The 57,671-nt window shown below is 68.3% G+C and carries 45 protein-coding genes (2 of these 45 cut by a window edge); 18 read left to right on the forward strand and 27 right to left on the reverse strand.

All coding sequences use genetic code 11. The features are described 5' to 3' along the window. From M2352_RS18965 to M2352_RS18985, 5 genes are all read right to left on the reverse strand, one after another. Window positions 1-1,113 carry the 5' portion of a ShlB/FhaC/HecB family hemolysin secretion/activation protein gene (locus M2352_RS18965; protein ID WP_264666363.1) on the reverse strand. It extends 669 nt beyond the left edge of the window, so 1,113 of the gene's 1,782 nt are visible here — the first part of the coding sequence; the start codon lies at window positions 1,111-1,113; the stop codon falls past the left edge of the window. A gap of 2 nt (window positions 1,114-1,115) precedes the next feature. Continuing rightward, window positions 1,116-7,070: a beta strand repeat-containing protein gene (locus M2352_RS18970; protein WP_264666064.1), complete on the reverse strand. Its 5,955-nt coding sequence runs from the start codon at window positions 7,068-7,070 to the stop codon at window positions 1,116-1,118. A 462-nt stretch (window positions 7,071-7,532) separates the two neighbouring features. Then, a complete protein-coding gene (locus M2352_RS18975; RefSeq protein WP_264666065.1) occupies window positions 7,533-8,735 on the reverse strand; it encodes an aspartate transaminase in 1,203 nt (400 codons plus the stop codon). A gap of 171 nt (window positions 8,736-8,906) precedes the next feature. Continuing rightward, window positions 8,907-10,205: a pentapeptide repeat-containing protein gene (locus M2352_RS18980; RefSeq protein ID WP_264666066.1), complete on the reverse strand. Its 1,299-nt coding sequence runs from the start codon at window positions 10,203-10,205 to the stop codon at window positions 8,907-8,909. Between the two features lie 109 nt (window positions 10,206-10,314). Beyond that, a complete protein-coding gene (locus tag M2352_RS18985) occupies window positions 10,315-12,474 on the reverse strand; it encodes a hybrid sensor histidine kinase/response regulator (RefSeq protein WP_264666067.1) in 2,160 nt (719 codons plus the stop codon). Between the two features lie 327 nt (window positions 12,475-12,801). Between M2352_RS18985 and M2352_RS18990 the strand changes: the two genes are divergently transcribed. Further along, a complete protein-coding gene (locus M2352_RS18990) occupies window positions 12,802-13,581 on the forward strand; it encodes a 4'-phosphopantetheinyl transferase family protein (RefSeq protein WP_264666068.1) in 780 nt (259 codons plus the stop codon). 20 nt (window positions 13,582-13,601) lie between these two features. Here the strand turns inward: M2352_RS18990 and M2352_RS18995 are convergent, their stop codons facing one another. Further along, complete coding sequence (locus M2352_RS18995; protein WP_264666069.1) at window positions 13,602-14,168, reverse strand: GNAT family N-acetyltransferase; 567 nt, start codon at window positions 14,166-14,168, stop codon at window positions 13,602-13,604. Here M2352_RS18995 and M2352_RS19000 point away from each other — a divergent pair. The 8 genes from M2352_RS19000 (at window position 14,156) to M2352_RS19035 (ending at window position 25,117) form a co-directional block, all read left to right on the forward strand. Then, on the forward strand, window positions 14,156-14,788 hold the full coding sequence (locus M2352_RS19000) for a nicotinate-nicotinamide nucleotide adenylyltransferase (protein WP_264666070.1): 633 nt from the start codon (window positions 14,156-14,158) through the stop codon (window positions 14,786-14,788). The genes M2352_RS18995 and M2352_RS19000 overlap by 13 nt on opposite strands. A gap of 517 nt (window positions 14,789-15,305) precedes the next feature. After that, a complete protein-coding gene (locus M2352_RS19005; RefSeq protein ID WP_264666071.1) occupies window positions 15,306-16,844 on the forward strand; it encodes a S8 family serine peptidase in 1,539 nt (512 codons plus the stop codon). A 118-nt stretch (window positions 16,845-16,962) separates the two neighbouring features. After that, window positions 16,963-18,270 carry a hypothetical protein gene (locus M2352_RS19010; RefSeq protein ID WP_264666072.1) on the forward strand — a complete coding sequence of 436 codons (1,308 nt, stop codon included), beginning with the start codon at window positions 16,963-16,965 and terminating at the stop codon, window positions 18,268-18,270. A 189-nt stretch (window positions 18,271-18,459) separates the two neighbouring features. Continuing rightward, complete coding sequence (locus tag M2352_RS19015) at window positions 18,460-19,557, forward strand: aminoglycoside phosphotransferase family protein (RefSeq protein WP_264666073.1); 1,098 nt, start codon at window positions 18,460-18,462, stop codon at window positions 19,555-19,557. A 29-nt stretch (window positions 19,558-19,586) separates the two neighbouring features. Next, a complete protein-coding gene (locus M2352_RS19020; RefSeq protein ID WP_264666074.1) occupies window positions 19,587-20,591 on the forward strand; it encodes a T3SS effector HopA1 family protein in 1,005 nt (334 codons plus the stop codon). Further along, window positions 20,588-22,117, forward strand: a complete 1,530-nt coding sequence (locus tag M2352_RS19025) for a lanthionine synthetase LanC family protein (protein ID WP_264666075.1) — start codon at window positions 20,588-20,590, stop codon at window positions 22,115-22,117. Before M2352_RS19020 ends, M2352_RS19025 begins: the two co-directional genes overlap by 4 nt. Then, window positions 22,114-23,046 (forward strand): aldo-keto reductase family protein, encoded by a 933-nt coding sequence (locus M2352_RS19030; protein ID WP_264666076.1) that lies wholly within the window; start codon window positions 22,114-22,116, stop codon window positions 23,044-23,046. Before M2352_RS19025 ends, M2352_RS19030 begins: the two co-directional genes overlap by 4 nt. A gap of 52 nt (window positions 23,047-23,098) precedes the next feature. Next, window positions 23,099-25,117 carry a RiPP maturation radical SAM C-methyltransferase gene (locus M2352_RS19035; protein WP_264666077.1) on the forward strand — a complete coding sequence of 673 codons (2,019 nt, stop codon included), beginning with the start codon at window positions 23,099-23,101 and terminating at the stop codon, window positions 25,115-25,117. 18 nt (window positions 25,118-25,135) lie between these two features. On the opposite strand, the gene M2352_RS19040 is transcribed toward M2352_RS19035, so the two are convergent. From M2352_RS19040 to M2352_RS19055, 4 genes are read right to left on the reverse strand one after another with little or no spacing between them, the layout of a single operon-like run. Then, window positions 25,136-25,828 carry a hypothetical protein gene (locus M2352_RS19040; protein WP_264666078.1) on the reverse strand — a complete coding sequence of 231 codons (693 nt, stop codon included), beginning with the start codon at window positions 25,826-25,828 and terminating at the stop codon, window positions 25,136-25,138. An 18-nt stretch (window positions 25,829-25,846) separates the two neighbouring features. Beyond that, the gene (gene larB, locus M2352_RS19045) at window positions 25,847-26,524 is read right to left on the reverse strand and encodes a nickel pincer cofactor biosynthesis protein LarB (protein WP_264666079.1); all 678 of its coding nucleotides are present in this window, start codon (window positions 26,522-26,524) and stop codon (window positions 25,847-25,849) included. Further along, window positions 26,521-27,321 (reverse strand): adenine nucleotide alpha-hydrolase family protein, encoded by an 801-nt coding sequence (locus M2352_RS19050; RefSeq protein WP_264666080.1) that lies wholly within the window; start codon window positions 27,319-27,321, stop codon window positions 26,521-26,523. Before M2352_RS19050 ends, larB begins: the two co-directional genes overlap by 4 nt. Further along, on the reverse strand, window positions 27,308-28,624 hold the full coding sequence (locus tag M2352_RS19055; protein WP_264666081.1) for a LarC family nickel insertion protein: 1,317 nt from the start codon (window positions 28,622-28,624) through the stop codon (window positions 27,308-27,310). Before M2352_RS19055 ends, M2352_RS19050 begins: the two co-directional genes overlap by 14 nt. Before the next feature lie 194 nt (window positions 28,625-28,818). Here M2352_RS19055 and M2352_RS19060 point away from each other — a divergent pair, with 194 nt between their 5' ends. The 4 genes from M2352_RS19060 to M2352_RS19075 all read left to right on the forward strand — a co-directional run bounded on the left by M2352_RS19060 (window position 28,819) and on the right by M2352_RS19075 (window position 36,442). Beyond that, window positions 28,819-30,288 carry a CHAT domain-containing protein gene (locus M2352_RS19060; protein ID WP_264666082.1) on the forward strand — a complete coding sequence of 490 codons (1,470 nt, stop codon included), beginning with the start codon at window positions 28,819-28,821 and terminating at the stop codon, window positions 30,286-30,288. Between the two features lie 222 nt (window positions 30,289-30,510). Then, a complete protein-coding gene (locus tag M2352_RS19065) occupies window positions 30,511-32,895 on the forward strand; it encodes a flagellar hook-basal body complex protein (protein ID WP_264666083.1) in 2,385 nt (794 codons plus the stop codon). A 92-nt stretch (window positions 32,896-32,987) separates the two neighbouring features. Next, entirely contained in the window at window positions 32,988-34,397 is a 1,410-nt protein-coding gene (gene flgK / locus M2352_RS19070; RefSeq protein ID WP_264666084.1) for a flagellar hook-associated protein FlgK, read from the forward strand. Continuing rightward, on the forward strand, window positions 34,394-36,442 hold the full coding sequence (locus M2352_RS19075) for a hypothetical protein (RefSeq protein WP_264666085.1): 2,049 nt from the start codon (window positions 34,394-34,396) through the stop codon (window positions 36,440-36,442). Before flgK ends, M2352_RS19075 begins: the two co-directional genes overlap by 4 nt. Window positions 36,443-36,468: 26 nt before the next feature. Here the strand turns inward: M2352_RS19075 and M2352_RS19080 are convergent, their stop codons facing one another. The 7 genes from M2352_RS19080 to lptF form a co-directional block, all read right to left on the reverse strand. After that, window positions 36,469-37,458, reverse strand: coding sequence for a response regulator (locus M2352_RS19080; protein ID WP_264666086.1), 990 nt, complete (start codon window positions 37,456-37,458; stop codon window positions 36,469-36,471). Window positions 37,459-37,552: 94 nt separating this feature from the next. Next, a complete protein-coding gene (locus M2352_RS19085; RefSeq protein ID WP_264666087.1) occupies window positions 37,553-39,766 on the reverse strand; it encodes an ATP-binding protein in 2,214 nt (737 codons plus the stop codon). After that, entirely contained in the window at window positions 39,766-40,287 is a 522-nt protein-coding gene (locus tag M2352_RS19090; RefSeq protein ID WP_264666088.1) for a molybdopterin-dependent oxidoreductase, read from the reverse strand. Before M2352_RS19090 ends, M2352_RS19085 begins: the two co-directional genes overlap by 1 nt. A 46-nt stretch (window positions 40,288-40,333) precedes the next feature. Beyond that, window positions 40,334-40,822 (reverse strand): hypothetical protein, encoded by a 489-nt coding sequence (locus tag M2352_RS19095; protein WP_264666089.1) that lies wholly within the window; start codon window positions 40,820-40,822, stop codon window positions 40,334-40,336. 513 nt (window positions 40,823-41,335) lie between these two features. Next, window positions 41,336-41,863 carry a flagellar biosynthesis regulator FlaF gene (locus tag M2352_RS19100; RefSeq protein WP_264666090.1) on the reverse strand — a complete coding sequence of 176 codons (528 nt, stop codon included), beginning with the start codon at window positions 41,861-41,863 and terminating at the stop codon, window positions 41,336-41,338. A 106-nt stretch (window positions 41,864-41,969) separates the two neighbouring features. After that, window positions 41,970-42,974 carry a glycosyltransferase family 9 protein gene (locus M2352_RS19105; protein ID WP_264666091.1) on the reverse strand — a complete coding sequence of 335 codons (1,005 nt, stop codon included), beginning with the start codon at window positions 42,972-42,974 and terminating at the stop codon, window positions 41,970-41,972. A 19-nt stretch (window positions 42,975-42,993) separates the two neighbouring features. Then, the gene (gene lptF / locus M2352_RS19110; protein WP_264666092.1) at window positions 42,994-44,106 is read right to left on the reverse strand and encodes an LPS export ABC transporter permease LptF; all 1,113 of its coding nucleotides are present in this window, start codon (window positions 44,104-44,106) and stop codon (window positions 42,994-42,996) included. A gap of 130 nt (window positions 44,107-44,236) precedes the next feature. Here lptF and M2352_RS19115 point away from each other — a divergent pair, with 130 nt between their 5' ends. Further along, window positions 44,237-44,986, forward strand: coding sequence for a glycosyltransferase family 2 protein (locus M2352_RS19115; RefSeq protein WP_264666093.1), 750 nt, complete (start codon window positions 44,237-44,239; stop codon window positions 44,984-44,986). A gap of 9 nt (window positions 44,987-44,995) precedes the next feature. Here the strand turns inward: M2352_RS19115 and rlmH are convergent, their stop codons facing one another. Genes rlmH through M2352_RS19135 form a run of 4 tightly spaced genes read right to left on the reverse strand, consistent with a single transcriptional unit; the run spans window position 44,996 to window position 47,871 of the window. Next, window positions 44,996-45,454 (reverse strand): 23S rRNA (pseudouridine(1915)-N(3))-methyltransferase RlmH, encoded by a 459-nt coding sequence (rlmH, locus tag M2352_RS19120; protein WP_264666094.1) that lies wholly within the window; start codon window positions 45,452-45,454, stop codon window positions 44,996-44,998. Further along, window positions 45,451-45,909: a ribosome silencing factor gene (rsfS, locus tag M2352_RS19125; protein ID WP_319802052.1), complete on the reverse strand. Its 459-nt coding sequence runs from the start codon at window positions 45,907-45,909 to the stop codon at window positions 45,451-45,453. Before rsfS ends, rlmH begins: the two co-directional genes overlap by 4 nt. A 25-nt stretch (window positions 45,910-45,934) precedes the next feature. Then, window positions 45,935-46,576, reverse strand: a complete 642-nt coding sequence (locus tag M2352_RS19130) for a nicotinate-nucleotide adenylyltransferase (protein WP_264666095.1) — start codon at window positions 46,574-46,576, stop codon at window positions 45,935-45,937. A gap of 14 nt (window positions 46,577-46,590) precedes the next feature. Next, window positions 46,591-47,871 carry a glutamate-5-semialdehyde dehydrogenase gene (locus M2352_RS19135; RefSeq protein ID WP_264666096.1) on the reverse strand — a complete coding sequence of 427 codons (1,281 nt, stop codon included), beginning with the start codon at window positions 47,869-47,871 and terminating at the stop codon, window positions 46,591-46,593. A 277-nt stretch (window positions 47,872-48,148) separates the two neighbouring features. On the opposite strand from M2352_RS19135, the gene M2352_RS19140 reads away from it, so the two are divergent. Beyond that, window positions 48,149-49,180 carry a hypothetical protein gene (locus M2352_RS19140; RefSeq protein ID WP_264666097.1) on the forward strand — a complete coding sequence of 344 codons (1,032 nt, stop codon included), beginning with the start codon at window positions 48,149-48,151 and terminating at the stop codon, window positions 49,178-49,180. Between the two features lie 294 nt (window positions 49,181-49,474). On the opposite strand, the gene M2352_RS19145 is transcribed toward M2352_RS19140, so the two are convergent. Together M2352_RS19145 and M2352_RS19150 are read right to left on the reverse strand one after the other, a co-directional pair. Beyond that, window positions 49,475-50,362, reverse strand: a complete 888-nt coding sequence (locus M2352_RS19145) for a DUF4231 domain-containing protein (protein ID WP_264666098.1) — start codon at window positions 50,360-50,362, stop codon at window positions 49,475-49,477. 571 nt (window positions 50,363-50,933) lie between these two features. Continuing rightward, on the reverse strand, window positions 50,934-51,830 hold the full coding sequence (locus M2352_RS19150; protein WP_264666099.1) for a LysR family transcriptional regulator: 897 nt from the start codon (window positions 51,828-51,830) through the stop codon (window positions 50,934-50,936). Between the two features lie 108 nt (window positions 51,831-51,938). Here M2352_RS19150 and M2352_RS19155 point away from each other — a divergent pair, with 108 nt between their 5' ends. The 3 genes from M2352_RS19155 to M2352_RS19165 all read left to right on the forward strand — a co-directional run bounded on the left by M2352_RS19155 (window position 51,939) and on the right by M2352_RS19165 (window position 53,954). Beyond that, window positions 51,939-52,475, forward strand: a complete 537-nt coding sequence (locus M2352_RS19155; protein ID WP_264666100.1) for a pyridoxamine 5'-phosphate oxidase family protein — start codon at window positions 51,939-51,941, stop codon at window positions 52,473-52,475. Then, a complete protein-coding gene (locus M2352_RS19160) occupies window positions 52,472-53,065 on the forward strand; it encodes a glutathione S-transferase family protein (protein ID WP_264666101.1) in 594 nt (197 codons plus the stop codon). Before M2352_RS19155 ends, M2352_RS19160 begins: the two co-directional genes overlap by 4 nt. Window positions 53,066-53,183: 118 nt before the next feature. Then, a complete protein-coding gene (locus M2352_RS19165; RefSeq protein WP_264666102.1) occupies window positions 53,184-53,954 on the forward strand; it encodes a nucleotidyl transferase family protein in 771 nt (256 codons plus the stop codon). Window positions 53,955-53,966: 12 nt separating this feature from the next. Here the strand turns inward: M2352_RS19165 and M2352_RS19170 are convergent, their stop codons facing one another. The 4 genes from M2352_RS19170 to M2352_RS19185 form a co-directional block, all read right to left on the reverse strand. Continuing rightward, window positions 53,967-55,265: an AAA family ATPase gene (locus tag M2352_RS19170; RefSeq protein ID WP_264666103.1), complete on the reverse strand. Its 1,299-nt coding sequence runs from the start codon at window positions 55,263-55,265 to the stop codon at window positions 53,967-53,969. Window positions 55,266-55,389: 124 nt separating this feature from the next. Next, a complete protein-coding gene (locus tag M2352_RS19175) occupies window positions 55,390-56,397 on the reverse strand; it encodes a ThiF family adenylyltransferase (protein ID WP_264666104.1) in 1,008 nt (335 codons plus the stop codon). Window positions 56,398-56,416: 19 nt separating this feature from the next. Then, a complete protein-coding gene (locus tag M2352_RS26515; RefSeq protein WP_319802053.1) occupies window positions 56,417-57,379 on the reverse strand; it encodes a Mov34/MPN/PAD-1 family protein in 963 nt (320 codons plus the stop codon). 83 nt (window positions 57,380-57,462) lie between these two features. Further along, on the reverse strand, window positions 57,463-57,671 hold the 3' portion of the coding sequence (locus M2352_RS19185; RefSeq protein WP_264666105.1) for a hypothetical protein. 85 nt of this gene lie beyond the right edge of the window; 209 of the gene's 294 nt are visible here — the last part of the coding sequence; the start codon falls outside the window, past its right edge; it ends in the stop codon at window positions 57,463-57,465.

Below are 57,671 nucleotides of genomic sequence, written 5' to 3' on the forward strand. Positions count from 1 at the left end.
CTCCAGGTCGTTGTTCGAGCGCTTCCAATCGAAACCGGCGGTCACCTCGTGGGTGATCTTTTCCACCGCCGGCAGCGGCACGCCGTACCGCGCCGACGCCTGGGCCGACCGTCCGATCTGGTGGAAATTGCTGTCGATTTCCGGCACCGATTCCGAATAGCTGCCGAACAGCGTCAGCGTGTGCCGCCACGGCAACGGAATGAAATAGCTGCCGGAATGGCTGGCCGAGCGCGGCTTCTCCGAGGGATTGTTCCAAAACCCCGGGCTGGCGGTGAACTGGTAGGAAAGCTGGTGGTCCAGCCCCAGGGCGTTGCCCCAGTTGAACCCCAGAAAGCTGCGGCCCCGCTCGGTGCTCTCGGTCCCGGTGTTTTCGTAACCGGCGAAGGCACGGAACGGCAGCCGGTCCTGGACCCGCAGCGCGATGTCGCTGCGCCCCGGCTCCTGCGCGCGCTCATAGACCAGATCCACCCGCCGGAACGGGTTCTGGTTCAGCCAGTTGACATCCTCCAGCAGGCGGCTGCCGATGATGCGGCTGCCGGGGGTCGTGCGGACCTGCGGCAGCAGCAGGCTTTCGGAAAACCACTCCGCCCCTTCGGTGCGCACGGTGCCGGCACGGAATTCCAGCGCCAGGATCTGCACCGACCCGTTGGAAATGTCCTGTTCGGGAATCACCACATCGACCAGCGGATGGTCGCTGTCACGGAACTGGATCACCGTCAGCCGGCTGATCTCGTTCAGCATGTCCAGCGTCACGGGCCGCCCGAGAAACGCGGCCAGACGGCTGCGGAAATCCGGTGTGTCCAGCACGTCCACACGGGCGCTGTCGATGCCCTGGCCCGATATTCCGCCGGGGCGGAGCTGGCCGGCGGACGACAGGAACACCAGCCCCTTCAGCGCCGGCATCAGCACCTGCCCGCCCCCCGGCGTCGGCGCCGGGACCGCCGGCGCCGTCAGTCCCTGGACCGGCGGGTTGGCCGGCGGGGTCTTTGGCGCGATCCGCTCGAAATCCTGGGCTGCGGCGGGGACGGCAACGGCCAGCACGGCCCCGAACAGAACGGAACCGCCCAAGGTCCGCCGGCAACGGGTCTTGGGCGAGCGGCACGGCCGCAGCATCGTCACGACCCGCCCCCCTGCGGTTCCCGGCGCCCGGCCGGACCGGCGGCGCTTGTGCTCTGCTGCCTGTCTTCCACCAGGGACACGTTCGGCGTTTCTTCGGCCTTGAACGTGTTGAAGCTGGACGCCGAGGCCAGGGCCGCGGTGCTCCCCTCCCCTTTGGCGGAGACCGAACCACCCCCGGCTGGCGCCGGGGCCCCCGCGGCGGACGGTCCCGGCACAGACGCGGACGCGGCGGCCTGGCTGGCCGATTGGCTGTAGACCACGTTGAATCCTCCGGCACTGACCGATGCCTCGACCCGTGTGCCGGCCGGAAGCGCCGCGGCGGCCTGTCCAGGCGCCGCCGAAGCGGAGACCTGCACGGTGACGATACCGTTTCCAGAAGCCGCCGCCGACACGGCGGGCATCACCTGGCCTGTCAGTCCGGCGGTCACGGGTGTGGCCGCCGTGCTCGCCGGTATGGCCGCCGATGACGTGGAGGACGCCGATGTGGACGCGCTCACCGCGGTCTGCGGAACCGATGCGATGGGCAAGGACACGGCGTTGGTGCTGGATGCAACGGAAACCGTGCCCCCGATCACCGGCGGCGACAGCACGGTCACCGGTGGCGGCGGTGAGACCGGCGGGGATGGCGGTGGGGATGGCGGTGGGGACACGGGTGGTGAGACCGGCGGCGACGGTGGTGGGGACACGGGTGGTGAGACCGGCGGCGACAGTGGTGGGGACACGGGCGGTGAGACCGGCGGCGACGGTGGTGGGGACACGGGTGGTGAGACCGGCGGCGACGGTGGTGGGGACACGGGTGGTGAGACCGGCGGCGACGGTGGTGGGGACACGGGTGGTGAGACCGGCGGCGACGGTGGTGGGGACACGGGTGGTGAGACCGGCGGCGACGGTGGTGGGGACACGGGTGGTGAGACCGGCGGCGGCGGTGGTGGGGACACGGGTGGTGAGACCGGCGGCGGCGGTGGAGGCGGTAGCGGCGAAGCATTCGCATACAGGATGCGGTTGCCGGTTTCCGTCACCGACGAGGGGTCATAGGTGGTGTAGGTCTTGCTGTAGAGCGCCGTGCCCGTGCTCAGGCTGCCCAGCGTGGTGGTGGTGCTGTCGGACGAATAGATCAGGAAACGGCCGGTGCCGGGCGAAATCGCACCGGCGCCGGTGTTGTTGGTGAAAACGCCGTTGTCGGCTGCCAGAACCACCGCATCCCCCGCCCCCGATGCGGTCAGCGTGCCGTTCAGAATCACATCGCTGCCGGCGGTGGGGCCACGGTTCAACACCGACAGGGTGCCGGCAGTGATGTCGCGCAGGGTGATGGCCCCCGACGTGGCGTAGGTCTTGCCCAGACCGGTGGACAGCAGCATCGACAGGGTGCCGGAACCCAGGTTGATCGACGCGCCTGATGCCATGGTGATGGCCGCGGCCCCGGCATCGCGCTGGGCGTCCACCACCCCGTTCGCCAGGGTTTCGTTCGCGGTCAGCGTCAGATCCCCATCGGTGATGGTGATGCCGGCGTTGAGCAGGATGGAGCGGCCCGCCTGCAAGGTCAGAGCCCCGATGTTGGCCCCCGTCTTGCTGGCGGAAATGGCGTTGTTGACCGTGATGTCGTTGCTGGCCTGCAACGTGATGGATGTGCCGGCGCTGAGCGTGTTGTTCAGATACGCCGTCGAGAGGGTCATGTCCCCGTTGCCAAGCCCGAACGGAATCAGCGCGTTGTCGAACGCGCTGCTGTAGACCGTGCCCTTGGTGGTGGAATAGGCGATGAAGCCGTTTCCGTTTGCGCCGGCCTCGGTGACAGTGAAGCTGGTGGACGCCTCTGTGCCGATGATGCTGTTGGCCGCGGACACCACCCCTGTGATGCCGCCGGTGGCGCTGCCCCACGTCACGGCACCCGCGTCGGTGATGGTGGTCCCGCCCGAAACATAATCCCATCCCCGGCTGGTGATGACATAGTTGCCATCCCTCAGAATCACCAGGCCCTGCTGTCTCACCTGATCGTTGGCCCTGGAGCCGATCAGGCTGTTGGCCGCCGATAGGGTTCCGATGGTGGGGGCAACGCTGCCGTCGAACCACGTCACCGCGCCCAGCTTGGTGCTGGTGCCATTGCCCCAATCCCGGCTCAGCACCACATAGTTGCCGTTGGGCAGCGCCGTGATGCCGCCGGAACCGAGCTTATCGTTGTTATGGGCGCCGATGACGCTGTTGGCGGTGGTGATCGCGGTGGGAAAGGTGCCGGCGGTGCTGAACCACGTCACGGCCCCGGCATCGGTGATGGTGATCGCGCCCGACACATAATCCCATCCCGTGGTGGTGAAGACATAGTTGCCGTTGCCCAGATCCACCGGCGTGGAGTTACCCACCTGGTCGCTGCCACGGGTGCCGACCAGGCTGTTGCCGCTGTTCAGCTCGCCACTGAAGCCGGTGGTGCCGTTGCCCCAGGTGATCGCTCCGGCGTTCGCAATGGTGCCGTTGTCCCAGCTGGGACTGAGGATGAGATAATTGCCGTCGGACAGCGCGGTGATGCCCTTGCTGCCGACGGCATCGTTTGTGGTTGAACCGATCACGCTGTTGCTGGACGTGATCGCCCCGACGGCCGATCGCGCCGTTCCGCTCATCCACGTCACGGCTCCGGCGCCGCTCTTGCTCACGTTCTTCCAAAGGCTGGAGCGGACCACGAAGTTGCCGTTGGTGAGTTCGGTGATCCCGAGGTTGCCGACCTGATCGTTGCTCGAGGAGCCGACCAAGCTGTTGCTGCCGTCAAGCGTCCCGATGGTGGTTCCACCGGCACCATCACCCCAGGTCACGGCCCCCGCGTTCGCGACGGTTCCATTGTCCCACCCGCTGCTGATGACGACGAAGTTGCCGCTTGCGAGCGGGGTGATTCTTGCGGAGGTGGTGGTGTTGCCGCCGACGGCATCGCCGGTGCGCGTGCCCACCAGACTGTTGGCCGCGCTCACCAGCCCGGTGGTGCCGGTGGTGCCGTTGCCCCAGGTCACCGCGCCGACATCGGTGGTGCTGGCATTGATCCGCCAATATCCCGTGCGGGTGACGTAATTGCCGTTGGTCAAGGCAATCAGAGAGCCGCCCACCTTGTCGCCGGTGGAGGTTCCCATCAGGCTGTTGGTGGAATCGACGACCCCGGTGCGTCCGGCGGTGCCGCTGCCCCAGGTGACGACGCCGACGTCGCTCACCGTCACCGCCGTGTCCAGCCGGTCGGCAACCGTGCTGGACACCACCCAGTTGTCGTTGGTCAGGCGAAGGAAACCACCGCTCCCAAGCTGGTCGCCCGGCAGGGCGCCGATCACGCTGTTGGCGCTGCCGACCACCGCCCCGGTGGCGCCGTTTGCCGTCGATCCGTCGCGCCATGTGACGGCACCGGCGTTTGCCACCGTGCCGTTCTTCCAATATGGGCTGATGACCACGTAATTGCCGTTGCCCAGCGCGTTGACCCCGCTGACATTGGGCGTGGTATTGGGGTTGCCCAGGCCGACGGTATCGTCGTTGGACGCACCGATCAGGCTGTTGGCGGCCGACACCGTGCCGGTGATGCCGGTGGTGCCGTTGCCCCACGTCACCGCGCCCAGCATGGTCAGCGTCCCATTGCCCCAATTGGGGGATGCGATCACGAAATGGCCGTTGCTCAGCTTGGTGATGCCGCCGCTGCCGACCCGGCTGTTGGCGGCGGTGCCGATCAGGCTGTTGCTGGCGGAAATCGTGCCCGTCAGGCCGGTGGCCCCGTCCATCCACGTCACCGCCCCGGCGGCACCCTCCGTCCCATTGGTCCATGAGGGGGAGGCGAAGACGACATTCCCGCTGTCCAGTTCCACCGGGTTGGTGGAGCCGACCTGATCCCCGGCGTGGCTTCCCACCACGCTGTTGGCTGCGGAAATGGCCCCGCTGACGCCGGTGGTGCCGTTGCCCCAGGTCACCGCTCCGGCGTTGATCTGGGTGCCGTTCGCCCAGTTCGACGTGGTGACGACATAATTGCCGTTGCTCAGCACCAGCGGGTTGAAGCTTCCGACCGCATCGGATACCGCCGTCCCGACCAGGCTGTTGGCCACCGAAACCACGCCGGCAACGCCGCTGGTGGCACTGCCCCAGGTCACCGCCCCGGCATCCACCACCGTGCCGTTGTCCCACGTCGAACTGCGCAGCACGTAATTGCCGTTGGACAGGATCGTGGGGTAGGCAAGACCCACCTGATCCGCCGCCCTGGAGCCGGTCAGGGTGGAGATCAGCGCCCCGGTGGCGCCGTTGAACAGATACACCGCCCCCGCTTGCGCGCCCCCCGCCGTGTCGTTGCTGTTCGATACCACCACGTTGCCGTTGGGCAGCACGACGACCGAGGTGATGCCGGTGCCGGGGTTGGGATTGGCCAGGGCAAAGCTGGGGTACGACCCCGTATCGCTGATCGTGATGTTCTTGGGATCGAGCAGCAGCGTGTCCGCCGTCACCGCCCCGGCAAAGGCCAGCGCGTCCTTGGACGACACCTCCACGAAGCCGTCGCCGCCGCGGGCGAAGATCAGGCCGGCGAACTCCGTCCGCTCCTGCGACCATACGATCACCCGGCCGGCCGCCACCAGCCCGTCCGCCGTCAGGGTGGTGGCCGGGGTCAGGATCGACTGCCGCGCCTTGGGCACATCGCCCTGCCCCTGGTAATCGCCACCCACCCGGATGGTGCCGCCCACCGTCCGGCCCGAGGCGTCCACCGACGCCCCCACCAGCCGCACCGTGTCGGTGCCGAACACATCCGCCGTGCCGCCGGCACCGCCGGTCCCGGTCACATCCACCTGTCCCGACAGGAACACCGACCCGCCCGCCGCCACGGTGACCGCGCCGCCGCCATGGGAGCCCTTGGCCGAGGTGCGCGCCGCGGTGGTGTCCATGGCGTTGCCGGAAGCGGTCAGCGCCACCCGCCCGCCGCGCCCGGCGGTGCCGTCGGCGCTGACGCGCCCCTGGTTGATGACGGTCTTGGCCTGCACCGCCACCGTGCCGCCGGTGGTGCCGCTGGCCGACAGGGTGCCGGTGTGCATGGCCATGCCGTCGGGGGCCGACACCGACACCGCCCCGCCGCCGCCGTCGGCGTTGGTGGCGGTGACCGTGCCCGACGTGACCACGTGCCCGCCGGCCCCGTTGCCGCCGGTGGCCGACAGCCACACCCGGCCCCCGCGGTTCTCCGCGCCCGTGGCCCGCACCACCCCGCCGTTGTTGCCGGCCAAGGCATAGACGTTGCCGCCCGCGGCCTTCAATTCCGCCTGCGCCGATTCAATCAGGCCGGAGGTTTCCACCGACCCGGCGCTGGAGCCGGCACGGACATAGACCCGTTCGCCGCCGCCTTTTTCCCCGTCGCCTTTTTCCTTGAGCAGCACCTCGGACCCGGACGCCAGGACCGCGGACCCCTTGGGCGCGCGGATCTCGCCCCTGTTCACCACCTCGCGCGCGATCAGGGCAACGTCGCCACCGGTGGACGAGATCTTGCCCAGATTGACCACCGACGCCTTGGAATCGCCGGCGAAGCCTGTGTCGCCGCCGGCCATGAACCGGTCGTCGGGAACATTGAGCGTCGTGGCGACGAAGCTGCCGCCGGTGGCGACCACCCCCGACTCGCCGATCACCACACCGTGGGGATTGACCACATAGACCGACCCCGTGGCCTTCAGCGTGCCCATGATCTGCGACGGGTCACCGCCGGTCACCCGGTTCAACGTCGCCCCGGAACCGTTGTTGAACTGGACGGTGTTGCCGGAACCGATGCTGAAGCCCTGCCAATTGACCACGCCGCGGGCCGACGATTGGGTGACGGTCATCTCCGTCCCGGACTGGGCGATCCCCCCCTGCCCGGCCACAAAGTTCCCTCCGTGCGGCAAAGTCTGGGCCGGCAGCGGACCGCAGATGAACAGCAAGCTCGTCAGGCTGCTCGTGCTCAACACCGCTTTCGACAGACTCTTCCACACCATGGGCACCCTCGGGGGATAATTCTATTACCCTATTTGAGATAGATAATAATCACTTCGATAGTGGAACGGAGCCGGTTCCGCCCCCCAGAATGGTGATGGCTGAGCTTACGCTCATGCAACGCCTCCCCCCTAGGCTGGACGCAATGGGCGGCGCGGACGGCACGCCCCCCCCAAACAGACCCCCGGCAACCGCGCGCCGAAAGACAATCGTATGATAACTCCTGTTTCTTAAGAAACAGAATATCCGACAAATTCAGTGCGGTTCGGGGGGATGGAGACGAAGCTCCCGGCACGGCCGGCAGACGCAAAAAGGGCGGGTGCCGAAGACCGGCACCCGCCCCCTTTCTTTTCTACCGACCCGTCAAGGCATTGACGTGCCGTCTTGCGGTCAAACGCCCTGCCGGCTCTTCCGCGCCCCTAGGGGTGCGGAGCCGGCAAACGCTTGCACCGCGTCTGCCGGTGTCACTTCAGATTGGCGCACGCACGCTGAATGCGGCGGCAGGCTTCTTCCAGCGCTTCGGTGCTGGTGGCGTAGGAGATGCGGAAGTGCGGGGCGAGGCCGAAGGCCGACCCCTGCACCACGGCCACACCTTCGGATTCCAGCAGGTAGGTCACGAAATCCTCGTCGGTTTCGATGACCTTGCCGTCCGGCGTGGTCTTGCCGATGGTGCCGGCGCACGACGGATAGACGTAGAAGGCGCCTTCGGGCTTGGGGCAGTTCAGGCCGGTGGCCTGATTGAGCATCGACACCACCAGATCGCGGCGGGCGCGGAAAGCCTCGGCGCGTTCGGTGATGAAGTCCTGCGGGCCGTTCAGGGCCTCGACCGCTGCCGCCTGGCTGATGGAGGTGGGGTTCGAGGTGGACTGGCTCTGGATGATGCCGATGGCCTTGATCAGCTCCTTCGGGCCGCCGGCATAGCCGATGCGCCAGCCGGTCATCGCATAGGCCTTGGACACGCCGTTCACGGTCAAGGTGCGGTTGAACAGCGCGGGTTCCACCTGGGCCGGGGTGCAGAAGTCGATGCCGTCGTAGAGCAGGTGCTCGTACATGTCATCGCTCATCACCCAGACGTGCGGGTACTTCAGCAGCACGTCGGTCAGCGCCTTCATCTCGGCGCGCGTGTAGGCGGCGCCCGAGGGGTTGGACGGCGAGTTCAGGATCAGCCACTTGGTCTTGGGCGTGATGGCCTTTTCCAGCGCATCGGCGGTCAGCTTGAAGCCGGTTTCCGCCGGGCACTTGACGAAGACGGGGGTGCCTTCGGCCAGTTCCACCATGTCGGGGTACGACACCCAGTACGGGGCGGGGATGATCACCTCGTCGCCCGCGTTCAGGGTCGCCATCAGGGCGTTGTACAGCACCTGCTTGCCGCCCACGCCGACGGTGATCTGGTCGGGGGTGTACGTCAGGCCGTTTTCCCGCGCGAACTTGGCGCAGATGGCCTTCTTCAACGCAGGGGTGCCGTCCACGGCGGTGTACTTGGTGTCACCGGCCTCGATGGCCTTGACCGCGGCGGCTTTGATGTTCTCGGGGGTGTCGAAGTCCGGCTCGCCGGCGCCGAGGCCGATCACGTCGCGGCCAGCCGCCTGCAATTCGCGGGCTTTCTGGGTCACGGCGATGGTCGGCGACGGTTTGATGCGCGACAGGCGGGAGGCGAGGATCGACATGGCGTGGGCTGCCTCTGAAAACGATGGAGGTGGTTGGAAAAAGCCGGTCGTCATGTGATGAAACGGCACTGGACCTTACGGCAGCCCCACGGGCGGTGCAAGCCGCCGTCCTGCCCGAAAATCAAATAACTGCCCGCGGTGCGGCGCAGAGGTCACGGGCGGCGGCGCACGTTACAGTTTCAGCCCCGCCACCCCTTCCAGGTTCACCCCGTCCATCAGGGCGCGGCGTTCGACCCGCGCACCGAACAGGCGGGCGTGGGACAGATCGGCCTTGCCCAGATCGCAGCCGGTCAGGTTGGCGAACGACAGGTCGGCACCGGTCAGGTTGGCGCTGCGCAGGCAGGCGCCGCGGAAATCGGCGTAGCGCAGCCGGGCACCGGACAGGTTGGCGGGCATCCGCCGGTCCTCGTCGAACACCAGCGAGCGCAGGTTGGCGTTGCGCAGATCGGCGTTGTTGAGCTTGGCCCCCTTGAGGTTGACGCCGCGCAGGTCGGCGCTGGTCAGCTTGACGGAGCGCAGGTCGGCCTGTTCCATCACCGCGGCCTGAAGCTGCACCCCCGACAGATCCAGGCCATAGAGCGTCACGCCCTCGGCCCGCAGCATGGTCAGGCAGGCGTGGGCCAGCGACGGGCCGCCGCGCAGGTCGAAACCGCCGAGATCCAGGGCAGCCCCCTGGGCACCGCCGGTGCCGACCCACAGGATGTGATCGCGCAGCAGCTCCTCCAGCGGGCGGCCCAGCTCGTCCACGGTGCGCCCGACCGGCTTGTCGGTCATGGCGTCTTCCATGTCGGCGTTGTCAAAGTTGGTCATGGTCAGGGCGGCCCCGGTCAGCACCGCGCCGCGCAGGCACGCCCCGGACAGATCGGCGCCCGACAGGTCCGCCCCCTCCAGGATCGAGCCGGAGAAGTTGGCGCCGCGCATGGTGGCCCGCACCAGCTTGCACCCCCGCATCACGGCGTCGGTGAAATCGGTGTGCACGGCCATGGCGCCCGACAGCCGGGCGTTGGTCAGGTCGGCCCCCGACAGATCGGCACCCGACGCCTCCGCCGGCATCGGCCCGTCGATCTGGATCAGGTGCAGGTTGCCGGCACGGTCCTTTTCCGCCAGCGAGCCGTCGCGCAGGTCGGCTTCGAACAGGTTGGCGCCGATCAGGATCGCCCCGCGCAGGCACGCCCCGCGCAGGTCGGTCTTGATCAGGCTGGCGTTTTCCAGATTGGTCTGGCGCAGGTCGGCCGCGAAGAGGGAGGCGCAGTCCAGCCGCGCGCCTGCCAGATTGGCGCCGCGCAGGCTGGCCCCGGTCAGGTCGGCGTGAGCCAGATCGCGGCCCGCCAGCGACAGCCCCGACAGGTCGGAAAAGGCCAGGATCGCCCGCGCGCCTCCCACCCGTGCGTTGCGGAACATCTCGTGCCGCCGGACCATCACGTCCAGTTGCGGCTGGTCCAGGCGGGTCAGGGGACGCTGGTGCGGCATGGGCACGGACGCTCCGCAAAAGACGCGCTGAGGCAGACGGATACGCAGTCGATCATTGCCATATGGCGACGCCTACCCTGTTTGGGAAGTCATGAGCGCCGCCCATGCGTCATATGGTGGCGGTGACGGCGTGCTGCCGCGGGGATGCGGGGTCGGGGGCGCCGATGGCCGCCAGCGCGTCCTTCAGCAGCGATGGGGTGAAGGGCTTGTGCAGCAGCCGGCATCCGGTGGCCACCGCTTCGCGGATGCGTTCGGGGGCGGTGTCGCCGGTCAGGATCACCCCCGGCACCGGGTGGCCGGCGATGTCCCCCACCGCCCGCACGATGTCCACCCCCGTCAAGGCACCGGGCAGGCGGAAGTCGGTGACGATGACCTCGGGCATACCGCCGGACAGGCGCACAGCGGCCAGGGCCGCTTCGCCGTCCGCGGCGGCGGTGACGGTGTGGCCCCAGGTTTCCAGCAAAAGCTGGATGGCCGCGCGCTGCATGGGATCGTCCTCGACGACCAGGATGCGGCGGTTGTCCGGGGCGGCGGCGCCGCCGCCCTTCACCGTGGCGGCGGTGGCGGCGGAATCCGCGGCGGCGATGGGCACGACGATGGAAAAGACGGAGCCATGGCCGGGGCGCGAGCGCACCTCCACCGTATGGCCCAGCAGCGCCGCCTTGCGCCGCACCTTCGACAGGCCCAGGCCCAGGCCGCGGCGGCGGTCGCGTTCGGGGTTGTTCAACTGCACGAAATCTTCGAAGATGGCGTCGAGCTGGTCGGCGGGGATGCCGGCACCGGTGTCCCACACCTCGATCCGCAGCCATTGGCCGCGGTGACGGCAGCCGATCAGGATGCCGCCGCCGGAGGTAAAGGCGATGGCGTTGCCCAGCAGATGGTGCAGTATCCGCCCCAGCATGGCGGGATCGGTGCGCACCACCGCCCGCGACGGCACCAGCCGCACCTCCAGCCCCTTGGCGGCGGCGGCCTCACGGAACTCGCCCACCGCATCGTTCAGCACCGGGGCGATGGGCACGGCGGCGATGACCGGGCGCACCACGCCGGCATCCAGCGTCGCCACCTCCAGCAGGGAATGCAGCAGCTTTTCGCCGCTCTCCAGCGCCTCCCCCATCTTCTGGGCGATGGATTGGGAGCCGGCGTCCTTCAGCCGTCCGCCCAGCAGGTGGTGGAACAGGCGCAACGCCTGGAACGGCTGGCGCAGATCGTGGTTGGCCGCGGCGAGGAAACGTCCCTTGGCGGCGTTGGCCCGTTCGGCATCGGACAGCGCCTCGGCCAGTTTCTGGTTGGCGGCGCTGAGGTCGGCGGTGCGCTCGTCCACCCGCTGCTCCAGCCGGGCCTTGGCCTCGGCCAGCGCCTTCACCGCGGTCTCCTCCCGCCGCAGGCTCCCCCAGGCCAGGACGCCCAGGGCCAGCAGGGCCGCAAGGCTGGCCCCGGCCACCACGGCCGCCCGCTCCACCCGCGACCACCAGGGCGCCAGAACGTGGGTGCGCGGCTCGGCCACCACCGCCACCACCGGCAGGGCGCCGCCGGGCGGCGCGCTCATGCGCCGCCACGCCATCACATACGACTGCCCGCCCAGCCAGCCGGTGCCGCTGCCCACGGCCCCGCCGCCGTCGAACAGGCCGGGAATGGGATCGCCCGCCCCGAAGACCGGCGACCCATCGATGCGGAACAGGCCCGCGATGCGGCGCCCGCCGTCGTCCAGCACCCGCAGGACCGCGCTGAGGGAGGCCGAGGGCTGGGTGACGAACACCGCCCCTTCCTTTTCACCGCTGCGTCCGGCGATACGGCGGCCGATGGCGACCACGGGCCCCCCGTGCACATCGCCCGGCGCCATCAGGATACCGGTGCCGCCGTCCGCCGCCGCCATGGCCCGCAGGGCCGACGCGGAGGGAATGTGGAAGTCGATGGCCGGCCCGAACAGATCCCGCCCGCTCCCATCCATCACCGACACGGTGCCGACGGGGGCGGACAGCAGTTCGGGCAGCCCGTCGCCGGCCACCGCCGCCATGCCGCCGCCGTCCAGCGCCGCCGACACCCGGTCCAGCCGTTCCAGGCTGCGGATCAGGGCGCTGCGGCTGTGGGTTTCCAGCAGTTCGGCCGATTGGCGAAGGTTGCTCTCCGCCCGCTCCAGCGTATCGGTGTAGTCCAGGGCGGTGACCACACCCCAGGCCACCCCGCCCACGGCACCCATCGCCAGAACCAGACCGGCCAGAGCGGCACGGGTATCGACCTTGGAAAGAAAACGCGAAAGAGGAAGACGCATCACGAAAGTGAACCCGCCACGATACAGGGGTAATGGAAAAGACAGCGCATGGCGTCACCGGGATAGTGTCTTCACCGACAACCGACAAGGCCAAAGCGCCGTTCCCGCCGGCCTCTACCCCCATTGCGCGGGATCGGGCCAATCATGCGATTCGCTTAACCTTGCTATCGAAGCGGATACTAGCATGGGGAACGAAGCCGGTGCGATTGTACTTCGCGACTATGACCTTTCGCCAGGCGCTCCCCCCATTCAGGGAGTTTCCCTCTCCCCCGCCGCCGCGAAACGCCCCATACTTCCCCCGCCCGCAACAGTCCCCGTGCCCAGCCGATGCTTCGATCTCCCCTTCCCGATGACCATGTTGCGGTGTGGTGGCTGCCGGTGGAAGACGCCGGGGCCGATTGGGCCCGGCTGGAGCGCGGGCTGAGCGGTGCGGAACGGGAACGGGCCGCCCGGTTCCGGTTCGAGGCGGACCGCCGCGCCTTCATCGCCGCCCACGCGCTGGTGCGGGTGATGCTGTCGGCGTGTGACGGGACCGTGCCGCCGGGAGCATGGCGCTTCACGGCCACCGCGCACGGGCGCCCGGAAATCGCGGCGGACATGGCGGCGGATCGGGCCGGGCGTGCGCCGCTGCGGTTCAACCTGTCCCACACGCGGCGGCTGGTGGCGGCGGCGGTGTGCCGGGGCCATGACGTGGGGATCGATACCGAGGACACCGCCCGCGGCACCCTGACCATGGATCTGGCCGCCCATTTCTTCGCGCCGGCAGAGGTGGCACAGGCCCAAGCCCTTCCCGGCGGCATCCGGCGCGACGCGCTGTATGGATTCTGGACCTGCAAGGAAGCCTATATCAAGGCGGTGGGGCTGGGGCTGTCGCTGCCCCTGGACTCCTTTGCCTTCACCCTGGACCCGCGGACCCTGGCGCCGCTGTCCATCGGCTTTGCACCGGGGGGCGGGGACGACCCCGGCGGCTGGCTGTTCCGCCGCCTGCTTCCCATGCCCGATCACCCGCTGGCGCTGGCCCTGCGCCATCCCCGGCCGGAACGGGTGACGGTCGCCGCCGCCGCGCTGACGGCGGCGGCGGTGGCGGATCGGCTGGACGGCGGATGACGGCCCCGGCCGAGGCGGAGCTACAGGGGCAACCGCTCGACGGTGGGTTCGTTCAGCTCGCGCGGCAGGACCGACAGAAGCACCGCATCCTTGCGCACCCCGCCCAGCAGCAGGCGGCGGCGCAGCACGCCCTCGCGCACGGCGCCCAGCTTTTCCGCGACCCGCAGGCTGGCGGGATTGTCCACGGCCACCAGGACCTCCACCCGCTGAAGACCCAGGTTGGCAAAGGCGAAGCGGGCGGCCAGAACCGCGCCCGCGGTGGCGGCACCGCGCCCGGCCCAGCGCGAATCGACCCAATAGGTCAGGTTCCCCACCCGGTGCGGCCAGTCCAGCCGGTTGATGCCGCAGCACCCGGCAAAGCCGCGCGACGGGGTGTGTTCGATCACGAAGCTGTATTCGCCGCCCTGCGCCCACGCCGGCCCGCGGGACATGACCCAGGCGGCGCTTTCGTTGAGACCATAGGCCGGCGTGGCCCACGACAGGCCGGCGGCAAGCTGGGGACGGGACGCGGCGACGGCGGCGGCGTGGGCGGCGATGTCTTCCGCCGCGAAAGGCCGTATGGTGAAATCCGGTGATGGCTGCTGCATGGCACGCTCCCCGCTTTCCGGTTGAGGCCGATACCCACAAGGCTCCGATGATGACGGCAGAGGCAAGGGTTGCGCTTCTGGGGGGAAGTTTCAACCCTCCCCATCTGGGACACCGGCGGCTGTGCGCCGCGGTTCTGGCGTCCCCCGGCATCGCCGCGGTGTGGCTGGTGCCCGTGGCCCGGCATCCCGGCGGCAAGCCGCTGGCCCCCTTCGCCGATCGGATGGCCATGTGCCGGATGCTGGCGGCGCCGCTGGGGCAACGGGTGGAGGTCTGCCCCCTGGAAGCCGAACTGGAAGGGCGCCTGGGGGGGCCGGTCAAGACCCATGCCCTGGTCCACGCCCTGGCCGTCCGCCATCCCGATGTCCGGTTCACCCTTGTCATGGGGGAGGATGTGGCCCGTCACGCCCCCCGCTGGCCCGGCTGGGCGGACATCGAACGGCTGGCCCCACCGCTGGTGCTGCCGCGCTTCGAGTCGGAAGCCGGCGGGGAATGGTCCAGCACCGAAGCCCGCCGCCGCCTGGCCACCGGGGCGGCAACCGCCGGGCTGCTGCCCGCCGAGATCGCCGCGTATCTGGCCCGGCGGCGGCTGTATGGGGAGCCGCCCGCCCCCGGGGCGTGATTTTGCCAGCACTTTCATGAAGCGCGACAATCCGCCACAGTGAATGCTGGCGGAGCTTTGCAAAGACATGCCCTTTCGTCTCACCCCACAGCATCTTTCCCCCGAAAAGAGAATTTTTCGTTTCTCTTCGCCATGATCAGCGGAAGCATGGCCATTTTTTCCCGCATAAACGGGTATAATTGATGGATACCGCATCAATTCGGCATCCCGTCCCCTGCAATATCGCCGGTTGATATGGCCATCAATGTTATCTAACAACAAAAAACACGTATGAATGACGGAAATTATTGTCCGCCACACATAGACGGCACAACAATTGATAACATTTGCAAAACAAAATCACTTTTCTTGAAGCAAAGAATCCTGCCATCTTCCGAACGCGCTCAGTGACGTAACGCAACATGCCTAAATTAGAGCGCTAATTGTTGCATGTTACTTGTGTTTCATTTGTGAAACATAACGATTTATCATTCATAAGTATGCGCGTGACGGCTGCTCTATACATGGGGTGTGAGTCATGACCCGATACATCGTTGCGAACAAATTGGCCGGCGGAGTCGAGCGCAAGGCACGGCGTGCCAGCGGCGACCATGCGGAAACGCTGCTGACCGCCAATTTCGACGTCATCAAGGACAACAAACCGGATTCGGAGCTGGCCCGCCGGGTCTACAGCATCGAAGGGGCATCGGCGGACATCTCGCGCATAACCAGCGAGCTGGGCGACGATATGCTGGTCGAACCGGAATACCTGCGCCATCCCACGCGCGGCCGCCCGCCGATCATCGACGGGCTGATCCGCGCCCAGGGGCTGGTTCCGGTCCAGGCCGGCATCGGCAGCACCTTCACCATCACCCTGCGCGGCGGAAATCAGGCGGTGGCGGGGGCCAAGGCGCTGCTGGTGCTGAATTCCCTGACCGGGCGTGTGCCCGGCACCCGGCAGGAGAAGATCTCGGACGCCGACGGCGTTCTCAGCTACCACTACGACCCGACGCAGTTCGTGCCGGTGATGATCGTGGTCGAGCCGGCGTCCAGCTATTGGAGCGTGCTTCAGGCGTTCCCCACCAACGGCTCGGTGCTGGAACTGGCGCCGCTGCCCAAGACCGGCCCGCTGGGCTGGTGGCACCATCTGGTGGGCATCACCAACGCCAACACCGCCCGCGGACGCTCCATCCGCATCGGCATCGCCGACACCGGGCTGGGCGCCAACCCGTACCTGAACCACATCACGCCGCTGGGTGCCGCGGTGGACGGAACCTACGACCCCGATCCCGCCGCCACCCAGGATCAGGACGGCCACGGAACCCATGTGGCCGGCATCGTCGGGGCCATCCCCGCCGAAGGGTCAGGCGATTACGAAGGCATCGCACCGGGGGCCGACATCGGTGCCATCCGTGTCTTCGGCGCCGGCGGCACCGCGACCCAGGGCGATATCGCGCTGGGCATCGACATCCTGGCCAGCAGCTTCAACGCCGACCTCATCAACCTCAGCCTCGGCGGCTCGCAGCCGTCGGCCATCGAGCGCGATGCCCTGACCGCGGCGCTGGAAGCCGGCACCCTGCCGCTGGCGTCCGCCGGCAACACCAACGGCGCCCCGGTCTATTACCCCGCCGCCTATCCCGAAGCGGCGGCGGTGAACGCGCTGGGCGCGCCGGGCACATCGCCGGCCGGCACGCTGGCCGCATCCTGCACCCCCAGCCAGCCGGTCTATTTCGGATACGGCGGCGCGTTCGCCGCCAATTTCGACGCCATCGGCTATGAGGTGGGGCTGTCCGGCCCCGGTGTGGGCATCATCTCCACCGTGCCGTCACGCCCCGAGGTGCCGGCCCCCTATGCCGACATGAGCGGCACGTCCATGGCCTGCCCGGCAGCGACGGCGGCCCTGGCGACCATCCTCTCCGCCGACACCTATTACACCGGACTGCCCCGTGGGCCGGAACGGGCGGCGCGCGCCGCCCAGGTGCTGTCCGCCACCCTGCGGCCCCTTGGCATCACCCGCTTCCTGGCCGGTGCCGGTCTGGTCACGGGCTATTCCCCCCCGCTCCCGCCCCCGGCCTGAGCACCCGCCTGTGAAGACGGCCGGCACGGGCCGGCCACCCCGCCCCGGCGGCGCCGGGGTCAGGTTTTCATCCCAGCACATCCGATTGAACAGAACCGTTTTAATGGAGGCATATAGAATGTTTTCCTATCCCACGCTCCCCATTACCGTTCTTCCCGCCAGCCTTCCCCAGCCCCAGCCGCTCCAGACCTACGCGGTCCCGCCCTACACGATCATGCCGACCGTGACGCTCCCGACGCAAACCTTCGCGACGGGGGGAGTGCCACGCACCGGTCTGGCGCCGGCCCCGCAGACCGCCGAGGTGCAGAGCATCACCCCGGCCAGCGTGACCGTCACCGTGTCGGGCAGCGGCACCGGGACCGGCAGCATCACCGTCAGCGCCACCAACACCGGCGGCGTCACCACCTCGGCCGGGGCTTCGATCACGGTATCCGCCTCGGCCACCGCCGACACCGCGGCGCACGCCCAGGGGCTGACCGGCGGGACGTTCCCGACCATCGCCACCCTGCCGACCCTGCCGACCCTGCCGACCCTGCCAACCCAGCCCACCATCACCCTTCCCACCATCACCCTGCCCCGGACGCCGATCACCCCGGCGACCCCGATCACGCCGATCACCCACACGCCGATCACGCCCGTGACGCCGATCTCTCCGGTCACGCCGATTACCCCGGTGACGTCGCTGGCCACCACCCCGCCGCAGGCCCAGGCCGCCGGTGCCGCGCCGCAGACCATCACGGTCACCGTCACCCCGGTCACCCCGGCCCCGACCATCACCGTGACCCCGGTGTCGCCGGTCACCCCGCCGACCCCCGCCACGATCACGGTCACGGCCACCGCCACCCAGACCGCCTCGCCGCAGGGAGCGGCGGCGCAGGGGCTGACCACCGTCCCGACGGTGCCGACCCTGCCGACCATCAGCGGCTATCCGACCATCCCCCCGGTGTCGCTGCCCACCCTGACCACGGTCCACACCTATCCCACCGTGCCCCCGGTGACGCTGACGGCCGGCGGTGCGGCGCCCCAGGCCCTGCCCACCATCAGCGGCTACCCGACCATCCCCCCGGTGTCGCTGCCCACCCTGACCACCCAGTACACCTATCCCACCCTGACCACGGTCCACACCTACCCGACCATCCCGCCGGTCACGCTGACGGCCCCGGCGCCCCAGGCCCTGCCGACCATCAGCGGCTACCCGACCATCCCGCCGGTGTCGCTGCCCACCCTGACCACCCAGTACACCCATCCCACCCTGACCACGGTCCACACCTACCCGACCGTCCCGCCGGTCACGCTGACGGGCCCGGCGCCCCAGGGGGCCAGCGGTGCGGCGCCGCAGGCCACGTGGACCCCGGTGTCCGGCTCGGTCTCGGTGACCGTCTCCGGGACCGGCTCGGCCACCGTCGGCCCGTCGATCAGCTTCTAAGATCACGGGTTCCCCCCGCGCGCCCACCGGCCGCCCCGTTCATCGGGACGGCCGGCCCGGGCACCTTCGGGCAGGAGGCACCGCCGCCTGACGGCTGTGGTGCCTCCTGCCCGGCTCTTTGTGTCTCTGGATGGCCCGTCCGGCCGGCGCGCCGTCCGCCCGTCTCTTGAGGGAAGGAAGCCACGCGGAATGTTCCTGACCGTGTCCAACATCGCGCATGTCCTGATGGAACGCGGCATCCTGGAGGCCGGGGCCATCGTGGACGGCGGTTTCGCCGTGACCGAGGCCGGGCGCCGGTGCCGCAACTACAAGGTCACCTGCGGCTCCCGTCCCGGCCTGTTCATCAAGCAGGTCACCGGCAACTCCGCCGAACACACGGCGACGCTGCTGCGGGAAACCGCGTTCTATCAACTGGTGGCCACCCGCCCGCTGCTGGAACCGCTGAAGCGCATTTCGCCCGACTACGTGGATTTCGACGGCACCCGCAACGCGCTGGTCCTGGGCCTGCTGCCGCAGGCGGAGAACCTGAACGAGCTGCATTTCCGCCTGCGCCGTTTTCCGGCGGAGGTGGGGGAGCTTCTGGGCCGCGGTCTCGGCGCCTATCACGCACAGGCGGCGAACGCGCTGCTGGAACCGGCGGCGGCCCAGCTCTTTCCCCGGCAGCCGCCGTGGATCTTCACCCTGGATCCCGCCACCCTGGCGCCGCTGCCCCAATTCCCATCCCATATCGCCCAGCCGATGCTGGAGATGCTGGGCCGGCGCCCCGATCTGGTGGCGCAGCTTCTGTCCCTGCGGCCGGAGTATGAATTCAACGCCCTGATCCACGGCGACATGAAATGGGACAATTTCGTCGTCTATCCCGCCGGCCCCAACGGTGAATACGATTTCAAGGTCATCGACTGGGAACTGGTGGATCTGGGGGATGCGGCGTGGGACATCGCCTGCATCTTCGCCTCCTACATCATCTATGTGATGCTGATCCCGCCCCAGGCGGGGCCCGCCGCCCAGGACGGGCGCCAGGACCGCACCATGGCCGACGCCGGCCCGTCGCTGCGGCGCTTCTGGCAGGTCTATACCGAAAGCCGCGGCTTCAGCGGCGGTGCGGCCCAGGTCTTCTTGACCCGCTGCCTGCGCCAGACCGGGGCGCGGCTGGTGGTGGCGGTGTTCGAGGCGCTGTTCAACCGCTCGCCCCTGACCGCCCAGTCGGACGCGCTGATGGAAAGCGCGCGGGCGTTTCTGTGGAACCCGCATCAGGCCGCCGCCGACATCCTCGGCCTTTCCCCGTGACCGCGCCCCTGCCGGACGGAACCCCTCCCATGACCGAAAACGCTCCCCAAACGCTGGAAGCCGAACTGACGGCGATCCTCGACGCGCTGGAGATCGTCGCCCCCGACGCCTTCCGCTTCGCCGGCGGCCCGGTGCACCACCTGCCCCAGCCGGGGGCGATGGCCGGCGCCCTGCTGGGCACGCTCTACACCAACTGCTACGCCCACCGCTTTCCCGGCCCGCCGCCCCGGTCCCCCTATGCCCCCGACCCGCTGCACCCGCACAAGCTGGACGCCGCCAACGGCAACCGCGATCATTGGGACGGCGGCTGGCGGGTCTATGCCGCCGATCCCGACGGCACGCTGAGCGTCGTCAAGGGCGAATGCCAGCGCCGAGTGCGCGCGGGCGAGTATCTGTCCACGAACGGGCGGGGCAGCGTGCCCCAGCCGGGGGAGCAGGTGCTGCTGTGGCTGACCCGCGGGTCGCACACCATCCAGACCGCGTTCCAGTTCATGTACGGCGAGGCGCCCACCGACATGTGGGACGAATTCGCCCTGACCCGCGTCTATTTCAACATCACCCCCACCGGCGTGATCCCGCTGGTGCGCGCCATCACCGCGGCGCTGAACGCCTATCAGGTGCCGTACCGGATGAAGGCGCTGACCGACGCCACCCACTACACCCGGTCGGATTCCATGGTGCTGTACATGGCGCGGCGCCACGCGGAATTCGTCGCCCGCATCATCGCCGGGCTGGACCGCGAGGCCACCGCCGGCCTGGCCGACCCCACGCCGCTGTTCACCTGCCGCTTCCTGCCCGGGGTCGGCTTTGCCGAAGACCCCGGCAACGGCGACAGCTTCGGGCTTCACCGCTGCCGGCTGATCGCCGACGCGGTGCTGGCCGCCCACGCCGCCGGCCAGACCGCCACCGCCCAGAAGCTGGCGGCGGTCAAGGCCCGGTTCGCCACCGCCGGCATCAGCCTGGACCACCCCTGGGTGTCCCCCGGACGCACCGACATCTACAGCGCCTTCGATGCGGAAAGGCTTGCTCCATGACTGCGACGACGACTGTAACCCCGCCCCCGCCGGACGGCGAGGCCGCCGTCTTTCTGGAGGTGGCCGCCGCCATCGGCCGCCGGCTGGCCATGACCGCGGTGTGGAACGGCGACCGGTGCAACTGGCTCGGCTGGGCCTACCACGCCGAGGGCGAGCGGATCACCCCCGTGTACCGCGCCATGGGGCCGGCGCTGGGTGACGGCACCGCCGGCATCGGTCTGTTCCTGGCCGAGCTGTGGCGGGCGACCGGCGACCCGCTGGTGCGGCAGGCGGCCCGCGGCGCCCTGGCCCACGCCGCCCGCCATCTGGATGATGGGGGGGGAGCCGTTGCGGATGGCCTTTACACCGGCCGTTCCGCCGCCGCCATCGCCTTCACCCTGGCCGCCCGCGCCCTGGGGGACGAGCAGTGGGACGAGGCCGCCCGCCTCGCCCTGTCCGGCCTGAGCAACACCGTGACCAAACCGCAGCCGCCCGACCTGTACGGCGGACGGGCGGGGGCGGCGCTGGCGCTGCTGGATGCCGCCGCGGCGGCGAACGACACGGCGCTGCGCACGGCGGCGTTCGCGCATGGCCGCCAGTTGGTGGAAAGCGCCCGCCGCGGCCCCCACGGGGCGTCGTGGGCCACCGCCCCGGACCAGCCCCATCCCGATCTCGTGGGTGGCCCCCACGGGGCGGGCGGCATCGCGGTGGCGCTGCTGGAACTGCACGCCGCCGGGGGGGACGAAGCCTTCCGCGACACGGCCCTGAGCGCGCTGGCGTATGAGACGGCGCATTTCGATCCCCACTGGCGGCTGTGGCCCGACCTGCGGCTGGACGCCGGCCCGGCGAACCTGCTGGCGGCCAACCCGGCCCGCTATCCCGTGGCCTGGGTTCACGGGGCGGTGGGGGTGGGTCTGGTGCGCCTGCGCCTGCGCACGCTGCTGCCGGAGCGGGCGGAAACCGACGCCGAGATCCGCGACGCGGTGAACGCCGCCCTCGCCACGCTGGTGCCCCCGGCCCTTCCCGCCATCAGCTTCGCCCAGGCCAGCGGCGCCGCCGGCAACGCCGCGTTCGTGCTGCAGGCCGCGGCGGCGCTGGGGCAGCCGGAATGGCGGGACTACGCCCTCTACGCCGCCCGTCACGGGGTGCAGGCCCACGCCGCCCCGCGGGTGCCCTGGCCCTGCGGCGGCCCGCCCAACGGCGAGACGCCCAATCTGCTGTTCGGTCTGGCCGGCATCGGACGGTTCTATCTGGAACTGGCCGATCCCGAACGGGTGCGCAGCCTGCTGACCTTCACCCCCCGCCCCCAGCCGGCGGACCTGCCGGTGCCGGTGGCGCCGCCCCCGGCCCCCGAGCCGCCCGAGCCCGAACCGCCCGCGCCGGAGCCGCTCCCCTCCCCTCCGGTGGAAACGGAAAAAGCGGCGGAAACGCCCAAGGAGCACGGGGCCACACCCCGGAAACCCACGGCCCGGCCCCGCAAGCCCCGCGGCACCCGGACCAGAAAGACCACCCCCGGCACGAGCGACAAGGACGACACGACGAAATGACGGCCCCGACGACCACTCCCGCCACGCCCCGCGCGGCCATTGCCCGGATGAAGCCCGCGACCCTGCCGCTGGGCGGCCTGCGCCCGGCCCGGCGGCAGAGCCTGCCCAAACCCCACGACCGCCTGCCGCTGGGGCTGACCGGCATGACCGTCAGCCCGCTGGCCCTGGGCATCACCACGCCCGACACGGTGCTGGCGGCCTATGACATGGGGATCAACTTCTTCTTTCTGACCTCCGACCTGCACTGGCCGCTGTACCAGGGTCTGCGCGACGGTCTGGCCGAGCTGTTCCGCAGCCGCCCGTCGGCCCGCGACGAGGTGGTGGTGGCGGTGGTGTCCTATCTGGACCAGCCGCTGTTCAACTATCTCCAATTCAACGAGGTGATCGATTCCGTGCCGGGGCTGGAGCGGGTCGATGTGCTGATGGCCGGCGCCGTGCCCAGCGAAGCGAACCTCTATTCCCGCTTCAATTCCCTGCACGGTGCCCGGTCCGCCCGTCATTTCGGCGGGCAGGCGCTGGGGGCATCGTTCCACCACCGGCCCGCGGCGCTGCTCAGCATCAACGCCAACCTGCTGGACGTGCACTTCATCCGCTACAACACGTCCCACCCCGGTGCGGTGACCGACATCTTCCCCTATGCCCGCCCCGACCGCACCGGCCTGATCTTCAACTTCAAGAGCACCATGTCCCAGGTGACGCCGGAGCAGTTCCGGAAGCTGGGATTGGACGGGCGCTCCTGGCTGCCCAAGACCACCGACTATTACCGCTTCGCCCTGACGGTTCCGGGCATGGATGGGGTTCTGTGCTCGCCGCAAAGCCCCGAACAGCTCAACGGCATCGTGGAGGCGCTGAACGCCGGCCCGCTGAGCGCGGAGGAGGAGGCGTACATGCGCTGGCTCTCCTCGTCGGTCAATCCCCAGTACTTCTGAGCATCCGATCCGCCGGACACCCGATCCGCACGGGGGAAGAGAGGACAGGTTCATGAGCGACGCGCCCAAACGCCTGAAGATCGCCTTCGTCTATCCGCCCTATGGCCCGCCCAACCTGGCCAATCTGGGCATCGCCGTGCTGGCCGGCGGGGTGGAGCAGCGCGGCTTCCACACGCGCACCTTCTATTGGAACTACCGCCTGACCCAGGCGCTGGACGTGGCCGACGACACGGTGCGCACCGCCGTCTACAGCCAGCTCACCCAGCGCGAGCTGTTTCCGTGGAACGAATGGGTCTTCATCCGCACCGTCTATCCCGACCGGCTGGAACCCCAGATTCCCCAGGTGCTCAAACGGCTGGAGGAACTGGACCGGCGGGCCAACACCACCGACCCCGCGCTGCTGCCCAGCCGCATCATCCTGGGGCTGGCGGCCAAGGTTCCGGCCCTGCTGGACGAGATGGCGGCGGAACTGGAGCCGTACGACGTCATCGGCATCACCACCACCTTCTTCCAGAACGGGCCGGCGCTGGCGCTGGCCAAGCACGTCAAGGACCGCTGGCCGCACAAGCGGGTGGTGCTGGGCGGGGCCAACTGCGACGGGGACATGGGACCGGCGGTGGCCGAGCATTTTCCCTTCGTCGATTACGTGTTCTCGGGCGAAGCCGACCTGTCCTTCCCCGAATTCGTGGAACGGCTGGAGGCGGGGTCCGACGTGACCGGGCTGCCGGGGCTGATCCACCGCGACGCCGCCGGGCAGGTGGTGTGCGGCCCGCCGTCACAGCCGGTGACGGACATGAACGCCCTGCCCATCCCCGTGTTCGGCGATTTCATCGCCGAGCGGAAGAAATACGGCCTGTACGATCACGATACGCTGGTGCTGCCGCTGGAATCGTCGCGCGGCTGCTGGTGGGGGGCAAAGCACCACTGCATCTTCTGCGGCCTGAACGCCAACGGCATCACTTATCGCCACAAGGACGCCGAACGGTTCCAGGAGGAGGTGCGCCACATCGCCCGCACCTATGACGTCAAATACCTGTTCATGGCCGACAACATCCTGTCCACCCGCTATTACCAGAGCTTCGTCGCGTGGGCGAAGGAGAACGGGCTGAACCTCAACCTGTTCTACGAGATCAAGGCGAACATGAACCGCGCCCAGGTGGCGGCCCTGTCGGATGCCGGCATCACCATGGTGCAGCCGGGGATCGAAAGCCTGTCCACGCCCGTGCTGAAGCTGATGAACAAGGGCATCCGCGGCATCCAGAACATCGCGTTCCTGAAATACGCCCGCGAATACGGCATCGTGCCGGCGTGGAACGTGCTGGCCGGCTTCCCCGGCGAAGACCCGTTCGAATACCAGAAGATGGCCCGCGACGTGGGCAAGCTGACCCATCTCAGCCCGCCCAACGCGGTGATCGACATCGAATTCCACCGCTTCAGCCCGCTCTACCGCGACCCGGAACGGTTCGGCATCCGGCTGGTGCCGCACCACAACTACAGCTTCCTCTATCCCTTCCCGCCGGAGGAGGTGGCCCGCCACGCCTATGTGTTCGAGGTGGCGGGGCGCGGGCCGCACGACCTGTCCTACCTGCGCAAGCTGAGCCAGGAGGTGCAGGACTGGGTGACCGCGTTCCGCAGCGGCAAGACGGTGCTGAGCTGGGAGCGGCAGGGTGACGGGATCCTGGTCCGCGACCGCCGCGATCCCCGCCGCGGGGCCGATTACCGTCTGTCGGGCTTCGCCGCCCAGGTGCTGCGCGCCTGCGACGGCCCCACCCGCATCGACACCCTGCTGGATGCCGGCGGGGATGCGGAAGCGGACGAGGCATCCCCCTATCCCATCGCGCCGGGACGCCGCTGGGCCGGATCGGGGGACACGTTCCGCATCGTGCCGGCCTCCGCCCCGGAAACCCCCATCGCCTTCACCCGCGAGGACTTCGCGCAAGACCCCCGCGGCACCCTGGCCCCGCTGCTCGACGCCGGGCTGCTGTACGAAGAGGACGGGCTGCTGCTGGCCCTGCCCACGCACGTCAGCGCCCGGCCCTTCAATCCGGGGTGGAAGCTGATCGGGATCTGAGGGGCCACCGCCCCCGCGTCAGGACAGAGCCAGAGCCAGCACCAGCCCCACGGCCAGCACCGCCGCCGAGGGCACGGCGACGGCGGCTTCGGTCAGAGCCATGCGGCCCGTGCGCTTCATCACGGTGGCGGCGGCGGCGTTGACGGCGGTGTGCGCCAGCGCCGCCGGAACCGCCAGCCACGGATTCCACGCGATCCACAGCGACAGCCCCACGTGCAGCCCGGTCACCGACAGCCGTTCCAGCCCGCCCCACGCGGGATGGGCGGCGGCGGCCTTTCCCTGGGCGGCCAGATGCGCACGGGCCTTGTCCCCCTGGTCGCCGGGGCTGCGCAGCACCCGCCCCGACACCAGCCCGCCCACGAAGAGCGCCAGCGCCTCGCCCAGCGCCCAGCCCAGCCCCAGCCACAGGGCGGTGCGCAGATCCCCGCCCCACAGCCACAGGGCGGCCAGCCGGCACGCCTCCTCCACCGGGCCGGAGGCGAGAAGCAGCACGAGCCCCAGCCGCTCCGGGGCCAGGCCGGCGGCCCGCCCGGCCAGCGCCACGGGCGCGCGCAGCACCATGGCCGCCAGCCACCCCGCCGCGCCCACGGCCAGGGCGGTCAGGTGCGGCGCCGGCCCCAGCGCGGCAACGGCCAGCGCCACCGCCAGCGGCGACAGGATCAGATGGACGGGGACGGCGGGGGGAAGCGGCACGGGGGGTGTCTCGTCCATCACGCTCTCCTGCGTCGCTCACGGCAGCGGGCGCACCGCCCGCAGGGCGGCCACCGCCGCGCCATAGCCGTTGTCGATGTTCACCGCCACGATCCCCGGCGCGCACGACGCCAGCACCGCCGCCAGGGCGGTTTCGCCGTTGCGGGCCACGCCGTAGCCGGTGGAGGTGGGCAGCGCGATCAGCACCCCCGGCACCAGCCCGCCCAGCACCGTGGGCAGGGCGGCGTCCATGCCGGCGGCGGCGATGACCACCCGGTGAGCGGCGATCTCCTCCACCCGTTCCAGCAGCCGCCACAGCCCGGCGACGCCGACGTCGAAGATCATGGTGGGGGCCACGCCGTTGAAACGCAAGGTGCGCTCCGCCTCCCGCGCCGCCGGGGCGTCGGATGTGCCGGCGGCGACCACCGCCACCACACCGCCCCGCCCCGCCGCCGGAGCCCCGCCGAAAAAGGCGGTGCGCGACACCGGATCATAGTCCAGCCCACCGCGGTGCCGGTCCGGCAGGGCGGCGTGAGCCTCCACCGACAGGCGGGTCAGCAGGAACCGGGCCTGCCGCTCCGCCGCCGCGTCCAGGATGGCGGCCAGTTGCCCGGCGCTCTTGCCGGCGCAGAAGATCGCCTCCCCCACCCCCACCCGTTCGCCGCGGGCGAAGTCCAGGCGGATTTCATCGGCGGCACGCGCATCGGCGGGGGTCATGGCCGCACCACCCGCTTGTCGCCGACGAAGGCCGATCCGCGGCGGTAGGGGGACACGCGGATGTCCATCCCCGCCGCCGCCGGGTGCGCCCGGCGCAGGGCGGCGGCCAGGGCATCGCCGCCGATGCGGGCCAGATCCGTCTCGCCCAGTTCGATCTCCAGCCCGCCGGGGCGCACGCGGCAGCGGACCACCGCGGCGCCGTGCTCGGCGGCCAGCCAACCTTCCACCCGCTCCACCAGGGCCAGGGACGCGGGCGTGATGGGCAGGCCGGTTTCCACCCGGCTGGACAGGCAGGGGGATGCCGGAAGCTCCGCCACCTCCCCCAGCCCCAGCGCGCGGGCCAGGGCCCGCACCGCCGCCTTGTCCATGCCGGCCTCGATGAAGGGATGGCGCACCCCGTGATCCGCCGCCGCCGCCAGACCGGGGCGGTAATCGCCCAGATCGTCCAGATTGGCCCCCGACAGCACCGTGCCGCCGCCGCCCAGCCCGGCCAGCCGTTCGTACAGGTTGGTCTTGCAATAGAAGCAGCGGTTGACCGGGTTCGCCAGATAGCGGGCATCGGAAAATTCCCCCGCCTCCACCACCGACAGGTGCCAGCCCTGATCGCCGGCCAGGGCGCGGACGCGGGCGGTCGCCGCCTGCGGCACGGCGGGGGACACGGCGTGGGCCATGCGCACCCCGCCCAGGGTACGGTGGGCGAAACTGGCCAGCGTCAGGGAATCCACCCCGCCCGACACGGCCACCAGCGGGTCGCGGCACCCGCCCAGAACGGTGCGCAGGGCCTCATGCATCGGCATCGGGTGCCTCCGTCTCGTCCACCGCGGCCAGGGCCGCCCGCTCCGCCGCCGCCCGCCGCCGGGCGCGGTGACCGGCCCCGGCGATGCCGGCCAGGGCATCCATTTCCACCTTGGCGGTCACGGCACCACCGGGGCGCCGGGCCACCTTCACCGGCACGCCGCCGACGTCGGTGGCCGCCCGCGGCAGCACCGACCGGACCGCCCGGTGGCAGCGCACGCCCAGGGTGGTGGTTTCCGCCAGCGCCAGGGATTCCGCCGCCGCCGCCGTGTCCGGGCGGGCCAGGATCTGCACCGCGGCCCCCATGCGCCCCTTCTTGCCGAACACCGGCCATTGGCACACGTCGAGCACACCGGGCAGGGCGCGGATGCGGTCCAGGGCCACCGCCAGATCCTCCCCCGTCTGGTCGTCCACCTCGAACCGCAGGACACTCACCGCGTCCTCCCCGCCGGACGGGGCGGCGGCGGGCTGGGCGGCGGCGAACAGCAGCGCGCGCAGGATGTTGGGCCGGCGCTTCAGCCGCCGGGTGCCGAACCCGGTGCCGGCGGACAGCAGCCGCCGCGGGGCCGGGGCCGGGGCCTGCGACGGTTTCAGCCACGCCAGGATCGCCGCCCCGGTGGGGGTGATCCGTTCCCCCGTCTCGTCGTCGTCGGACAGGTCGAAGCCGGCCAGCAGCCGGGCGGTGGCCGGAGCTGGAACCGGCAGGATGCCGTGGGCGGTGGTGACCAGCCCCGACCCGCGCGGCAGCGGCCCCGCCGTCCACGCCACCGGCCCCAGCGCCGCGATCAGCGCCGCCGCCGCCACGATGTCCACCAGGGAATCGATGGCCCCCACCTCGTGAAAGGCCACGTCGTCGGGGGATACGCCATGCACCGCTGCTTCCGCCTCGGCCAGGCGGGTGAAGATGCCCACCGCATGCTCCCGCACCGCCGGCATCAGCGGCGCCGCCACCAGCCGCGCCCGGATGACGTGCCACGGGGTGTGCCCATGGTCATGGTCATGGTCATGGTCGTGATGATGGTGATGATCATGGTCATGATGACCATGACCGTGGTGATGGTGGTGGCCGGTCCGGGAAGGCCCCTCATCCACATGGAAGCGTGTGCCGGTCAGCACGCCGTCGTTGACGTCCTCGGTCCGCACATCCACCGCGGCGGGAAGGCCCAGCGCCGCGACCGCGGCGGCCACCGCCGGCCACAGGCCGGGCCGGGCGTTCAGAAGGGCCGCCGCGAACATATCACCGGCAACACCGCCGACAGCATCCAAATGAATGCTCTGAATATCGGAATAGATCTGTTGGTCCATGCCCAAAATCCATCACATTTTAAATGTGAAAATGTTGCGAATACTATGAACGAAGCAATCGAAGGGAGGAAGCGCAAAGATCGCCCCGCCCAAGACATGCGTCGTTCCGGGCCTCTTCCCCGCGGAAGGGCTGCGGTGCAGCCCCCGTGCGAAGCCGTCTTTCCCTTCCCGCCGGGCCGGTATAGACAAGGGGGATGGCGACCCTTTCCGACCTTCTGAACGCGGCGGTCACAGCCCATATGGCCGGCGACGGCGACCGGGCCGGGCGGCTGTACCGCCGGGCGCTGGCGCTGGCCCCCGATGCGGCCACGGCGCTGCACCTGCTGGGCACGCTGGCCGCCCAGGGCGGGCAATCCGGCCCGGCGGCGGCGTGGCTGGCCCGCGCCCTGCGGGTGGAGCCGGCGGCCCCGGCGGTGTGGGCGCATCTGGGCGGGGTGCGGCTGGCGGCGGGGGATGACGCCGGGGCCGCGGCGGCCCTGCTGCGCGCCCTGGCGCTGGAGCCGGACCAGCCCGACGCCGCGGTCAATCTGGGCCTCGCCTGCCATGCCGGCCACGATCTGGAGGCCGCCACCCGCTGGCTGTGGCGCGCCCACCGGCTGCGGCCCGGCCACCGGGACAGCCTGCTCGACCTGGGGCTGGTGCTGCGCGACCGGCAGATGTTCCCCGGCGCCGAAGCCTGCTTCGCCGCCCTGGCCGCCGCCGACGGCACCGACCGCGAGGCCCACATGGCCCTGGCGCTCAGCCGGCTGGTGCAGGGGGATCTGGCCGCCGGCTGGACCGGGTTCGAGCAGCGGTGGAAACGCATTCCCGCCCCGCCCTGGACGGCGGACCAGCCGTTGCCGGCAGGCGGAACCCTGCTGCTGCACGCCGAACAGGGGTTCGGCGACACCATCCAGTTCGTCCGCTACGTCCCCGATGCGGTGGCGCTGGCCGCCCGCCACGGCGCGCGGGTGGTGCTGGAGGTGCACCCGCACCTGATCCGCCTGCTGCGCACCCTGCCGGTTCCAGCCGGCGCCCTGGCCATCGTGCCGCGGGGCGACACGCCGCCGCCCTTCGACGCCCACTGCCCGCTGATGAGCCTGCCGCGGGCCTTTGCCACCCGCCGGGTGGCGGACATTCCCGCCCCCGTCCCCTATCTGTCCGCCGATCCGGCGGAGGCGGCGGCGTGGACGGCGCGGCTGGACGACGGCAGCGGGCGGCTGCGGGTCGGGCTGGTGTGGGCGGGCAACCCCGGCCACCGCAACGACCGCAACCGTTCCCTGCCCCTGGGCGCGCTCGATCCGCTGCTGGACGTGGCGGGGGTGCGGCTGTTCAGCCTGCAGACCGGCCCGGCCCGCACCGCCCTGCCCCCCCGCTGGGCCGCCCGGCTGGAAGACCCGATGGACGCGGTGGCAGATTTTGCCGGCACCGCCGCCCTGCTGGCCGGGCTGGACCTCCTCGTCACCGTGGATACCGCACCGCTGCATCTGGCCGGCGCCCTGGGCCGCCCGGCGTGGCTGCTGCTGCCCCACGCCCCCGACTGGCGCTGGTTCCTGGGCCGGGCCGACACGCCCTGGTACCCCACCGTCCGGCTGTTCCGCCAGGACCGTGCCGGCGCCTGGCCGCGGGTGGGGCAGGCGGTGGCCCGCTACCTGCGCCGCGCCCTGGAACGCCGGGGCGGCTGACACCCCAAAGAGGCAGCGCTTTCCCCATGCCGGTGCCCGGATGGGGGGTGCGCTAGGCGAAACTTTCCGGTCTGGGGGGAAATTTTGGTCCTGATCCCTGCCCTATTTTCCGATATCTAGCTGATAATAAACGATTTTATGCCAATCCATAAAATTGGCACCGTCTTTGCTTATGTCATGGGCAACAAACACTTTCTGCCCCTTGCGTGGAGTTCCACGGCCATGAGCATCTTCGGTTCGCTGACCACCGCGGTCCTCGGTCTGACGGCGCAGTCGCGCTCTCTCGGCCACATCTCGGACAACATCGCGAACTCCTCGACGGTGGGGTACAAGCGGGTCAACACCGCGTTCGAAACGCTGGTGCTGCAATCCAATTCCCGCATCCATTCCCCGGGCGGCGTGATCGCGCAGCCGGTGTTCATGAACAACGTCCAGGGCAACCTGACGCAGGTTCAGACGCCGACCAACATCGCCATCCAGGGGCAGGGCTTCTTCAGCGTGACCAAGGTGGAGGCCGCAAGCTCCGCCGCGCTGAACAAGGTGGTGCAGACCCAGACCGGCACGCTAAGCGCCGGGGCCAGCTACTACACCCGCCAGGGCGACTTCGAGCTGGACAAGAACCGCTATCTGGTCAACAGCTCGGGCTATGCGCTCAACGGCTGGGCGGTGGACGACGTGACCGGCGAGCTGCGCAAGGACATCATCAAGCCGATCCAGGTGTCGTCGCTGATCGACAAGCCGTCGCCCACCAACAACATCGACCTGTCGGCCAACCTGCCGGCCACGCCCACGGGCAAGATTCCGACCCAGCAGATCCAGATCTTCGACGCGCAGGGCAACCAGCGCGCCGTCAATCTGGACTGGCGCCAGGACGGTGCCAACGGCTGGCGCCTGGCCATCAGCGCGCCGGGGTCGAGCACGCTGCCGGTGGACGGCTCGTTCGCCGGGGCGCCCGCGACCATCTCGTTCGGCCAGAACGTGCCCGGCGTGACGCCGATCGCCCAGATCAACTCGGTCACCATCAGCGGCCAGACCACCAACGGTCAGGACAATCTGCGCATCGGCGAAACCTATGCGGTGACGCTGGACAACACCACCTACAGTGTGAAGATCACGGCCGACAACATCGGGCAGCTCCGCACCTTCTCGGGCGTGGCCGGGTCGCTGGCCAACCAGATCAATTCGGCCACCCCGGCGGCACCGGTGATGGCGACGGTGACCGGCTCCACCATCCGCATGGTCGCCCGCACCGCCGGCACCGGGTTCAAGGTCGCCCAGACGGTCAGCCAGGGCACGGTGACCAACAACACCGTCCTCGGCCCGGTGACCACCGACGCCAGCACCACCGCCGGCCAGACCCAGCGCATCACCTTCCCCCAGACCGCCATCGACGTGGGCGACGTCTATTCGGTGCGCGTGCGCAACAACGGCGTGGACCACACGGTCAACGTGACGGTGACGGCGGCGGCCTATGCCACCTATGCCAACATCTCCGGTGTGGCGCAGGAACTGGCCAACCGCATCAACGCCATCAGCGGGCTGAACGTCACCGCGGCGTCCTCGGGCGGCGTGCTGACCATTCAGGACAAGGTGGCGGGCGACAACCTCGACGCCAGTTGCTCGGCGGGGGTGACCAACTCCTCGGCGGCGGCCAACACCATCGCCGGGTCGTTCTCCCAGACCAACGTGTCGGGCATCCGCCAGCAGCGCACCGTCACCCTGACCGGTGCCGTGGGCGACGTGGGCACCGTCTACACGCTGAACGTCAACGGCACCCCGGTGTCGTACACCACCACCGGCCAAGAGCTGAGCATGGAGGAAATTTCGGCGGCGATGGCGAACACCATCAACTCCAACACCTCCCTGCCGGTCACGGCGTCGTCCCAGGGCGGCGTCATCACGCTGGTGGCCAAGAAACCATCGGGCGACGCGGCCGACCAGTTCACGCTGGAGCAATCGACGGTGACCGGCCAGACACCGGCCTATATCGGTCTGACCTTCGGCACGGCCAAGGACAACACCGCGCTGCTGACAGGCATCAGCACCGCATTGGTCGGCAACGGCACCGCGGTCAGTTCCCCCAACCAGAACGCCGGTGACGCCGCCACCTTGACCTTCACCGTCAACTACGGCTTCGGCAACCAGACGGTCAACCTGAACCTCGGCAAGTTCCAGCGCCAGGGCGGCCTGTCGCAGTACGCCGGCAACAGCATGACGGTGGGCACCTTCGTGCAGGACGGTGCCGGCCGCGGACAGTTCAAGGAAGTGGTGTTCGGCGACAGCGGCAACGTGCTGGTCAACTATGACAACGGCCGCAGCAAGGTGATCGCCCGCGTGCCCATCGTCACCTTCAACAACCCCAACGCCATGCAGCGCGAAGCGGGGGGCGTGTTCATCGAAACCGACGAAACCGGCAAGCCGAACTTCAACGACCCCGAAACCAACGGCGCCGGTGCGGTGGTGGCGAGCAGCGTGGAAAGCTCCAACGTGGACATCGCCGACGAATTCACCAAGCTGATCGTGACCCAGCGCAGCTATTCCGCCAACACCAAGATCGTCACGACCACCGACGAGATGCTTCAGGAAGTCCTGAACATCAAGCGGTAACGCGCCTCGGACGGTACCGGCATTAAGCGCCCGGCGGGGACCGTGTTCCCCGCACGCCCGCGGCGTGCCCAAAAATCGAAAGGTTCCCGGCCATGTCCCTCTTCAGCGCCCTGAACAGCGCCACCGCCAGCCTTCGCACGGTTCAGTCGCAGGTGAAGGTGGTTTCGGACAACGTGGCCCGGTCCGACGACCCCAGCCGCACCCGCCACACCCTGGAACAGAAGGTCGATCGCAGCGGCCAGGTTCTGACCGCCGAATACCGGCGCGAGGTCGATGCCGCCCTGCGTTCCCAGGTCCAGGATCTGACCGCCCGCACGGCCACATACGACACCCAGAACACCTATATGCAGAAGCTGGGCGACCTGATGCGGACGACCAACGGCAGCCCGCTGCTGAACCAGTACGCCAACGCCTTCGACACGGCGATGAAGACGCTCGCCACCTCGCCCGAGGACGAGACCGCGCAGCAGGAATTCCTGCGCGCCGGCGACACCCTGGCCCGCGAAGTCAAGCGCGTGTCCCAGGGCGTCGAAGACCTCAACCGTGAGATGCAGAAGGACACCACCGATTCCGTCACCCAGCTCAACGACCTGCTGAAACAGGTGGACCGCATCAACAAGGATATGGTCTCGCTGCAAGGCTACGGCGATTCCGCCAACGTGGTCGCCGACAAGCGCGATGCCCTGGTCAAGCAGATCAGCGAACTGGTCTCGGTGCGCACGGTGGAGCGGCAGGACGGGCGCCTGGCCATTTTTACCTCCTCCGGCCTGTCACTTTTGGACGCCGAACCGGCAAATCTTACCTATGACGGCAACAACCTCGTGGTGACGAACGAGGGGCAGTCCATGACCGTCAACGATCATTTCACCGACGGCAAGCTGAGCGCGCTGCAGAACATGCGCTACGACGGCTCGGCCAAGGATCCCCCCAGCCTGGCCAGCAGCGACCCCACCAAGGAGGTCATCCGCAAGCTGCGCTCGCAGCTCGACACCTATGCCCAGGCCTTCACCGGCGCCACCAAAGAGGGCGAGGCCACCAGCTTTGCCGACGCCTACAACAACGCCAGCCCCGTGAAGGACGGCGAGCAGAACTTCTATTTCTTCACCGGGACCGACCGTTTCAGCATCGCCGTCAACCCCAAGTTGATGAGCGGCGAAATGAAGATTAAGGAATCGGCCATTCCCGACATGGCGAAAGCCATGAACGCAACCGGAAGAAGCATGACGTCCGATGGGCTGAAGCTGAGCAACACCAGCTATTCCGGCATGGCCAGCTCGCTCACCGGGGTGTGGATGTCCACCGCCGGCACGGTTTCGACCAACCTGGCGGCCAGCAAGGAATCCCGCGACCTGCTGGAGGAACGCTACGTCAACAACACCGGCGTGAACATCGACGAGGAGATCGCCAACCTCCAACAGTTGCAGACGTCCTACGCCGCTTCGGCACGGGTTATGCAAGTGGCCAACAGTATGTTTGACGCGTTGGAGCGCATCGTCGGATGAGCACGATCACACAAGCCGGCAGCTATGCCCGCTACATGAGCCTGGTCCGCACGCTGTCCGACGGGCAGAAGAAGGTGGACACCCTGACCACACAGATGAACACCAACGTCAAGTCGGTGGATCTGAAGGGGTACGGGGCGGAAACCGAAAAGCTGCTCGCCCTGCGTGCCGAACTGGTCAAGCGCAAGACCTATTCCGATTCGATCGACACCGCCACCACGCGGCTGAAGACCACGGATCTGGTCCTGACCAATCTGGAAAAGCTGACCACCGATTGGCAGTCGAACGCACTGATGCCGACCGAGCCGGGCAAGCCGCTGGTCTCGGGGCAGAACGACATCAACCCCGACGCCCTGAAGGTCACGCTCAACACCGACACCTCGAAGCTGACCCAGAACGCGACCTACACCGTCACGTCGGTCCCGTCCAAGAACGGGCCGAACGGCACCTACGACATCACCATCACCGACGGCCTGGGCGGCAAGAGCACCCGCACGCTCAACCTGAACACGGTGCCGCCGGACGACGGCAAGGGCTACAACTTCACCATGGGCGGCGGTCCGGGCGAAGGCGCTGTGCTGAACATCACCTTCGACAAGCTGAACGCCGCGTCCACCAGCTCATTCGACGTGTCGTGGCCCCAGGCGAACCAGACGCTGGAGCGGCTGAACGGCGCCATGCGCGACATCCGCCAGTATCTGAACGAACAGGTGGGCGACCGCTACCTGTTCGCCGGCTCCCGCTACACAACCCAGCCGGTGGCCGACCTGAACCTGGCCAAGCAGGTGACCAAGGTCACGCTGGACGGATCGTCGGTGGACAAGGACGATTACTTCCAACTGGATATCGACGGGCAGACCTTCTCGGTGGTGATCGGGCCCAACGACCCCCGCACCGTGACCTATGTGGCCCAGGCGCTGACCAGCCAGATCAATTCCGCCAACCCGGCCATTCCGCTGTCGGTCACCACCAACAACGGCATCATCACCATGATCGGCCAGCAGGTCGGGCGGGAATTCAACATCCGCTCGTCGGTGGTCAACGCCGCCCAGGTGGACAACTCCGTCGATCCGGTCTCCACCCTCACCCCCCCCACCACCACCGCGCCGCAGATGGACCGCTTCACGCTGCGCGGGGATAACGTGGACATCGGCGACACGTTCGAATTCACGGTCGCCGTCGGCAACCCGGCCGACCCGTACAACGCCAAATACTACACCGATCATCCGGGTGAACCGACGGATCTGCCGCTGTACAAGGAGTACACCGTCAAATACACGGTGACGGCGGATGATTTCTCCAAGGGCACCACCAACGTCGGCGCCGTGGCCGACCGGCTGCGCGAACAGTTCGGCAAGATGGACCCCAAACCGCCGGTCACCCTGGACGTGATGGGCAGCGGGCCCGGCATCTCCATCACCGGCAACACCCCGCTCGACCCCAACCATCCGGGCCTGTCCACCCAGTTCAGCACCACGGCGAAGGTGACCAACGGGTCCGTGCGCAACACCATGACGGTGAAGAACCTGCCGCCCGAGCCGGACCCGCTTACCGAGGCGACCATCGTCCGCAACCCCGACCTGCCGTTCTATGACAGCGAATACCTGAGCAAGCGCACCAACAACAAGGCGTGGGACAAGACCGCGGTCACCGCGGACGACGACTACAGCATCGATTACGGCGTCACCTCCACCGACCCGTCGATTCAGAAGCTGGTTTCGGCCTTCCGCATGGCCAAGGCGGCGGTGTCCAACCCCGGCAAGTACAAGGAATACGCCGAGCAGGCGCTGAGCATGATGGCCGATGCCAAGGAATCGCTGCGCTCGGTCCATGCCAAGGTGGCGTCCGATCTCGCCACCCTGACCACCAAGAAGGACGAGCACACCGAGCTGTCCAACAGCGCCACCGATCAGGTCGCCCGCATCGAAGGCATCGATCAGACCGAAGTGGCCGCCCGCCTGCGCACCTCCATGAACGCGCTGGAAGCCGCCTATACCGTCGCCGGCCAGACGCAAAAGATGTCGCTTCTGAATTATCTGGCGTAACGGCGGGATACCGGGACGGCCCGCCGTCAGCGCGGCTTCGCCCGGGCCATATCCTCGATCCGGGCAGCCAGTTCCTCGGCCACGCGGGTCTGATCGGGGGTCTGGCGGGCGTTCAGCATGGCGCGCAGGGCCAGCAGGTGCAGCCGCATCAGCCCCAGGTCACCGGACAGGCTCCCCCCCTCGGTCAGGATCCGCTGCAGCGACACCACCACGCGCTCCGCCGACGGCGGCAGGGAAGCCATCCCCGCCTGCCGCAGTTGCTGGAGCGGGATGATCATGCCCAACAGCACATCCGCCGTGCGGTCGAAGGACGTCAGCACGGTGTCGATCATCTCGCCCAGGGTGCGGCGGGCGGTCTCCTCCGTCTCCTCGGCGCCGGGAAGGGTGCGGGCGATCAGGGACAGCGCCCCCTCCTTCTGGCGGCGTGCCTGCTGAACGGCCGCCTCGTCCCCCGACACCCGCGCCAGCAGCAGATTGTCGGGCTGCACCAGGATCACGCCCTTTTCCCCCGAGCGGGCGAACCGGCGGTCCACCGCCACCGGGCGGCTCGTGCGGCGGCGGTCGGGACCACGGTAGCCGGGGGAAATGACGAAGGGCCGCTGCCGGTTCACCACATCCAGCAACCGTTCGACGATGCGGGCGGGCGACACCGGCTTGACCAGGAAATCGGTCACCCCGGCGTTGCGCCCGATGGTGACGTGCTCGTGCGATCCATGGGCGGTCAGCATCACCACCGGCAGGGCCGGGTCGGGGGACGCGGGATGGGTGCGGATCTTGTGCACCAGTTCCAGCCCGCAGCCGTTGGGCATTTCCCAATCGGTGAACACGATGTCGGGGGACAGGGTGCGGATGATCTGGAACGCCTCGTCCACCGACCCGGCCTCGCTGACGCGCTCCAGCCCCAGATGCCGCAGAATGCTGCGCACCATGGAACGGATGTGCGCCACGTCGTCCACGATCAGGACGTGAAGGCAACGGTAGCCTTGCGGGATGGTGATGGAGGCTTTGTGGCGCACGGTCGAAGCGGTCCCGGAACCAGGGCGGGTATCGGCAGGTACCCTATCTAGAGCGATGCCATGAAAGACAAGTGGACGGCGGGGCGGCCCCGGCTCAGCCGTCCAGCACACGCAGCGCCTCCAGCGTCCGGCTCAGCACGGCGTCCAGCCCGCCGGCCAGCGCGGCGCCGTCGCGGGGGCCGCTTTCCTCAATCATGCGGGCGGTGACGGCCAGCCGCTGGGCGCCGATGTTGATGGCCATGCCCTTGAGCGCGTGGGCCGGACGGCGGTGCGGTTCGCCGGCGGCAAGGGCGGAGAGGATGGCCGCGATCTCCACGCGCGCCTGCTCGGCGAAGGCGGCGACCGTATCCTGCCAGCCGTCGGGGCCGATCACCATGCACATGGTTTCCGCCTGATCCCGGTCCAGCAGCCCGTCATCCACCCACGGCTCCACCACGGCGGAAACCGCATGATCCGCGACCGGGACGGCCGGGGCCGGGGTAGGAGGGGCCGCCGCCGTCTCGCCGTCAGGGGTGGTGGGCGCGAAGCGGGCCACCGCCTCCAGCAACGCCGGGCGGCGGATCGGCTTGGGCAGGTAATCGTTCATTCCCGCCGCCAGATAATGGTCGCGGTCGGACGCGATGGTGTTGGCGGTGACCGCGATGATGGGCACCCGCCCGGCGGCACCACCCAGCCGGCGGATGGCGACGGCGGCATCGCAGCCGTCCATCACCGGCATCTGGATGTCCATCAGCACCAGATCGGGCGGATCGCGGGACACGGAGGCGACCGCCTCCCGCCCGTCGCCGGCAAAGGCGATGGTGTGCCCCTCCTTGCGCAGCAGCGCTCCCAGCAGGGTGCGGTTGGTGGCCACGTCATCCACCACCAGGATCCGCATGGGCGGGGTCCGCGCCGACGCCGGGGTGGGATCGGCGGCGGAAACGGGCGGCGGTGTATCCCGCAGGGTGCAGCGGACGTGAAAGGTGAAGATGCTGCCGACACCGGGCGTGCTGGTGACGCCGATGCCGCCGCCCATCAGCTCGCACAGCTCGCGGGAAATGGCCAGCCCCAGCCCGCTGCCCCCGAACCGCCGGGTGGAGGAATCGTCCACCTGGGAAAAACGCTGGAACAGCAGCGCCTGCTGTTCGGGGGGAATGCCGATGCCGGTGTCGGTGACCGACGCCGCCAGCATCACCGCACCGCCGTCGGCGGGCCGGGTGGACACCTGGACCGTGATGGTGCCGGCGGTGGTGAACTTCACCGCATTGCCCACCAGATTGACCAGGATCTGCCGGATGCGCATGGCGTCGCCGCGCAGCCAGCGGGCGGCGTCGGGGGCGATGTGGTGTTCGATGATGGTGCCGGATTCCGACGCCCGCGGCGCGAACAGCTTGACCACATCCTCGGTCAGTTCGGCCAGGTCGAAATCCTCGTCCTCGATCTCCAGCCGCCGGGCTTCCAGCTTGGAATAGTCGAGAACGTCGTTGACCAGCGTCAGCAGGTTTTCCGCCGACCGCAGGGCCAGCCCCACATATTCCTTTTGCCCCGAATCCAGCCGCGTGTCGTTCAGCAGGGTCAGCAGCCCGATCACCCCGTTCATCGGCGTGCGGATCTCGTGGCTGATGTTGGCCAGGAACATGGATTTGGCGCGGTTGGCGCTGTCGGCTTCCACCCGCGCCTGCTCCAGGGTGCGGGCCATGACCGACAGGTTGTCGTGGGACCGGCGGATGGCCAGGATCTGCCACACGGCCAGCCCGCCGAAGCTGAGGATCAGCACCCCCTGGAGCACCGTGGCCGCCAGGGTCACGGCCTGCAGGTTCTTCAGCTCTTCCCACCGGCGGCCGCTGTGGTCGGCGCTCCACCCGTTCAGGCCCAGCAGCATCGCCTGATACTCGGGCATCAGCCCGTCCAGCCGCGCCTTCACCGCCGCGGAAGCCGCGGGACTGAGCCCGCCGTCGGCGGCGATGGCGTCGTCGGTCTGGCGGATGAAGGCCCGCGTGGTGGCCAGCGCATCCTCGTAGAACCGCTGGCCGCCGAACATGTTGCGGTAGATGCCGTTGTCGATGACGGTCATCCGGCTGGCGAAGATCTCGTACCGCTGCTGAACCTCCTTCAGCCGGGCGGGATCGCCGCCGGCCTCCGCCAGCAGCATGCGCAGGCGCATGTACTCGTTGTTGAGCTGGTAGAAGGACCAGACCAGATTGTCCTGTCCCAGGGACGCCACCTGACGGGTCTTGGCCATCAGGTGCACCTGCACCCCGATCATCCCGGCAATGGACACCAGCAGGGCCGCCGCCACGGCGGCAAGGATGAATTTGCTGCGTTTCATCAGGGATTCAGGGCGATGCGGGTAATCTGCCAGATCGCGCGGTAATACCAGAGGTCGTTCTGGATCGCCGGCGTGTCGTCAAAGGGAAAAATCAGCCAGTACGGGCCGCGGGTGCGCAAGGAAAGCGGCTGGCCGTTCTGGCGATAGGCCAGGATGGGCTTCAGCCGTTCGATATCGGCCAGCGCGATCCGCACCGTGTAATCGTCCGCGGCGCCCAGGACCACGGTCCCCCCGCTGCCGGCGGGAAGAACACCCGCCAGCTTCAGCACCTCGGTCAGGGAGGGGCCGTCGAAATCGCTCGCCTCCGACCATGGCGTGGCCGTGCGGATGCGCAGGGCCGGCAGCGCTTCGATTTCGGCGGACGACAGGGTGCGGGCGGCAGCCCCGCCGGGCTGGGCCACCACGATGCCGGCGGATTGCGCCGGGGCCGGGCCGGACGGTGCGGCCACCGCCAGCAGGCACAGCGCAAACCACGCGAAAGGCCGCAACGCAAGCCGCCATATCCGCAGGCCGATGGGCATCGGGAGCATCCTTTGGGTCGTCACAGGATCGGAATTCCCGGCGGGGTCAGCGGACGGCGATCTTGGCCACCTGCCACACGGCGCGGCTGTAGAATTTCTCCTGTTTCAGGTCCGTGCGGCTGTCGAACGGATAGATGACGAACAGCGGCCCCTTGTCGCGCACCGAAAACGGCTTTCCGTCGATCCGCGACGCCAGGACGACGCCATAGAGGTCGAGATCCTCCGCCGGGATCTCCACGCTGTAATCATTGAGCGCGGAGATCTTGAGCGTGGTGCCCGTAACCCCCGCCTGCTGCAGAACCGTGCGCAAAAGCGGGCCGGAAAAGGTCCGCGGGCCGTCGTACCACGGGGTGGTGGTGGTGACCGCGGTTTGCGGCAGGCCGTCCAGCGCCGCCATGTCGAACGCGGCGGATGTGCCGCCGGGGCCGCTGACCGTCAGCACGGTATCCGCCGCCCGCGCGTCACCGGGCACCGCCATGCCCACGGCCAGAGCCAGGGCCGACATCAGCAAGAACAGGAAGACACGACGCTGCATGAACAACCCTTTCGTATCGTGGGCGCGTCATTATCGGTCCGCATGGCGTCACAATATTTCGCCCTTTAATGGAAACATTGCGTGTGTTTCCGTGCTTTCCAGAGAAATATATGGTGCGGTTTCCCGTTTGTCGATGCGCTTGCGCACGCCCTTCATGGCACGGAAACCAACCATAGCGCCGCGTGGGCCGGCGGCACCCGTGGCCCTGACCCTTTTTGATTTTATATTTTGTTAGAAAACGAAAAAAACATCCTCAACGGCCTGGACCGCAACGGCCATAAGGGGAATTGGCGGCCGCGGCGGCACGGATACCGGCCTCTCTCTGGTGCAGGACAACGGCGGTGACGGCACCGCCGGCGCCGCCGACGTGCGGCTGATGACCATCTTCGCCCAGACGGCCCTGAACGGCAACGGCATCATTTTCCGCTCACCGGCCCGCCACAGACGAAAAGGCCATCCTCCTTGCGGAGGGTGGCCTTTGCGCGGGTGGCTGTGGAAAAGCCGGAACAGAGGTCAGATGGAGATGCGCAAGCCTTCCCGCGGAACCTGGGCCGGTTCGGCGGCAGCGGGGCGCGGGGCCGCGGCCTGACCATAACCGCCGGCGGCCGGGCGCATGGCCGGCGGCACCGGGGCCGCACCCGGCGGCGGGGCCGCGGCAACGCCGGGCTGGGCCGCGGCGGGGGCGCCGATCTTCTGCGACAGGCCGCCGGCCACGTTGCGGTTGATGTTGATCAGCGTATCCAGCCTGGTCACGTCCTGGTCGGCCAGACGGGCCATGGTTTCCCGGTCCACCATCAGCGACAGCGCCGCGATGTTGGTCCGCATGTCCTGGGGCATGGGACAATCCGGCTCGCTGATCGCGGCCTGGAAAATGGTCCACAAACGCTGATTGAGCAAAAGCGCGGCCTGGAACGCTTCCCAGTCGTCGGGATTGCGGCTGGCGTCAACCAGCCGCCGGGCCGCCTCCGACAGAGCCCAGGCTTCCACATCGCGGGCGTCGTCGGAAACGGGCTTGCTTACATATTTCGGAGTCGGCTTCATTCCACACCCTCAAGGGTCAGTCGGAAGGTCACAGAGACACAAGGGTTCCCGGACGCAAGTGATCCTGGCCAACAGAGGTTAATTTTCTGCTATTCCCCCACCCATGTCAAACCTCATGTGGATTATGGTTTAACATGGAAACAGGGGCCGGCACGGCGCCGCCCGCGTCCCGCAACAGCGATACCGCCGCTTCTTCCACGTTCGAAACGGCGATTCCCTGCATCAGCGGAATGGGGGCCAGACCCGCGGCCTTCAACCGGGCCAGCAGCGCATCGCGGGGAATGCTGCCGGTCACCACCCGCGCCCGCGGCCCCCAGGGGGCGTAACGTTCAGGATAGCCCGGCCCGAACAGGCCCAGCGTCGGTGTTCCCACCGCCGCTGCGATGTGCATCAGACCGGAATCGTTCCCGATATAGAGTGCCGCCCGCTCCAGACAAGCCGCCGCGGCCAGCGGATCGGTGCGCCCGGTCAGATCGACCCCCGCCGGCCCCAGCGCGGCCAGAACCGGGCGGGCGCGCTCGGCCTCCGCCCCGCCGGCGGCCAGCACCGCCACCCGCCCGCCGGCCAGGGGCCCGCCCGCGGCGGTCAGGGTGCGGGCCACAGCGGCGAAACGGTCCGCCGGCCATTCCTTGGACAGCCAGTTGGCGGTCGGGCCCAGCGCCAGCAGCGGGGCGCCATCGGACGGCAGCAGCCGGTCCGCCACCGACCGCGCCTCGGCGTCGATCCACAGGCCGGGAGCCGGCGGCGGGCTCAGGCCCAGCACCGCGGCCAGTTCCTCCACCTTGTGCACCATGCCGGCGGCGGGGTGGAAGATGCTGCGCCGCGCCGCCCACACCAGCCGGCTGACGGCGGAGTTGCGCAGGTCGATGACCCAATCCCAGCGGACGCCCACGCTGGCCCGCCACAGCGCCAGCCAGTGACGGGCCAGCGGCTGCTTGCGCAGCACTGCCACCCGGTCCAGCCCCGGCACCGCGCGGAACAGGGGGGCGGCCACCGGCCCGCAGGCGATGGTCACCCGCGCCCGCGGGTGGGTGGCGATCACGTGGCGCAGCAGGCCGGTGGACAGCACCGCATCGCCGATGCGGTTGGAGGTGATGAACAGAACACGCACGATGAAACCGCCTTACCCCTTATCCGCGCACCGCCCGGTGGATGCGGCCGCGCAGCAGGACCATCAGCCCCCCGGCCAGCACCACCATCGGCATGGCGTACATCAGCGGAATGACCGCCGGGTTGCGCCCGGCCAGGCTGGTCAGGCCGATGGCCGACGCCTGGACCACCACCACCATCACCATCGCCACGGCCACCCGCCCGCTCTGGCCGCGGCGGTTGAACTCGCCCGACAGCATGGACGCCAGGGCCAGCATCGTGAAGGCCACCGACAGCAGGGGCGCGCTGAACCGCTGGTGCAGTTCCGCCGTCAGGTTGCCCAGCAGCCGGGTGTTGGCCTGGACGTCGGGCGGGGGGTGCAGCAGCTCGTCGGTGCTGCGTTCGCGCGCGTCGGCCTGCCGCGGGCCGCCGGAGCCGGACGAGCTGGCGTAGATCTTCAGCTCGATGGCGTAGCTTTCGAAATAAAGCTGGGACAGCTTGCGGGTGGTCTCGTCCATTTCCTGGCGGTTGCCGTCGAAGACGACGAAACGCATGCCCTCGGCGGTGGGGATGATGGCGGCGCGGCGGCCCAGGATCGACACCGGCTTGTGCGCCACCCGCGCATCATGGATCAGGATGCCGGTGAAGGTGCCGTCGCTGTCGCGCTCGCGCACATAGATGCTGAGCCGGTCGCTCACGTCGTTGAACACGCCCTCGCGGATGAAAAGCTGGGAATAGTCGTTGCGCACCGCGTATTCCAGCCGCGCCAGTTCCCGGTGCGCCGCCGGGGTCAGCCACACGTTCAGCAGCCCGACGATGCCGCCGACGATCAGCGCCAGCACGATGGCGGGCCGCGCCAGCGCCAGCGGCCCCATGCCGGCGGACCGCATCACCACCAGCTCGCTGTCGGTGTTGAGCTTGTTGTAGGTGAACATCACCCCCGCCACCAGGGCGATGGGCAGCACCAGCCCCAGAAAGGTCGGCACCGTCAGCAGCAAAAGCCACAGGAACACGCTGATGGGCGCCCCCGCCTCCACCACCATTTCGATCAGGCGCAGGGACTGGCTGAGCCAGATGGTGATGGTCAGCCCCGCCGTGGAATAGAGCGTGGCCAGGGCCAGCAGCCGGAAAAGGTACCGTTCAAGTCGCTTCATCACATCAGGGCCGGTTTGCCGCGAACGCGGGTGGAAGCTGACGGCACCGGCCCGTCCGGTCAAGTGTCATCCGCCCCTTTCCCGGCCCAAGCTGCTATGATGCGGCATCTTTCCCATCGAGGTGCCTTTCATGTCTCCCCGCCCGCTCGTCACGATCATCACCCCGACCCGTGGGCGGGAGGCGTTCCTGCCCCTGGCCCACGCTTGCGTGCAGGCCCAGACCTATCCCAACATCCAGTGGGTGGTGTTCGACGACTCACCCCGGCCGTCGCCCTATCTCCAGCCCCGTGCGGCCAAGAACCTGATCTACATCAGCGCTCCCGACCTGTTCGAGGTGGGTGAGAAGCGCAACCTGATGATCGAGCATTCCCACGGCGAGATCATCGTCCATTGCGACGACGACGATTACTATGCCCCGCACTATGTGGAAACCATGGTGAACTGGCTGGAGGAAGGGGCGGATTTCGTCAAGCTGTCGGGCTGGTATCTCTACAGCCGCCCTTTGCGCCGGTTCGGCTATTGGGACACCGCCGCCGGCGGCCCGCATTTCCGCTGGAGCCGGTCGGGCGCCGCCTTCGTCGAGGCCAACACCCCGCCCGACGACGGCAACCGGCTGGGGTACGGCTTCACCTATGCCTACCGCCGGTCCCTGTGGGAAAGCGCCGGCCCCTTCCCCGCCGTCAACGCGCTGGAGGATCTGGCCTTCGCCCGCGCCGCCGCCGCCGCGGGCCGCACCGTCACCCGCCCGGACCAGAGCGGGCTGGCGCTCCACATCCTGCACGACGGCTCCACCAGCCTGTGCCTGCCGCAGCAGGAGCTGCCGCTGGACCGGCTGGACACCATCTTCGGCCCCGCCGTGCGGGCCTACACGGGGGAATAGGCCCGCCCCTCACACCCGGTGGTACGGGTGCCCGGCCAAAATCTGCTGGGCGCGGTAGAGCTGTTCGGTCAGCATGCCGCGCACCAGCATGTGCGGCCACGTCATGGGCCCGAAGGCCATCAGGAAATCGGCACGCCGGCGCACCGCCTCCCCATGGCCATCGGCACCGCCGATGAGAAAGGCGAGGTCGGCCACGCCGGAATCGCGCCACTGGCCGATCTTCTGCGCGAAGGCGGGGCTGTCCAGCGCCCGGCCCCGCTCGTCCAGGGCGACGATGATCGCCCCGGCGGGCACGGCGGCAAGCAGCAGGTCCGCCTCCTGCCGCTTCAGCTCGTCGGACGACAGCCGCTTCTTCACCTCCACCTCGCGCAGGGTGAAAGGCGACGTCAGCCGTCCGGCATAGTCGTCGAACAGATCACGGGCGGGGCCACCGCGCGCACGGCCCACGGCGGCCAGCCACAGCTTCATTCGTCCAGGCCGGCCTCGTCGTCGTCCAGCGCGTCGGCGGACACCGCCGCACCGTTCTCTTCCTCCACCGACGGAGCCGACAGGCCCCACATCTTCTCGATGTTGTAGAAGGCGCGGACCTCGGGACGGAACAGGTGGATGATGATGTCGCCGGCATCCACCAGCACCCAGTCGCACTGGGGCATGCCCTCGATCGACACATCGCCCAGGCCGGTTTCCCGCATCTTGCCGCGCAGACGGTCGGCCATGGCCGCGATGTGGCGGATGTTCCGCCCCGACGCCACGACCATATAGTCTGCGATGCTGGATTTCCCGGCAAGGTCGATGGTGACCACGTGGTCCGCCTGATCGGCGTCCAGAGACTGTTCGATGAGCGCCTTCAGTTCCTGAGGAGCGGGCGCGGGCCGCACCATCGCCGTGGCGGCCTGTGGCAATTGCGTAGTGATGGTTTCCACCTGTCTTATACCAAATGACCCAGCTTTACCCACCGGCCTGTCCCCGGTCCCCGGCGGCCGCACGGGCCGCGCGGATCGCCGTGGCCGAGGCCGGGTGCAACGGGTTCCGCAAAAACGTCCAGGCCGGCGGCTTTCGCCCCGCCAGCCCACGGAATTCCCCGACACCCACCTTCCGGCGGGCAAAACGCCGGGCGGCCTTGCCGCCCAATGCAGCAAGAGAATAGGCCGGACGGGCGAAGACTGCAACGGGGACCGTGCGGAAGATCCGCTCCCACCGCTTCCACCGCGGAATTTGTCCCAGATTGTCCGCCCCCATCAGCCACACGAAGCGGGTGCGCGGATACCGCCGGACCAGCGCGGCCAGCGTGTCGGCGGTGAAGCGGGTGCCGAGATCCCGCTCCACGCAGGTCACCGCGATGCGGGGATGGCGGGCCACGGCGCGGGCCTCACGCAGCCGTTCGGCCAGCGGGGCCATGCCGCGGGCGGGCTTCAGCGGGTTCTGCGGGCTGACCAGCCACCACACCCGGTCCAGCCCCAGCGCCTGGAGGGCATGGAGGCTGATGTGGCGGTGGCCGTCGTGGGCGGGGTTGAACGACCCGCCCAGCAGCCCCACCGACAGGCCCGCGTGCCGCGGCCCCGCCCAGCGGTAATTGCCCCCAACCGGCATCGGGGCCACCGGCATCAGGGCCGGGTCTGGCCCGCGCCGCGCACCACATACTTGTAGGAGGTGAGTTGTTCCGCCCCCACCGGCCCGCGGGCGTGGAACTTGTCGGTGGAGATGCCGATCTCCGCCCCCATGCCGAATTCCCCGCCGTCGGCGAACTGGGTGGAAGCGTTCCACAGCACGATGCCGCTGTCCACCCGCTGCAGGAACCGCTCGGCGGCCTCGGGGCTTTCGGTGACGATGGCGTCGGTGTGGTGGGAGCCGTGGCGGTTCACATGGTCGATCGCCGCGTCCACCCCGTCCACCACGCCGCAGGCGATGATGGCGTCCAGATACTCGGTGTCCCAATCCTCCGGCACCAGGGGCACCACGCGGGAATCGGCCGCCTGCGCCGCCTCGTCCCCGCGCACGGTGCAGCCGGCGTCCAGCAGATCCTTCACCAGCACCGGCAGCGCCGTCCCGGCGATGGCGCGGTCCACCAGCAGCGTTTCCGCCGCCCCGCAGATGGAGGTGCGGCGCATCTTGGCGTTCAGCACCACCGCGCGCGCGCGCTCCAGATCGGCGGCCCCGTCCACATAGACGTGACAGTTGCCGTCCAGATGCTTGATGACCGGCACGCGGCTTTCCTCCGCCACCCGCTGGATCAGGGTCTTGCCGCCGCGGGGCACGATCACGTCGATGCAATCGCGCATGGTCAGCATGTGCCCCACCGCCGCGCGGTCGGTGGTGGGCACGAGCTGCACGCAGGCTTCCGGCAGCCCGGCCTCCCGCAGCCCCTGGGCCAGACAGGCGGCGATGGCGCGGGAGGAATGGAAGCTTTCCGACCCGCCGCGCAGGATGGCGGCGTTGCCCGACTTCAGGCACAGCCCCCCGGCGTCGGCGGTCACGTTGGGCCGGCTTTCATAGATGATGCCGATGACGCCCAGGGGCACGCGCACCCGCTGGATCTTCAGCCCGTTGGGCCGGTCCCACTCGGCCAGCACGCTGCCGATGGGGTCGGGGAAGGCCGCGACATCCTCCAGCCCCTTGGCCATCGCCTCGATGCGGGCGGGGGTGAGCGTCAGGCGGTCGATCATGTTGGCGGCGATGCCGCGGTCCCTGGCGGCCTGCACGTCGGTGTCGTTGGCGGCCTGGATCGCCGCCTGGCCCGCGCGGATGGCGGCGGCGGCGGCGGTCAACGCCCTGTTCTTCTGCGGCGCCGGGGCGTTCGCCAGCACAGCGGCGGCCTCACGGGCGGCGCACCCGATGGCAAGCATCTGATCGTGCAGGGAAACGGCGGTCATCGACAGGGCGGACATGGCGTCAATCTTTCGTGGCAAGTCCAATGGAATCAAGAGCCGGAGACTTTACCCGATCACGGCGCCGGGGGAAAGGCGGCTTCGCCATGGCCCGCGCGGCTCCGCTCCCCCTGGGGGCCCGGTGCCCCCTGCCCCTCTCCGGGAGGCACGCCATGGGCATGAGTTCTCATGGACACGAGTTCATTCGCAATCTAAACTTTAGATTTATTACGCGGAAAATTGACGGTAATCAGAGGTTGTGTCATGCTCATCCAAGGATTGGGGAGGGGGATCGGGCATGTCCACCATCATGACGGCGTACAGCACCGCACTGAGTCTCAAGGTGACCTCGGGGGCCGCCTCATCGCCGTCCAAGGCGGGCACCGCCGCAACGGCCAAGGACGGGGCGGGAACCGCCGCCTCCACCGGCAGCGGCTCGTCGGTGATGGTCACCCTGTCCATGCAGGCCCAACAGACGATGATCTCCGCCCAGACCGGATCGGCGCAGGCCACCTCCCAGACGCAAGGGACGGCGGCGAAGCCGTCGGGGGCCGGTGCGGCCTTCCAGCGCTATTTCCCCACGCGCGACGGCGCCCCGGCCACGGCGCTGGCCGATGCGGTCGCCAATCCGGGACAGGAAAGCAGCTCGGCCGGCAAGACGCTGGATCAGGTGGGGGCGGACGCCCGCGAGCGCATGGACGCCGTTTACAAGGCCATGGAGGCGAGCGGCCAGCCCTTCGATTACAACAGCACCGAGGGCCGGGACTGGAACTCGCTGATGGGGAGCCTGGACCGCCGGTCGCTGTACGCGGTCAGCAGCAACACCGGAGGCCAGTTCACCAAGCAGGAACAGGACATCGCCCGGACCCTGATGGCCCAGCAACAGGGTTTGGCCACCGGCCTCTACCACGGCCCCACCAGCCAAATGGGAAGCTACACCGATCCCTACAACGGTGACGTCGGCGCCAAGTACAAGGCCGCCGTGTCCTTCCTGGACAAGGTGAGCGGCGATGAAAAATCCTCCGTCGCCTGGGCGGGAAGCCGGGCGGCGGCCCAGGTCTCCTATCAATGGCGGATGATCGGAAACAATGAACCAGCCGAGGATCTGAGCAGCGACAACCCGCTGGTCAATCTCATCGTCTCGGCCATGGACACCGTGCGCACCGGCGGGGCGAGCCGGGGCATGAGCGGCAACCCCATCCACTCCGCCGACGACCTGAAGAAAGAGCGGTGGTTCAAGGGCTTCGAATCCCAACTCGACGGGGCGATGAAGCAGGCCAAGGAGATGTACCGCGCCACCAGCGCCGCCACCACGGCGGCGGCGGGCTGAGCCCTTCCCCCAGGCACCGTTCAGCCGCGGTACGGGATCATTTCCTTGAAACACCCGGATAAGGCGCTGAACGGATGAAGGCTTCCGCCAAGGATACGTCCCGGACGCGGTAAAGAGCCGCGGCGATCACGTCATTGTACGCCACCACCACGCACGAAGCCGAACGGGGCCGGATGCCTGCCATAAGCGCAGCCACCCGGCCGCATCGCATCGCGCCATCAACAGAATCCCATGGATATTTCATTATATATGTCTGCACGTTTACTGATTACTGTAAATGGATATATGCCATTATTACGTATCTTTTTGCAGCTTAGCCATCCATGCACGGTTTTCGGCAGAAATGACACTTTCGCAATTCTTGACGAAACCTGACCATTCCTGTGATGGAACCGGAGCGGGAGCCAAGCGCCAGTCCCGGACGAGATCTTCAAGCTGCTGCGCCGTCGCCGCAAACGTCGTCGCCTGAAAATCGAAACGGCTCGACGCGCTATGAGCGGCGATGCTGCTGGCGATTGTGGTCAGAACGGCAACCCATGGCCCCAGGTTGGCCGAAACAGGATCTCCCAACGTCGTCGCCACGGTTCCCGTCACCGCGGCCAGACCGGCCAACACGATTTCTGCCACGCGAAACCGTTCAGCAAGACACGCATTCTCCCGAGCCTTAGGTTTGTAATATTCCCTGATCTGCTGCTCAACCCGCTGCTTGATATAAGTATCTGCATCGAGTTCTGGCGGCATGGCGTCCCCCGTCACCAGGATCCGCGACCGGTCAGCGCTTAAATCTCCAGCCCATTTATGAAACTCCTTGACTTTCTCCGATAAAATATTGATGGCACCCGGCTGATCATAAGGAGATGATTTTGCCCGAAACGAATAAATTTCTGACTTTATCCCTTCGGATATGGAGCGGGCCCGCAACCACTTGCCGGTACGCTCGGCACCGAGAAAGTGACTGCCGAGAAAAGGCACCAGCGTCAAAGATGCCGCACCGACACTTCCCAAGCTGATTTTTGCCACCCCAGGACCGACCACTGCGGCGAAGGTCTGCAGGGCGGCACCCGCCACGGTCAGGGTCAACACGACCGTCCGCCATGCTGTGCGGCGTGCCTTGAGCAGGTCCGCGGTTTTTGACCACCCGATATGATCATCCCAAAGCTGCTGCACCACGATATCATTCATAAGACTACTCCCGACTCTTCTAATGTCTTTTTAAAAAGAGAGAGGCAGCCCAATTCGCCGCCCGCGGCAGAGCATAGGCCGTTCCAGAGAGGCTGTTGAGCTGATCTCGGGACGGATGGAATCCGCACAGATTTTTCAGGATTACAGAAAACAGAGTTCTTGTCATCGCAGACCATGACAGCGGTCAATCCGCCGGGAAAGGCTCAGACATTATGTTCGCTAAGGTCTTGCAGATGGCAGGGTGCTTGGAAATAAACCTCGGGTGCCCGCTCCATATTGCCCCGCCTGACCAGGATCTGGCCGAGCCGGTCACCCAGACAACAGTGGGGATGTCTGTACCCGCACTTTTCCAGCAAGCCTTGAACACCGTGCAGATCATTGCGCGGCCCATGACCGCGGGCTGTCAAAGCGGCCACTTCACCATTTCGCCAAAGCATCAGGGACGGTTTTCAGAATATCCTCCATGACATCATAAACATACAAAAGATGATTGAATAAATATTCTCCGATAAAAATCAATTATAGCTCTAAAATAAAAGATTCTTTCCTGCCACCATCTGCTTTCGTGTTTTTATTCTCCCAGACACCGCTTCAGCCGCGGCACCGCGCCATCCACGAACGCGCGGATGCGCGGCGACAGCAGCCGGGCGTGGGGATAGAGCAGGCTGACCGGGCGCGGCGCGGTCTCATAATCCGCCAGAATCCGCACCAATTCCCCCGCGGCCAGCGCATCGGCCACCTGATAGCCCAGGAACATGCCGCACCCCAGCCCCCGGCGGCAGGCGTCGATGGCGCCGTCGATCTGGTTGGTGGACAGCACCCCCGCCACCGTCACCCGCACCGTCCGCCCCTCCACCCGGAATTCCCAATCGGGGTCCGCCGACAGGCCAGTGAAGCACACGCAGCGGTGCCGGGCGAGATCCGCCGGTGCCGCGGGCCACCCGTGGCGGGCGAGGTAGCCGGGCGACGCGCACACCACCCGCGGCGTGTGGCCGAGCGTCACCGCCACCAGCGACGAATCCGCCAGCGGGCCGATGCGCACCGCCACGTCCAGCCCCTCTTCCAGCAGGTCGGTCACCCGGTCCATCAGCATCATCTCCACCCGCATGGCCGGATGAGCGTCGAGGAAATCGGCCACCGCCGGGGCCACGTGCAACTTGCCGAACATCACCGGCGCGGTCAGGCGCAGGGTGCCCGACGGCGCCAGCCGGCGGTGGGACAGCGCCCCTTCCCCCTCGTCCAGTTCGGTCAGGATGCGGCGGCACAGCGCGTAATAGTCGCGGCCCTCGTCGGTCAGGGCCATGCGCCGGGTGGTGCGGTTGAGCAGGCGCAGGCCCAGCCGCGTCTCCAGCCCCGCCAGCGTGCGCACCACCGCGGTCAGCGACACGCCCAAGCCCCCGGCGGCGGCGGTCAGGCTGCCGGCATCGACGATGCGGACGAAGGTTTCCATGGCGCGCAGCTTGTCCATGACCGCCACGATTACACCGCTCGGCGCAGGAGTAAAGTGCGCTCTCCCCCATTTATCGCCGGATTGCGCACGGGCATCATGCCCCCACACCCAACGGGGAGAACGGCCATGAACGACAGCCTTCACGACGGCGAACGGGCGGCCCAGCAGCGTTTCGGCGTGGCGGAGGAGGGGGCGGCCATGGCCCGCATGCTGCGCCCCCGCCTGACGCCCGGCATGATGCGGTTCATCGAAGCCCAGCCGTTCTTCTTCATCGCCACCAGCGCGCGGGACGGGTCGTGCGATTGCAGCTTCCGCGGGCGCCAGCACCGCCCGCCCCTGCCCCCCGATCCGGCCCTGGCGGTCCCGGACGAGCGCACCATCGTGTTTCCCGACTATCAGGGCAACAACCTGTACAACTCGCTGGGCAACATCCTGGTCAACCCGCACATCGGCCTGCTGTTCGTGGACTTCACCAAACCCGCGCGGATGCGGGTCAACGGGCGGGCCGAGGTGATGGAGGACTGGTCCGCCTTTGCCCCCCTGTGGCCCGACGCCAAGGCGTGCGTGCGGGTGACGGTGGCCCAGGCCTTCCCCAACTGCTCCCAACGGATTCCCGTGCTCGTGCCGCGGGATCCCCAAAACACAGAGGAAACGGTTCCATGAAGCTTTACGACCTCGAACTTTCCGGCAATTGCTACAAGGTCCGGCTGTTCGCCGCCCTGGCCGGCATCCCGCTGGAAATCGTGCCGGTGGATTTCCTGAACGGCGAGCACAAGCGCCCGCCGCTGTCCGATCTCAACCCGTGGGGGGAGATCCCGATCCTGGTGGACGGCGCGGTGGTGCTGCGCGATTCCCACGCCATTCTGACCTATCTGGCCGGGGCCTATGGCGACGAACGCTGGCTGCCGCGCGACCCCGCCGGGCTGGCCGCGGTGGTGCAATGGCTGTCCACCGCCGCCAACGAGGTGCAGAACGGCCCGGCGTCCGCCCGGCTGGTGGACAAGTTCGGCTATGCCATCGACAAGGCCGACACCCTGCGCCGGTCGGACCGCATCCTGCCACTGATCGACGCCCATCTGGCGAAGACCCCGTGGCTGGCGGCGGACCGGCCCACCATCGCCGACTGCGCCGTCTTCCCCTATGTGGCCCTGGCGCCCGAAGGCGGGGTGGCGCTGGAACCGTACCCCCACATCCGCGCCTGGATCGGCCGGATCAAGGCCCTGCCGGGCTTCCGCCCCATGCCGGGGGTGTGACGGCGCATCATAACCATAGGGTGTGCATAAACCCGCATTCATAAATCATAAAGGGTAGAGGCGGTATGGTCGGGCTGCCGGTTGGATCGGGGCCGGTTGAGCGATGGAGAAGGGGTCCATGGTCAGCAGCGTGTCGATTCTCAGCCTGACCGCCACCGTGCGCACCACGTCCACGGCGGCCACCGCCCGCTCCGGCGGAACGGGCGGGACCGCCGCTCCCGCCACCGCCCCCCCGGCCACGGGCGCCAAGAAGGATTTCGCCACCGTGGCGCAGGACGCCCGCACGGCCATTGACGCCGCCTATGCCGCCCGCGGCGGGAAGGAGGGCGACATCCACACCAACGCCACGGAATGGCGGCAGATCCTGGGCGGCATGGACCGCCGGTCGCTCTATGCCGTGTTCAGCAACGCCGGCGGCCAGTTCAGCGATTCCGAACGGGCCGGGGCCGAGGCGATGATGGGGGAGGATTACATGCGCGGCATCGGCCTGGACGCCAACGACCCCATGGCCGGGGCGACGATGTCGCAGAACCCGGCCACGTACATGAAGGCCGCCGTCAAATATTGGGAGTCGGTGAGCGACGAGGAGAAGCAATCGCCCGGCTGGGCCTACAACCGCGCCAGCAGCCAGATCAATTACGAACTGATTGCCGCCCGCGACGGCGAGCCGGTGGAAAAGTTCGACAGCGACCACCCGCTGGTCAAGGTGATCCGGTCGGCGCTCACCGCGTCGCTGGGCGACCCGGCCCGCGAGCGGTCCACCGGGGCGATGAACACGTTGGACGATCTGCTGGGCCAACCGTGGGCCAAGGGTTTCGAGCAGCAGATGAAGAAGGCGGCCAAGGAAGCCACCCAGGAGCGCGGCGGCTTTCTCGATAACCGGCTTTGAAGGAACGCCCCGTCACCCCGGAACGTCCAGCACCCGCGGCGTACCGTCCTTCATAACGATGGCCACCCGGCGTCCGGGCCTGATGCGTGCCGCGGCGGCAAACACCGGGCCCAGCAGCCGATCCGCCAGATACTCATCCGGCCGCACGCCGAACAGGGTGTCACCGGCTTCGGACAGCACGAACCCGGTCACATCGGGGGCGACGCGGGTCACGGTCAGGCCGTATTCCCGTCCAAGCTCTTGAATGCCAAGCGCGGCCACCTCCGCCCGGATATCATCGGTGATCGGGACGAACGGGATGAACCGGGTGATGCGGCCAACCAGCTCGGCCGGCAGGCTGCTGGACCGCAGCCGGCTGCGGCACTGGGCATCAATGGCTTTGGGATCATCCAGTACCCCCTGCTGGGCCAGGGTACCAATGATGGCACCGGCATCGATGTTGCTGGTGAAGCAAAAGAGAGCGTGACGGCAGTCGATCTCCCAGTTTCCATCCCGAACCGTCGGGGAGGAGAGCCGTCCCACGTCCATGGCATTCATGAGCGTGCGGAATATATCCGGGTGCGCCTTCTCGATCTCGTCGAACAACACGACCGTCCTGGGGTTGCGCCGCAAGGCATCGGTCAATTGGGCACCGTCCCCATGACCGATATAGCCCTGCGGCGCCCCCAGCAACTGGCTGACGCGGTGACGTTCCTGGTATTCGCACATATCGAGCCGCAACCAGCCGTACCCTGCCCCGCTCTCAGCGGACAGCGCCTCGGCCAGACACCGCGCCGCCAGGGTCTTTCCAACACCCGTCGTGCCGATCATGAACAGCGACAGCGGGCGGCGGGGCTGGGTTTTGGCCGTATGGCGGGCTGCCTCGTCGGCTATGGCGGCGACCGCACGGTCCTGTCCACGGACACGCGCCAGAAGACAACTGCCGAGCCTGCCGGCATCCACCCCCACCACGGCCGGCGGGGGCGGACCGCCGTCTCCCAGATCGGGCACACGGGCGCGCTCCCCCGGCGGAGGGGGCCGGGAGCCCGCGCCCGCGCGGGGGCCGGCTCCCTCGTGGGCCTCTCCTCTCTGGGATGCCGCCCATGAACGGGCCCGTCTTTTCGCATCGGTGATGGTGCCGGGCTTGTCCCGCACGCCAAACGCCAGGAACGGAGGAGCCCGGGTTCCACACCGCTCCAGCCCGAACCGTTCCGGGTTGGCGGCCATGTCCGCATGGTTGGGCCCCTGCTCCAGATAGATCCGTATCCGGCCCGGGGTTTCCGGGTCATGAACGTAACGAAAGCCGTAGCCTTCATAGATTTCCACAGACATGGCTCGATCCTTCCTCGTTCCCTCCCTCCGGGCCTGTGCAAGGAGACCCGGAGGGTATCGGCAATCCCGGCACGCGCCGCCCGGGCTCCCGTGTCGGCGCGGACCACACGGGCACGGAGATTGTTCAGAGGACGGCGTCCGTCAGGGCCGGAACACCCGGTTCACGGGTGTAATCGGTCTCGGCCCAGCCGCCGCCGGCAGTGGCGCCACAGTCCGGACAGGTGTGCCGCGCGCCTTCCTGCTGAAAGATCGTGTTGAAGGTCACGACGTCCTTTCCCTGGATCTGGGCAAAGATGTCCTCGTCCCCCAGACGGTAGGTGGGATCAAGCTGGGTCTGGATAAAGTTGCGTTTTTCGGCAAGAAGCCGGCGGTACAGGGCCCCGTGGGGGTTGCCGGGATCATCCTTGTGAATGGCGCCGATGATCAGGTGGCTGAGGATGGAGTCGATGAAAGCAGCGGCCATGGGCAGGCCGGCGGAGCGCCCCGCCCCCTTCTTGGGCAGGCCGGCGAGGTGGCCGCTCAGGTGATGCTTGTTCCAATGTTCGTAACGTTCGTTGGTGATGCAGCGGTAGCAGGGAAGATCATGGCCGTTTTCGAAGAACACGATCTCCCCCGCCATCCCCTGACGGTAGATCCCCACCCAGAACACCGGAACATCGAAGCGCAGGGCGATCCGGCTGCCACGGGCTTGAACGGGGTGGAAATCGCTGGCCATAATGACGATGACCCGCCGCCCCGCCGCCTTTTCCGCCTCGATCAGCGCGCCGACCTCTTCGTCCGTGACGGCCAGGAAATCGCCGCCCGTGGTGACGGACAATGCCGGAATCGCCGGATTGCCCTTTTCGAACTCGCACTGCTCCAGGCGGCGTTTCAGGGCCTCCGTCTTCGGGAGACCGATATCCTCATAGGTGAAGTTCTGTGCAGCGATATTCTTTTTCTCAACAATATCCAGATCATAGAGATAATATTTTTTGATTGCCAAGCGCGCCAAATACTCGATCATCGTACCGGAAGCACCCGTACCAATGACCAACATGGTTGTATTCAGCATTTTGGTGAAATCGACGTTGCCGCTTACGCGGATGTAACGCTCGTTGATCTCGTCGAACACGGCGGGATCGAGTGCGCACATGGCATAACCTCCTTCTTTTTCAATCGATCAGTTTCAGATCAACGGGAAGAACCTTGACATCACCCCGCCCGTGGGCGTGGCAGACGACGATGAAGGGGACGATTTCGAAATGGCCGTTGTCCGGGATGGTCATGACCAACGGCATCAGATAGGCGTGGAGGTGGGCATTTCCCGGAGCCGTCAGGTTCGACCATGCCGCCCGCTGATCCTGGCCCGAGAGTTGACGGAACCCCGGCGGATGGCTGTGGACGATCCCGATGAAGTGGCTTTCCCGCCCTTCCAGTTCCTTGTTGAGAAAGTGGGTGTTGGGGGTATACGACGCCCCCGACGTCATCGCCGTGGCGTCGAAGACGTAATCGGTGATCGTGTAGTCGCGGGTGCTGCTGAGCAACATACCCCCGCGTTCCGCCGGATACCGCCCGATGGTGTCGCGGATCTGGTCATGAACGCGCCGCGTCATCCGCATGTGGGAAATCAGACGGGCATCCGGCGGCGTCTTGGCCGGACGGTTACGTTTCTCCTCCCATGGATCGACGTACCGTTCGGACGGACGGCGGGCGTGGGCCGGTCCGTTGGTGTCGGTGTAAAGCGGCTGACGGACGGAACGCCGGGGGGAGAGGCCGCTTTCTTCCCCGTGCTTATGGAGGGAAGACGCCTTTCTCGCCGGCAGAGACGGGGAACCGAAGGGAAAGGAGGAACAGGAGGACGGGGGCGGGGTTTCGTCGTTCCCCTCCCTGCCGCCGGGCTCCCCCCGTGCGACCGACGGGGAAGCATCCCGGACACCGGATGATGCATCATCCCGAGCGCCGGCTGGGGAACCCAGGTGTGCGTGCGTACTGGCCACCGTTCCGGTGTACGCAGCGGCGGCTTTCCGGGGGCTGACGGTCACGGACGTCCCAAGGGAGCGTGCTCCCCTCCCCTCCTCCTCGTCCGGCGATGCTGCCTGGTCCGTATCAGAGGCGGTAAACGACACATCGTGCATTCGGTTATGCTCCTTCCAGGCGGTCCTTCGGTGAAAACCGGATCAGGGCATCCACCGAAGGGGCCGTATCGGTATAAGGGTCGTTACCCGCTGATCTGGCGGCTGATCGAGACACCCGTGCGAATATAGACATCGGTCTTGTCCGCCCATCCGTGCGCCAAACGCTGCGCCTCGGCAAAGGTGGCGGGCTTGCACGATTCCTTGAAGCAAATGTACGGGGGTGCGTTGCCGCTGGCCGGCCAGCGGTGAATCACCGACGGGGCGGTGCCCCGGTCCCCATACGACGGTTGGT

This window comes from Azospirillum fermentarium (genome assembly GCF_025961205.1).
Classification (GTDB): Bacteria; Pseudomonadota; Alphaproteobacteria; order Azospirillales; family Azospirillaceae; genus Azospirillum; species Azospirillum fermentarium.

Excerpts from the sequence above, each read along its gene's own strand:
- M2352_RS18970 (WP_264666064.1), bottom strand. The coding sequence starts at position 7,070 with ATGGTGTGGAAGAGTCTGTCGAAAGCGGTGTTGAGCACGAGCAGCCTG.
- M2352_RS18975 (WP_264666065.1), bottom strand. The coding sequence starts at position 8,735 with ATGTCGATCCTCGCCTCCCGCCTGTCGCGCATCAAACCGTCGCCGACC.
- M2352_RS18980 (WP_264666066.1), bottom strand. The coding sequence starts at position 10,205 with ATGCCGCACCAGCGTCCCCTGACCCGCCTGGACCAGCCGCAACTGGAC.
- M2352_RS18985 (WP_264666067.1), bottom strand. The coding sequence starts at position 12,474 with ATGCGTCTTCCTCTTTCGCGTTTTCTTTCCAAGGTCGATACCCGTGCC.
- M2352_RS18990 (WP_264666068.1), top strand. The coding sequence starts at position 12,802 with ATGCTTCGATCTCCCCTTCCCGATGACCATGTTGCGGTGTGGTGGCTG.
- M2352_RS19000 (WP_264666070.1), top strand. The coding sequence starts at position 14,156 with ATGGCTGCTGCATGGCACGCTCCCCGCTTTCCGGTTGAGGCCGATACC.
- M2352_RS18995 (WP_264666069.1), bottom strand. The coding sequence starts at position 14,168 with ATGCAGCAGCCATCACCGGATTTCACCATACGGCCTTTCGCGGCGGAA.
- M2352_RS19005 (WP_264666071.1), top strand. The coding sequence starts at position 15,306 with ATGACCCGATACATCGTTGCGAACAAATTGGCCGGCGGAGTCGAGCGC.
- M2352_RS19010 (WP_264666072.1), top strand. The coding sequence starts at position 16,963 with ATGTTTTCCTATCCCACGCTCCCCATTACCGTTCTTCCCGCCAGCCTT.
- M2352_RS19015 (WP_264666073.1), top strand. The coding sequence starts at position 18,460 with ATGTTCCTGACCGTGTCCAACATCGCGCATGTCCTGATGGAACGCGGC.
- M2352_RS19020 (WP_264666074.1), top strand. The coding sequence starts at position 19,587 with ATGACCGAAAACGCTCCCCAAACGCTGGAAGCCGAACTGACGGCGATC.
- M2352_RS19025 (WP_264666075.1), top strand. The coding sequence starts at position 20,588 with ATGACTGCGACGACGACTGTAACCCCGCCCCCGCCGGACGGCGAGGCC.
- M2352_RS19030 (WP_264666076.1), top strand. The coding sequence starts at position 22,114 with ATGACGGCCCCGACGACCACTCCCGCCACGCCCCGCGCGGCCATTGCC.
- M2352_RS19035 (WP_264666077.1), top strand. The coding sequence starts at position 23,099 with ATGAGCGACGCGCCCAAACGCCTGAAGATCGCCTTCGTCTATCCGCCC.
- M2352_RS19040 (WP_264666078.1), bottom strand. The coding sequence starts at position 25,828 with ATGGACGAGACACCCCCCGTGCCGCTTCCCCCCGCCGTCCCCGTCCAT.
- larB (WP_264666079.1), bottom strand. The coding sequence starts at position 26,524 with ATGACCCCCGCCGATGCGCGTGCCGCCGATGAAATCCGCCTGGACTTC.
- M2352_RS19050 (WP_264666080.1), bottom strand. The coding sequence starts at position 27,321 with ATGCCGATGCATGAGGCCCTGCGCACCGTTCTGGGCGGGTGCCGCGAC.
- M2352_RS19055 (WP_264666081.1), bottom strand. The coding sequence starts at position 28,624 with ATGGACCAACAGATCTATTCCGATATTCAGAGCATTCATTTGGATGCT.
- M2352_RS19060 (WP_264666082.1), top strand. The coding sequence starts at position 28,819 with ATGGCGACCCTTTCCGACCTTCTGAACGCGGCGGTCACAGCCCATATG.
- M2352_RS19065 (WP_264666083.1), top strand. The coding sequence starts at position 30,511 with ATGAGCATCTTCGGTTCGCTGACCACCGCGGTCCTCGGTCTGACGGCG.
- flgK (WP_264666084.1), top strand. The coding sequence starts at position 32,988 with ATGTCCCTCTTCAGCGCCCTGAACAGCGCCACCGCCAGCCTTCGCACG.
- M2352_RS19075 (WP_264666085.1), top strand. The coding sequence starts at position 34,394 with ATGAGCACGATCACACAAGCCGGCAGCTATGCCCGCTACATGAGCCTG.
- M2352_RS19085 (WP_264666087.1), bottom strand. The coding sequence starts at position 39,766 with ATGAAACGCAGCAAATTCATCCTTGCCGCCGTGGCGGCGGCCCTGCTG.
- M2352_RS19090 (WP_264666088.1), bottom strand. The coding sequence starts at position 40,287 with ATGCCCATCGGCCTGCGGATATGGCGGCTTGCGTTGCGGCCTTTCGCG.
- M2352_RS19095 (WP_264666089.1), bottom strand. The coding sequence starts at position 40,822 with ATGCAGCGTCGTGTCTTCCTGTTCTTGCTGATGTCGGCCCTGGCTCTG.
- M2352_RS19100 (WP_264666090.1), bottom strand. The coding sequence starts at position 41,863 with ATGAAGCCGACTCCGAAATATGTAAGCAAGCCCGTTTCCGACGACGCC.
- lptF (WP_264666092.1), bottom strand. The coding sequence starts at position 44,106 with ATGAAGCGACTTGAACGGTACCTTTTCCGGCTGCTGGCCCTGGCCACG.
- M2352_RS19115 (WP_264666093.1), top strand. The coding sequence starts at position 44,237 with ATGTCTCCCCGCCCGCTCGTCACGATCATCACCCCGACCCGTGGGCGG.
- rlmH (WP_264666094.1), bottom strand. The coding sequence starts at position 45,454 with ATGAAGCTGTGGCTGGCCGCCGTGGGCCGTGCGCGCGGTGGCCCCGCC.
- M2352_RS19130 (WP_264666095.1), bottom strand. The coding sequence starts at position 46,576 with ATGCCGGTTGGGGGCAATTACCGCTGGGCGGGGCCGCGGCACGCGGGC.
- M2352_RS19135 (WP_264666096.1), bottom strand. The coding sequence starts at position 47,871 with ATGTCCGCCCTGTCGATGACCGCCGTTTCCCTGCACGATCAGATGCTT.
- M2352_RS19140 (WP_264666097.1), top strand. The coding sequence starts at position 48,149 with ATGTCCACCATCATGACGGCGTACAGCACCGCACTGAGTCTCAAGGTG.
- M2352_RS19145 (WP_264666098.1), bottom strand. The coding sequence starts at position 50,362 with ATGAATGATATCGTGGTGCAGCAGCTTTGGGATGATCATATCGGGTGG.
- M2352_RS19150 (WP_264666099.1), bottom strand. The coding sequence starts at position 51,830 with ATGGACAAGCTGCGCGCCATGGAAACCTTCGTCCGCATCGTCGATGCC.
- M2352_RS19155 (WP_264666100.1), top strand. The coding sequence starts at position 51,939 with ATGAACGACAGCCTTCACGACGGCGAACGGGCGGCCCAGCAGCGTTTC.
- M2352_RS19160 (WP_264666101.1), top strand. The coding sequence starts at position 52,472 with ATGAAGCTTTACGACCTCGAACTTTCCGGCAATTGCTACAAGGTCCGG.
- M2352_RS19165 (WP_264666102.1), top strand. The coding sequence starts at position 53,184 with ATGGTCAGCAGCGTGTCGATTCTCAGCCTGACCGCCACCGTGCGCACC.
- M2352_RS19170 (WP_264666103.1), bottom strand. The coding sequence starts at position 55,265 with ATGTCTGTGGAAATCTATGAAGGCTACGGCTTTCGTTACGTTCATGAC.
- M2352_RS19175 (WP_264666104.1), bottom strand. The coding sequence starts at position 56,397 with ATGTGCGCACTCGATCCCGCCGTGTTCGACGAGATCAACGAGCGTTAC.
- M2352_RS26515 (WP_319802053.1), bottom strand. The coding sequence starts at position 57,379 with ATGCACGATGTGTCGTTTACCGCCTCTGATACGGACCAGGCAGCATCG.